Source organism: Bradyrhizobium sp. CCBAU 51765 (assembly GCF_015291725.1).
GTDB lineage: Bacteria > Pseudomonadota > Alphaproteobacteria > Rhizobiales > Xanthobacteraceae > Bradyrhizobium > Bradyrhizobium liaoningense.
The window spans coordinates 1,612,415-1,667,460 of the sequence record NZ_CP030038.1; the positions used below are offsets into that span (position 1 = coordinate 1,612,415).

Sequence of the window (55,046 nt, forward strand, 5' to 3'; positions counted from 1 at the left end):
GTGGTAAGCCCGGCCGACCCCGTCATGCTGATCGTGCCGGAAGCCGACCTGTTGATGGTGGAAGCCAAGGTTGCTCCGGCCGACATCGACCAGCTCTACGTCGGTCAATCGGCAAGCCTGCGGTTCTCTGCATTCAACCAGCGCACGACGCCGGAGATCGAAGGGAAGGTCAGCCGCATCTCCGCCGACGTGACGCCGGATCAACGCACGGGTCAGAATTTTTACACCGTACGTGTCTCGATATTGCCCGAGGAGCTTGCGCGACTCGGCAATGTCAAGCTCGTGCCCGGCATGCCGGCGGAAGTTTTTGCCAAGACCTACGATCGCAGCATCTTGTCGTATTTCACCAAGCCCCTTCTGGACCAGGTTGCCCGGGCCTTCCGCGAGCGTTGACGCGGGGCGATGCAAGCGGCCCGCCAGCCTCCGCATCGGGCGAGTGATCCGTTCAGGTACGATCGACCGCCCGGTGCCCTTCTCCCCTGATCATGCCATCCTGCCCCTGTTTTGCCCGACAAGTCAAATTCGAATTCGGAAAAGGCGCAACCCATTGATCCGGGTGGGGCCGTCTACTGTGCATGGGGTTGTTTTTCGATTTTTGCTGCAACGCTCCCGGCAAGCGCCAACTGAGCCGTCAACTGTCCGGAATTGTTCGATACTGCAGGAGGCAAGGGGATGGATGGTGGGCGCACAAGGGATCGAACCTTGGACCTCTCCCGTGTGAAGGGAACGCTCTCCCGCTGAGCTATGCGCCCGGGACCATCATGCAGGCGGCCGGACCTTCGGCCGGCCGTCACATCGGAGCCCGCGATTTAGAAGTGCGGGCCGAAGGTGTCAAGTTTTCAGGCGCCGCGGGCGCGGAAAACCTTCGGCAGGTCAGGCGATCCGCAACGGAAGCCTGATTTTGGGCCGGTTACGCGCCCTGCTGGCGGGCGCGGGAGGCGTGGGACTGGAGCGCACGGATGCGCTCGGCGAGCGTTCCGCCGCCTTCGGGCAGGCGGGCCGCGGGAGCGCCGCCCGTCTTGGCGTCGTTGGCCGGGCGCGGTGCCGGCTTCGCCGGCTGGCCGGCCTCGGCCGCGAGCAGGGCCTCGATCGGGGAATTCGGGCCTTCGAGCTGCATCGCGAGCTTTGCGACTTCCGCCGCAATGTCGTTGATGCGCTCGCGCAACAGCGCGTTCTCCATGCGCTCGGTGGCCCAGGAGCTCTCCGCCTGCTGCTGGATCGCGTTGACGTCGCGCTGAAGCTTGGCGCGCTCGTCGCGTGCGGTGCGCAGCTGCTCCTCCAGCGCGGCCTTTTCGGCGCGCAGCGACTCCATTGCAGCCGACGACTTGCCGCCGCTCAAGGCGGCGATCTCGACGCGCAGCTCCTTGATGGTGCGCTCGTTGCTCTCATTGGCCTGGCGCAGCTGGTTGTTCTCATAGTCGCGCTCGGCGAGCAGCTTGCCCTGCGTGGCGAGGCGTCCTTCGAGGTCGGCGACGCGGCCGGACAGCATCTCGGCCTCCTTGACCTGCGCGATGAGCTGGCGATCGAGTTCGGTGACGCGCTGGCTCAGATTCTCGACGCGGCCGCGCGCCTCGGCGAGTTCGCGCGAGGCGGTCTCGGATTCGGTCCGCTCCTGCGCCAGGCGCGCCTGGGTGGCGGCAAATTCCTTCTCGGCATCGCCGACGCGGTTCTTCAATTGCTCGATCTGCGCGCGCACCGCGATGAGTTCGACCTGGCGGCTCTCCGCCATCATCGAGCGGTCGGACAGTTCGGAGTTGATCTTGGCGAGCTCGGCCTGCTTGTCGGCCAGCGCGATCTCGGCCTCGCGCAAGGCTTCGGTCTTGGCGTTGAATTCCTCCTCCGTGGCGCGCAGCTGCTCCTTCACCGCCCTCTCGCGCGCCTCCAGCGCGAAGATCGTGGCGTTCTTCTCGCCGAGCTCGATCTTCATGCGGTTGATGGCGTCGCTCTTCTTGCCGAGCTCGGCGAGCTGGCTCGTGGTCTTGTTCTTGAGCTGATCGACGCTCATCTCGAGCCGGCGCGCCGACATGGCGAATTCGGCACGGAGCTGGTCCTTGTCGGCCTGGATCTCGGCCATCGACAGCGGGGTGGCGGCCTCGAGCCGGCGCGTGGTCAGGCGCACGGCGCGGTTATGCACCAGCGGCACGATCGCGAGCCCGCACAGCATCGAAAGCAGGAAACCGATCGCCAGGTACATGATCGGTTCGACCATGGGCCAGAACTCCCAGAGCTAAGGAAAAATTTACCAACGACAATGCATGCGGGGCCGGCAAAAAGCCAGCCCTGGCCTGTCGTTAACCTTGATCCCTGGGTGGGTGGGAGGGAGAGGACCTTAGAACGGGTTCCAGGTCGCCCGCGGGGTGAATTTGAGATAGCCGATATTGGCGCCCAGCCGCAGGCCGAGGCCGGAGCGGATCGGCACCAGCACGATGTTGTTGGCGGTGAGCGCCGTCATGCCGAAGCCGCCGATGATATAGGCCGAGCCGTCGATGCCGCCGAAGCGCTGGTAGATCGCGTTGGTGGCGGGCAGGTTGTAGACCAGCGTCATGGTGCGCGCGCCGTCGCCGCCCCAGTCGAAGCCGAGCGAGGGGCCCTGCCAGTAGACTCTGAGGTCGCCGGCATTCTTGGTGTAGAGCGTGCCTTCACCGTAGCGCAGGCCGGCGACGAAAGCGCCGGAGCCTTCCTCACCCAGGATGTAGCCGTTGGGCAGGCCCCATTGGCTGACCGCCTTCTCGATGATCGAGGCGAGCCCGCGCGAGACGTTGCCGAAGAAGCGGTGGCCGGCCGTGACGAGCTCGTCAGGCCCATAGGTGCTGGGCGTCGGGGTCCGCTGCGGCGGCGGCAGGTCGGGCGGCGGCGCCTGCTGGGCGGAAGCCGGCACGATCCAGCCGACCATCGCGGCAAGCGCGAGCGCAGCAAGGCGTGATGCGAAAGTCATAAAGAACCCCTGGTACCGAATCCGGTCGCTTCCTTAACCTGACGCCAACAGGCACGGCTCTAGGTTGCGCCGGATGTCCCCTCGACTCGGATGTTATCCGCAGCAACTATGACGGCACAACGGCAGGAAGATAGCCCTTTGCGCCCCGGAATTGCCTTGATCGGCCTCCTCGTCTGCTTGCTGTCGGGCATAGGGCTCCTCGGCGCGCGGGAGCCGGCGGAGGCTGCCACCACCGAACGGGTCGTCGTCAACCGCTTCAGCGGCGTCGCCATCGAGGGCTTCGACCCCGTCGCCTATTTCGTCGATGGCCAGGCAGTGCAGGGCACGGCGGAGTTCGAGGCCAACCTCTGGGGCGCGGTCTGGCGCTTTCGCAACGAGGGCAACCGCGCTTCCTTCCTGGCCCACCCCGAGATCTACGGACCGCAATTCGGCGGCTATGATCCGGCCGACATTGCCCGCGGCGTCACCGTCGCCGGCAATCCCTATTTCTTCGCGGTCGTGGCGCAGCGGCTCTATCTGTTCAGCCGGGAAGCCAATCGCGACGCCTTCATCGCCAATCCCGAGCGCTTCCTCTATGAGGTGGGCAAGCGCTGGCCGGCGCTTCAGGAACAGCTCGGTCAGTAGCAGCCTACCGCCTGCGGATCGCCCCAGGCGATAAATTCGGGGACGATGAAGCCGGTGTCGCTGCGCTGGCCGAAGCGGAGTGCACCGCCCTTGCCGTCGGTCACCCTGCCGCCGGCCGCGGTCACGACCGCGCAGCCGGCCCCGACATCCCATTCCGAGGTCGGCCCGAAGCGGGGATAGATGTCGGCGCTGCCTTCCGCGATCCGGCCGAATTTCACGGCTGAGCCGATCGTGCGTCGGACGGCATTGGGCCTGTTGTCGATGAACGCCTCGCTCTTGGGATCGCCATGCGAACGGCTCACCGCCGCGATCCAGGACTCCCCTCGCGTCGGCAGCTTGCGGGTGTGGATCGGCTCGGCCGTCCCGATGGTTGCGCCGTTGATCTTCATCCGCTCGGCGCCGCGGCCGACGATGCCGCGCCAGAGCAGGCCGAGCGCCGGCGCGCTGACGATGCCGAGCAGGGGCTCGCCCGATGTCACGAGGGCGAGGTTGACGGTGAACTCGTCGCGCCCGGCGACGAACTCCTTGGTACCGTCGAGCGGATCGATCAGGAAGAAGCTGCCCTGAAACGGCGGGGAGGCGAGCTGGGCCTGCTCCTCCGACAGCGTCGGAACGTCGCCCGCGAGCTGCGCGAGGCCGTCGGCGATGATGCGGTCGGCGGCAAGGTCGGCCTCGGTTACCGGCGAGCCGTCCTGCTTGCCTTCGATCCGCATGGCGGCGCGGTCGACGGCAAGGATCGCCTCGCCCGCCTTCACCACCAGCGCGGTCAGCGGCTCCATCAGGCCGGATGCGGCCGCCCCGTCGATGATCCGCATCACCTGCATGCCTCATTCATCGGCAATTCCGTTCCCCATCCACTGATTCGCTTTATGGCCTCCTTAGGCCGATCGCAAGCTAGCTGCCGCGGGCTTGCGAATGTTAGAACCCGCAGCATCCGTCAAGCATGCGTGATTCGCGGCATCCAGCGCCGTCCAATCCCAGGAACCCTCCAGGACCCCTTTATATGTCTGACGCCTCGTCGCCCGCGCCCGTTACCGCTCCCGATATGCTCGAACTCGCAGCGCTCCTGTGCTCGCGGGTCTGCCACGATCTCATCAGCCCCGTCGGTGCCATCGTCAACGGGCTCGAAGTGCTCGACGACGATCCCAAGCCCGAAGACCGCGAGTTCGCGCTCGACCTGATTCGCAAGAGCGCCAAGACCGCCTCGGCCCGCCTCCAGTTCTGCCGCCTTGCCTTCGGCGCAGCCGGCTCCTCCGGCGCGCAGATCGATCTCGGCGATGCGCAGACCATGGCGCGCGGCCACATCGAGGACGGCAAGTGCGCGATCACCTGGAATTTGCCGCGGCTGCTGCTGCCGAAGAATCGCGTCAAGCTGCTGCTCAACATGCTGGTCGTCGCCCAGCATACGATCCCGCGCGGCGGCATGCTGACGATCGACCCGATCGGCGACGGCGAGACGATGAGCTTTCGCATCACTGCGACCGGACACAATGCGCGTTTGCCGCAGAACATCGCCGAGCTCCTGAGCGGCGAGCGTGGCCCCGCCGCGGATGCGCATGCGATCCAGCCTTATTATACGCGGCTGCTCGCGCAGGCCTGCGGGCTCACGGTGACGCTCAAGCCGGAAGGCGAAGCCATCATCGTTACCGCTTCGTAAACGTACGCGTCGCGCTCGGCTTCTTAATCGAATCTTTACGAGGCGCTTCGGCTTGTCCGGAGCGCCTTATCTCTTTGTTGGTCCCGTTCTTTTGCACATACTCAACCAATATTAAACGCTTTGCGGTGAAGCTGGTCCCATTCCGAAATGGCGCATCACGCCTCGTGCGCGCCCTTCCTGTATGAAGGCCTGTTTTCATGGATGATCTGTTGCGGGAGTTTTTGACGGAGACCAGCGAGAGCCTGGACACCGTGGACAATCAGCTGGTGAAGTTCGAGCAGGAGCCGAACAACGCCAAGATCCTGGATAACATCTTCCGCCTGGTCCACACCATCAAGGGCACCTGCGGCTTCCTCGGGTTGCCGCGGCTGGAAGCGCTGGCGCATGCCGGCGAGACCTTGATGGGCAAATTCCGTGACGGCATGCCGGTGACCGGGCAGGCGGTGACGGTGATCCTGTCCTCGATCGACCGCATCAAGGAGATCCTGGCCGGCCTGGAGGCGACCGAAGCCGAGCCCGAAGGCAACGACCGCGACCTCATCGACAAGCTGGAAGCGATGGTCGAGCAGGGCATGGCGGCGATGGCGGCCGGTTCGGCTCCCGTCGCCGAATCTCCGCCGCTGGCGCCGGAGGCGCCGGTTGCCGCTGCGCCCGCGCCGGCAAAGGAACTGACCACGGGTTCGCTGATCGACCAGACCCTGGAGCGCCCGTTGCGCCCCGGCGAAGTCTCACTCGATGAGCTCGAGCGCGCCTTCCGCGAGACCGCGATCGAAGCGCCGGTGCCCGCGCCCGTTGCCAAATCCGAAGCCAAGGCTGAAGCCAAGTCCGAAGCCAAGCCTGAAGCAAAGCCTGAGCCCGCCCCCGAAGCGCCTGTCGCGGAAGCAAAACCCGCCAGGGAGAAGGCCGCGCCGAAGAAGTCGACGGCCGACGAGGGCGCCTCCGAGGGCGACCGCATCGCCAACCAGTCGATCCGCGTCAACGTGGATACGCTGGAGCACCTGATGACCATGGTCTCCGAGCTGGTCCTGACCCGCAACCAGCTGCTGGAGATCTCGAGGCGCAACGAGGACACCGAGTTCAAGGTGCCGCTGCAGCGCCTCTCCAACGTCACCGCCGAGCTGCAGGAAGGCGTCATGAAGACGCGCATGCAGCCGATCGGCAATGCCTGGCAGAAGCTGCCCCGCATCGTCCGCGATCTCTCGAGCGAACTCGGCAAGCAGATCGAACTGGAGATGCACGGCGCCGACACCGAGCTCGACCGCCAGGTGCTCGATCTGATCAAGGACCCGCTCACCCACATGGTGCGCAACTCCGCCGATCATGGCCTCGAGACCCCCGCCGAGCGGCTCGCTGCCGGCAAGGGCGAGCAGGGCACCATTCGCCTGTCCGCCTATCACGAGGGCGGCCACATCATCATCTGCATCGCCGACAACGGCCGCGGCCTCAACACCGAGAAGATCAAGGCCAAGGCGATCTCCTCAGGTCTCGTCACCGAGGCCGAGCTGGAGAAGATGAGCGAAGCCCAGATCCACAAGTTCATCTTCGCGCCGGGCTTCTCGACCGCGGCCGCCATCACCTCGGTGTCGGGGCGCGGCGTCGGCATGGACGTGGTGCGCACCAATATCGACCAGATCGGCGGCACCATCGACATTAAGAGCGTGGCCGGCGAAGGCTCGAGCGTCACCATCAAGATCCCGCTGACGCTCGCCATCGTCTCGGCGCTGATCGTGGAGGCCGCCGGCGACCGCTTCGCCATCCCGCAGCTCTCGGTGGTCGAGCTGGTGCGGGCCCGCGCCAACTCCGAGCACCGCATCGAGCGCATCAAGGACACCGCGGTCCTCAGGCTGCGCAACAAGCTCCTGCCGCTGATCCATCTGAAGAAGCTGCTCAAGATCGACGACGGCGCGGCCTCGGATCCCGAGAACGGCTTCATCGTGGTGACCCAGGTCGGCAGCCAGACCTTCGGCATCGTGGTCGACGGCGTGTTCCACACCGAGGAGATCGTGGTCAAGCCGATGTCGACCAAGCTGCGCCACATCGACATGTTCTCCGGCAACACCATCCTGGGCGATGGCGCGGTCATCATGATCATCGATCCCAACGGCATTGCGAAGGCGCTCGGCGCCGCCGGCTCCTCGGCCCATGACATGGGCGACGACGCGGCCGGCCATCACATCGGATCGGGCGAGCAGACCACCTCGCTGCTGGTGTTCCGCGCCGGCTCGTCCCAGCCCAAGGCGGTCCCGCTCGGGCTCGTCACCCGCCTGGAAGAGCTCCCCGCCGACAAGATCGAGTTCAGCAACGGCCGCTACATGGTGCAGTACCGCGAGCAGCTGATGCCGCTGGTGGCCATGGAAGGCGTCACCATTGCCAGCCAGGGCGTCCAGCCGATCCTGGTGTTCGCCGACGACGGCCGCTCCATGGGCCTCGTCGTCGACGAGATCATCGACATCGTCGAGGAACGGCTCAACATCGAGGTCGGCGGTTCAAGTTCGGGCATCCTGGGCTCGGCCGTGATCAAGGGCCAGGCCACCGAGGTGATCGACGTCGGCCACTTCCTCCCGATGGCGTTCTCCGACTGGTTCACCCGCAAGGAGATGAAGCCGTCGATGCACTCGCAGTCGGTGCTGCTGGTCGACGACAGCGCCTTCTTCCGCAACATGCTGGCGCCGGTGCTCAAGGCCGCCGGCTACCGCGTCCGCACCGCGCCGACCGCGCAGGAGGGCTTAGCTGCGCTCCGCGCCCAGAGCTTCGACGTGGTGCTGACCGACATCGAGATGCCCGACATGAACGGGTTCGAGTTCGCCGAAGTGATCCGGTCCGACAACAACCTCGCCGCGACGCCGATCATCGGCCTGTCGGCGCTGGTGTCGCCGGCGGCGATCGAGCGCGGCCGTCAGGCCGGCTTCCACGACTATGTCGCCAAGTTCGACCGTCCCGGCCTGATCGCGGCGCTGAAGGAGCAGACCGCGGGCGCCGCCGGCGCTTCCGAGCTGAGCCGGGCCGCGGCGTAAGAGCATGATCCGGAAAAGTGTGAAGCGGTTTTCCGACAAGATCATGCTCAACCAAAACGCAGGATCAGGAGACAAGCGATGACCAGCAAGACCCAGTCGGCCGAAGGCGCCATGGTGGAATACGTCACCGCGATGATCGGCGGCCAGCTGTTCGGCCTGCCGATCTCCCGCGTCCAGGACGTGTTCATGCCCGAGCGCGTCACCCGCGTTCCCCTGTCCTCGCGCGAGATCGCGGGCGTCCTCAACCTGCGCGGCCGCATCGTCACCGTGGTCGACATGCGCGCCCGTCTCGGCCTGCCCAAGGCCGAGGACGGCAAGGTGCCGATGGCGGTCGGCGTTGACCTGCGCGGCGAATCCTACGGCCTGCTCATCGACCAGATCGGCGAAGTGCTGCGCCTGCCCGAGGCCGGCATGGAGGAGAACCCCGTCAACCTCGACCCCCGCATGGCCAAGCTCGCCGGCGGCGTCCACCGCCTCGACGGCCAGCTCATGGTCGTCCTCGACGTCGATCGCGTCCTCGAGCTCGCACCCGAAATGATGGCGGCCTGATACGGCGGCATCGTCGCCGACGGACTTGCAATTGGAAGTGCCCCCGCAAAGGGGAGGAAGCAGAGGTTCACATGCGCACTTGTCTCGTCGTTGATGATTCCAGCGTCATCCGCAAGGTTGCGCGGCGGATCCTGGAGGGCCTCGACTTCCAGATCCTCGAAGCCGAGGACGGTGAGAAGGCGCTGGAGGCCTGCAAGCGCGGCCTGCCCGACGCGGTGCTGCTCGACTGGAACATGCCCGTGATGGACGGCTATGAGTTCCTCGGCCATCTCAGGCGCATGCCCGGCGGCGACCAGCCCAAGGTGGTGTTCTGCACCACCGAGAACGACGTCGCGCATATCGCGCGCGCGCTGCATGCCGGCGCCAACGAATACATCATGAAGCCGTTCGACAAGGACATCGTGACAGCGAAATTCCAGGAAGTCGGCCTTATCTGAGCGTTCGCCCGAAGGCTGAACGGATCCTTCGGCGCCTGCTTTCAACCATATCGTTTCAGTCTGAGTTGGTGAGTAATGAGTGTTGCGTCCGCAGGGAATTCGACCACGACGCCGTCGCGCGATGCAGGGCCGCTGCGGGTGATGATCGTCGACGACTCCGTCGTCATCCGCGGTCTGATCTCGCGCTGGATCGGCGCCGAGCACGACATGGAGGTCGCGGCCTCGCTGCGCACCGGGCTCGAGGCGGTCAACCAGATCGAACGCATCAACCCCGACGTTGCCGTGCTCGACATCGAGATGCCCGAGCTCGACGGCCTCTCGGCGCTGCCGCAACTGCTGGCCAAGAAGCGCGATCTCGTCATCATCATGGCCTCGACGCTGACCCGCCGCAACGCGGAGATCAGCTTCAAGGCGCTGTCGCTCGGCGCGGCGGACTACATCCCGAAGCCGGAATCGACGCGCGAGGCATCCGCGGCCGACATCTTTCATCACGACCTGATCCAGAAGATCCGCCATCTCGGCGCGCGGCTGCGTCGCAAGGCTGCGGTTGCGAGCCCGCCGCTGGCGCCCGCAAGCCCGGCTCCGGCCGCGCGCAGTCCTGTTGCGCGGCCTGCGGCGCCTGCGCCGGCTCCGGCCGTGCATGCCCCGTCGTCAGGATCGCTGTCGACGCGTCCGTTCTCGACCCAGGCGCCGAAGGTGCTGCTGATCGGCTCGTCGACCGGCGGTCCTCAGGCGCTGATGTCGCTCGTCACCGAACTCGGCCCGGTGATCGACCGCTTCCCGGTGCTGATCACCCAGCACATGCCGCCGACCTTCACCACAATCCTTGCCGAGCATCTGGCGCGTTCGAGCCGCCGGCCGGCGAGCGAGGCAGTCGACGGCGAGCCGGTGAAGGCCGGACGGATCTACCTTGCGCCCGGCGGCAAGCATATGCGCGTCGTGCGCAGCGGTGCGGATGCCGCGATCTCGCTCGATGACGGGCCGGCGGTCAATTTCTGCAAACCTGCGGTCGATCCGCTCTTCACCTCGGCCATCGACGTCTGGCATGGCAATATCCTCTCCGTGATCCTGACGGGCATGGGCTCGGACGGCATGCGCGGCGGCAAGGACATTGTCGCCGCCGGCGGCAGCGTCATCGCACAGGACGAAGCCTCGAGCGTGGTCTGGGGCATGCCGGGGGCGGCGGCCAATGCCGGCATCTGCGCGGCGATCCTGCCGCTCAATCAGATCGGCGCCAAGGTCAATCGCCTGTTCGCGGGAGACCGCTCGTGACGCCGACGGATTACGACTACCTGCGCAAGTTCCTGAAGGAGCGCTCCGGCCTCGATCTCTCGGCCGACAAGCAGTACCTGGTCGAGAGCCGGCTGCTGCCGCTCGCCCGCAAGGCAAGCCTTCCCGGCATCCCCGATCTCGTGCTGAAGATCAGGAACGGCGACGGCCGGCTTGCGACCGACGTGGTCGAAGCCATGACCACCAACGAGACCTTCTTCTACCGCGACAAGATTCCATTCGACCATCTGCGCGAGACCATCCTGCCGGGTCTGATCCAGGCGCGCGCGGCGCGCAAGAGTTTGCGCATCTGGTCGGCGGCCTCCTCGACCGGGCAGGAGCCCTATTCGATCGCGATGTGCGTGAAGGAGATGGGCGCGGCCTTCGCCGGCTGGCGCATCGAGATCGTCGCCACCGACCTGTCGCAGGAGGTGCTGGAGAAGTCCAAGGCCGGCGTCTACAGCCAGTTCGAGGTACAGCGCGGCCTGCCGATCCAGCACCTGATGAAGTACTTCACCCAAGTCGGCGAACTCTGGCAGCTCAATGCCGACATTCGCGCGATGGTGCAATTTCGCCAGCTCAACCTGTTGCAGGACTTCTCCCATCTCGGCACGTTCGACGTGATCTTCTGCCGCAACGTGCTGATCTATTTCGATCAGGACACCAAGGCGGTGATCTTCGAGCGCGTGGCGAAGGCGATGGAGCCCGACGGCACGCTGCTGCTTGGCGCTGCCGAGTCCGTCGTCGGCATCACCGACGCATTCCGCCCCATGACCGACCGTCGCGGTCTCTATCAGCTCAACCCCGCGCGCTCCGGCCGCCCAATGGGTGGACTGATGCCGCCGTCGTTGAAGGTGGCAGCGGCGAGGTGATTGGCCGAACGACAGGCGATCTCACTGAACGCTGTCGTTGCAAATGATCGGCAACAACTGACGGACATCGCTTCGCCTTGGCGCGAGGCGCTTCACACGCGTTTGCGCATTGCAGATTACTCAATTACCGGCGCACGCAAGGGGGCGTGCCGCGATGCAATACAATCGCGGCCCTGATCAACATCTGACGGTTGTGCTAAGCTGCCGATCGTCCCGCCGCACCGAGGCGGGATTCCATTCCATCATGAACCGTACTGAGGAGGACATACCATGCGAATGTCTTGTGCCTCGTATTTCTTGCTGGCAGCGCTTTCGTTGCCAGCCACTGCTCTCGCCGGTGAGCATGTGCTCGAGTTCAAGCTCGTCACCAAGCCGATGGATGTCAAAGTCACCGAGGTCGCGAACGTCGAAGGCCAGATGGTCATGTCCGGCAAAATGTTTGGCGTTGCCTTTTTCAAGGATGGACGCATTGCCGTGAAAGATTTTGTGAATTCCTCCGACCTGCTCAAGGGCTCAGGACCTATCTTTGGCTACAGCACCTACACCTTCGACGATGGCTCCTCGATCACGGCGCGCTACGCCGGCGCGGTCAAGGATGGCAAAGCGAAGGGCGAATATACGATCTTGTCGGGCACTGGTACGTACGCGAACGCGACGGGCACCGGCGGATTCGAAAGTGTTCAGAGCGGGTTCAAGGGCGCATTCCTGTATGATGGAAGATTCATCGTCAAGACGCCCTAGGTCAGCATGTGCGCTCGCGTCCCGTTCCGACGAGGTCGCGAGCGCATCTCACAAGATCGCATGCGGCAGAAACCGCGAGCGGTTGCCGGTGATCGGACTTTCGTCCTCGCGGATCGAAAGGCCGCACGGCTCGTGGTTCACCAGCCAGCTTCCCACCACCGGATAGACGCCCGAAAAGTTCGGCAGCGGTGACAATGCCTGCCGCACGAAACCTTCGGCCCCGTAGGGACCTGCCTGCTCGTCGAGGGGCATGCCGCCGGACACCAGCGTGACGTTGGCGCCTTCGCGCGACAGCAGCGGCTTGCGGACGTAGGACGTTCCGAGCTCCGCGGCGCGCGGATCGTCCTCGAAGAAGGCCGGCAGCAGATTGGGATGGTTCGGAAACATCTCCCAGAGCAGCGGCAGGATGCCCTTGTTGGAGAGCACCGCCTTCCACGGCGGCTCGATCCAGCGCGTGGTTGCGTCCTTGAGCTTTGCACCGAACGCGTCCTGGAACATCCACTCCCAGGGATAGAGCTTGAAGGCCAGTGCGACATCGTCATCGTCGAGATCCACGAAGCCGCCGCCTTCGTCGCGCCAGCCGACCTCTTCGATGTCGAGCAGCCTGGTCGAGAGTCCGGCCTGGCGCGCGGTGTCTTCGAGATAAGCGAGCGTGCCGGCGTCTTCCTCGTTGCCCGTGATGCCGGTGAGATGGACGTGGTGACCGGCCGCGATCTCCTTCCACGCCGCGATCAACCGCTCATGGATGGAGTTGAACTGATCGGCGCGCGACGGGATGATGCGCCGCTCGATCGCCTGTTCGAGCCAGGTCCATTGAAACACCGCGGCCTCGAAGATCGAGGTCGGCGTATCCGCGTTGTATTCGAGCAGCTTTGCCGGCGACTTGCCGTCGAACTTCAGGTCGAGCCGGCCGTAAAGGCTGCGGTCGTCGCGCTCCCAGCTCTCCGCGATCAGGCTCCAGAACGCTTCCGGTATCTTCAGGCGCCGCAGGTAGCGCTCGTCGCCGATGACGCGGCCGGCGAGCTCCAGGCACATCGCGTCGATCTCGCCGGTCGGCGCCTCGATGCCGCGCTCGATCTCATCGAGCGTGAAGCCGTAATAGGCGCTCTCGTCCCAATAGCGTTCGCCGTCGATGGTGTGGAAGACGAAGCCGCATTGCTCGGCGGTCTGCCGCCAGTCGTCACGCTCGGGACAGGTGATGCGTTGCATGGATCAGCCGCCGCCCGAGAAGCCATGGCCGAACGAGCCGAAGCCGCCGCGGCTCACGCTGCTGTGGCCGACATCGGACGACGTGCTTGACGAGGGATGGCTCGAGGAGTCGCTGTTGAAGAAGCTCGATCGCGACGACCAGCGCGAGCTGCTGCCGCCCGACGAACTGCTGCTGCTTGTGCAGGTCGTCGTCGTCTGCCCCGGCACGGCGCCCGGCGTGGGTTCGCAAGTCTGCCGCGGCATCAAGGTGTAGGCGGTGGTGCCGACCGCGAGCGTGCCCATCACCAGCAGCGCGACATGGCCGGAGCGCTTCACCGGCGGGCGCGGCGGTGCCGGATCGGCGACCGGCCGGCGCTTGCCGAACTCCTTCTTGGCGGGTTTGTCGGCCATGTCAGTAGATCATGCTGGCGGCGTTGAGCAGCCCCGCGGCGAGCGAGGACAGGCCGAGCCAGATCGCGGGGGCAAGCTCGCCGGCATCGATGCGCTTCGACAGGTTTGGCACCGGAACCTTGACGAGATAGAACACGATGACCTGCACGATGAGCGCGATCGTCGCCCAGATCAGGCAGTCCAGCACGTTGGCCGAATGCGCGATCGCGCTCACCAGCGGCGCTACGAAGCCGAGTAGGCTGAGCCCGAGCGCGATCGCCGCGGCCGGCTCGTTGTCGCGGATGAGCTGGAATTCGTTGTGCGCGGTGATGCGGGTGTAGACGAACAGATAGGCCACGATCGCGATCAGCCCGGTGCAGAAATAGACCAGGAAGGCGGGCAGGCCGGCGAGTGATTGCAGGATCATCGTTCCCCCATCGTGCAGCGACCATTCGTCGGCAGGGGAAGGCCAGTGGTTCAAAGCTTAAGAGGGATGAAGCCGTGTCGGCACGGTCGGTGCAACCTCTCCCGCAAGCGAGAGCTTTGCATATTCGCGAATCTGCGATTCCCTAGACCGCTGAGGGAGGACGGGAATGGCCTATCGACAGGTTGGACAACCGAGCTTTGCGGACGCGCTGGTGTCGCGACGGGGAAAAGGCAATCCGGTGCTGAGACGGATTGGGGACTTGGTCGATTGGGCAGCGGTAGGGGGCGTGCTAGGCGGTCTGCCGGAACCGGAGCGTGGGGCGCCGGCCTATCCGCGGCTGGTGATGTTCAAGGCGCTGTTGCTGCAGCAATGGTACGGGCTGTCCGATCCGGAGCTTGAAGAGGCGCTTGATGACCGCGCCTCATTCCGCGATTTCTGCGGCTTTGTGCTCGGCGATGAGACACCCGATCACGCCACGATCTGGCGCTTCCGCGACAGTTTGCAGCGGGCCGGCCTGGACGAGAGGCTGTTCGGTGAGATCCTGCGCCAGATCGATGCGCATGGGCTGGTGGTGCGGCGGGGTACACTAATCGACGCGAGCCTGATCCCGGCGGCGGTGAAGCCGCCGAAGCCACCAGAGGAGCCGCAGCCCCCCGGCCCGGACGGTCGGGCGCCGAGCAAACTGGTCAACAGCAAGCGCGATCCGGATGCGCGATGGACCAAGAAGGGCGGCAAACGATACTTCGGCTACAAGGCCCATGTTGGCATCGACCAGGGCTCGGCAATCATCCGCCGCAGCAAGCTGACCGATGCTGCGGTCAACGATACGGTGCCCGCCGACGAGTTGGTCTGTGGTGATGAGAAGGCGGTCTATGCCGACCAGGCCTATGACAAGCACGAGCGCCGTAGCGGCCTGCGCGCGCGAGGCATCAAGCCGCGGCTGATGTTCCGGCCCAACAAGCATCATCCGCTGACCGCGCGGCAGAAGCGCTTCAACGGTGCCGTGGGAAAGCGCCGCGCACCGGTCGAGCAGGTCTTCGCGCGCCTCAAGGGCAGCTACCGCTGGGCGCGCGCCCGCTATCTGGGCTGGGCGCGCAACCAGACGCATCTGCGCCTGATCTGCCTGGCAATGAATCTCAAACGATGGGTGGCGTTGTCTCCTGCGGGAGTTGCCGCATGACCGCCCAACCCAATCAGTCGACCACGAAAGCGCAAACCTTCGATGCCGCCGACGTCCAACGCTACGCAAAAAACGCCCAACAGCGGCAATCACTCCCCCGCGTCCAATTAAGCAAAGCTCTCGCAAGCGGGAGAGGGAGAGGCAAAAAACAAAAACCCCGCCATTCGCGGCGGGGTCCAGGCTGGGAGGAGCGAGCCCGGAGGCTCGCGACGTAACCCAGGGGATCAGGCGGGGATGCGTTCGTCGGCCTCGTGCGGTTCGCGCAGCACGTAGCCGCGGCCCCACACGGTCTCGATGAAATTGCGGCCCTCGGAGGCGTTGGCGAGCTTCTTGCGGAGCTTGCAGATGAAGACGTCGATGATCTTCAGCTCCGGCTCGTCCATGCCGCCATAGAGATGGTTGAGGAACATTTCCTTGGTGAGGGTCGTGCCCTTGCGGAGCGAGAGGAGCTCCAGCATCTGATATTCCTTGCCGGTCAGATGGACGCGCTGGCCGCCGACTTCCACCGTCTTGGTGTCGAGGTTGACGACGAGGTCGCCGGTCTGGATGACCGACTGGGCATGGCCCTTGGAGCGGCGCACGATCGCGTGGATGCGGGCCACCAGCTCGTCCTTGTGGAAGGGCTTGGTCATGTAGTCGTCGGCGCCGACGCCGAGACCCTTGACCTTGTCCTCGATGCCGGCGAGGCCGGAGAGGATCAGAATCGGTGTCTTGATCTTGGAGACCCGGAGCTGCTTGAGCACGTCGTAGCCGGACATGTCGGGCAGATTGAGGTCGAGAAGAATAATGTCGTAATCGTATAGTTTACCGAGATCGACGCCTTCTTCCCCCAAATCGGTCGTGTAGACGTTGAAGCTCTCCGACTTCAGCATCAGCTCGATCGACTGCGCGACGGCGCTGTCATCTTCAATCAGCAAAACGCGCATGCCAGTTCCCCATAGTCGCCGCTCCTGGGCGTCAGGTCGGCCGCATTCGCGGCACTCAACAAAACGCCTTTGAACAACTGATTCGGATCCTGACGACAGATGGTTAACAAACTCTGATTCTGGAACGCAAGTCCCCACGGTGCAATTTTTGCCGAATCGCCCTAAGGTCTTGCGTATGAAGCAGCTTTCGTTACCCGATTCCGTTCAAGCTCCACTTTAAGAGACGGGCCTAACCGACTCCCGCGACTCAGCCTTCTTCTGAAGGGGAGTCACGCTCAGTCACAAAGACAGTGACGCAATGATTAATGATGCGGGTAAACACGAGGTTAAGCGCCGTTCAGAAATGTGGCGAAACTTAAGGCTTTCACCGTGATGCCCCGGATGACGAAGGCGACCACCTTATGAAGGCTCTTGCCGAACAGATCGGCGACATCGACGGCGTCAACATTTATGGCCGCGTGGTCGGCGTGCGCGGCCTGATGGTCGAGGTGGCCGGTCCGATTCACGCAATGTCGGTCGGCGCACGGCTCGTGATCGAGACCGGCGCCAACCGCACCATTCCCTGTGAGGTGATCGGCTTCTCCGGCAACAATGCCGTCGTGATGCCGTTCGCCGGCCTCGACGGCGTGCGCCGCGGCTGCAAGGCGGTCATTGCCAATGCCGCCAATCAGGTGCGGCCGTCCGCAGCCTGGCTCGGCCGCGTCGTCAACGCGCTGGGCGAGCCGATCGACGGCAAGGGGCCGCTGCCGCAGGGCTCTTCGCCGATGCCGTTCCGCAATACGCCGCCGCCGGCGCATTCGCGCAAGCGCGTCGGCGCGCCGCTCGATCTCGGCGTGCGCGCGATGAACACCTTCCTCACCTGCTGCCGCGGCCAGCGCATGGGCATCTTCGCGGGGTCCGGCGTCGGCAAGTCGGTGCTGCTCTCGATGCTCGCGCGCAACGTCGATGCCGCTGTCAGCGTCATCGGGCTGATCGGCGAACGCGGGCGCGAGGTTCAGGAATTCCTGCAGGACGATCTCGGCGAGGAGGGCCTCGCGCGTTCGGTCGTGGTGGTCGCCACCTCCGACGAGCCCGCGCTGATGCGCCGCCAGGCGGCGTATCTGACGCTCGCGATCGCCGAATATTTTCGCGACGAGGACAAGGACGTGCTCTGCCTGATGGACTCGGTGACGCGCTTTGCCATGGCCCAGCGCGAGATCGGCCTGTCCGCCGGCGAGCCGCCGACAGCCAAGGGCTATACGCCGACCGTCTTCACCGAGTTGCCGAAGCTCCTGGAGCGGGCCGGGCCGGGCCTCGGGGAGGGCGCCATCACCGCGATCTTCACGGTGCTGGTCGACGGCGACGACCATAATGAGCCGATCGCGGATGCGGTCCGCGGCATCCTCGACGGCCACATCGTGATGCAGCGCTCGATCGCCGAGCGCGGCCGTTACCCCGCGATCAACATCCTCAAATCCGTCTCGCGCACCATGCCGAAATCGGCGGATCCGCAGTTCTGGCCCGTCATCCAGCGGGCACGCCAGGTGATGGCGACCTACGCCGACATGGAGGAATTGATCCGGCTCGGCGCCTACCGCGCCGGCTCCAGCCCCGAGGTCGACGAGGCGATCCGGCTGAACGAGCCGCTGGAGGCCTTCCTGCGCCAGCGCAAGGACGAGAATGCATCCCTGGCGGACGGCTACCGCCAATTGGCGCAGATCCTCGGCAATTTGGAAACGGAACGCTAACTTTGTCAGGTCATCATCCGTTCCCACAGAGTAGCAGAGCCGGTCTTGGCCTCAATCGGGCCTGGGAGGCGACCGGTGCCGTCCCACGCGCAGCGGGCGGACTTCTGGGGAGTACGAGTCGATGAAGTCACGAGATACGCTTATCCGCCTGAAAAAGTTTCAGGTCGACGAGAAGCGCCGCCGGGTCACCCAGATCGAGACCATGATCGCCGATTTCCAGCGGATGTCGGTCGATCTCGAACGCGAGATCCAGACCGAGCAGGAGCGTGCCGGGATCAACGATCCCTCGCACTTCGCCTATCCGACCTATGCCAAGGCCGCGATCCAGCGCCGCGAGAACCTGACCCGTTCAGCCGATGAGCTGAAGGGCCAGCTCGACGAAGCCAAGGCCGCATTAGCCGAGGCTTTCGAAGAGTTGAAGAAGGTCGAGCTCCTCGACGAGCGCGACCAGGCCCGCGAGCGCGCTGAGGAAAACGCCCGAGAGCAGGCCGACCTCGACAGCATCGGCCTGATGCGGGCCCGCATCGGCGCGGTAGCCTGAGCCGGCCGGCAGCCAGACCACGTTGGAATTTGCCAAACCCGGACCCGCAAGGTCCGGGTTTTCGTATGTGCTGTCCACAGCGGGGCACCGCGCCCCTTGGTGGTCGGCTTTGCCGCGCGCTATGGTGGTGGGAATGAATGCTGTGCCAGCGACGGCGGTGCCCACTTCTCCCTTGGGAGAGGTCGGTGCGGAGCGCCGGGTGAGGGGTGACGGTCCCCCGTTTGCCCCGCGCCCCCTCACCCGATTTGCTGCGCAAATCGACCTCTCCCCGGTGGGGAGAGGTGAAAGGAAGCGGCAGGCCGCGTGTCGGGGGGCTGAATGCTGACGCCAGCGGAGCTGGTCGAGTTGATCGAGGCGGTGGCGAAGGGCGATCAGGCCGCATTCGAGCGCCTCTACGCTGCCACGCGCGCGAAACTCTATGGCGTCGTGCTCCGTATCTTGCGCCGACAGGATCTCGCAGAGGAGGTCATCCAGGAGACCTACGTCAAGATCTGGAACAGCGCCGGCCAGTTCAATTCGGCCTTGTCGTCGCCGATCACGTGGATGGCCTCGATCGCGCGCAACCGTGCAATCGACATCGTGCGCAAGAAGTCGGAAGTCTCCATCGAGGAAGAGCCTCAGGCGATGGAGGTCGCGGCCGAGAGTCCCGATCCGCTGGCGCGCCGCGAGATGACCGAGGAGCTGAAGCGGCTCCTGGAATGTATCGGCCGGCTCGAGCCGGACCGCCAGAGGCTCGTGCTTCTCGCCTATTACAACGGCTGGAGCCGCGAGCAATTGGCGGAGAAATTCGCCGCGCCCGTCAACACGGTGAAGACGTGGCTCCGGCGCAGCATGCTGGATATTCGGGAGTGCCTCGGGCTGTGATGGCCTGATGATGAGGATGGTTCTGGACCGCAATTGATGGCCTACACGGAGGATCATATCGCGCTCGCCGCGGAATACGCGCTCGGTACGCTCGACGCCGATGAGCGTGCGCAGGTCGAGGCCATGATGGCGGAGGACGAGGCGTTCGCCGATATCGTGCGGTCCTGGTCCTATCGACTTGGCGCGCTTAACCAGATGGTCGGCTCGGTCGAGCCGCGTCCGGTCGTGTGGGAGAACATCAAGTCCGAAATCGCGCGCACCGCGCTTGCGCAGGAGCCGCCTGCACCTGCCGAAGCTTCGCCGCCGCCTGCGCCCATGCCGGACTTGCCCGCGGAGGAAGTTGCGACGTTGGAATCTTCCGCGGAGAACGGGCCCCCGCAGACATCGCATCCCGCCGCGGAGCAGCCCGGGTCGTCGCGCCCCGAACCCGATGCCATCCCGGACATCGCGCCGCAATTCATTCCGCAGGTCCATGCTCCGGATATCAATGTTTTGCGCGCACAGCTGGCGCCGGTCGTCGATGGTGACGTGATCCGCCTCGAGGGGCGCGCGAAGCGCTGGCGCAACATTGCATCCGCCGTCGGCGCGCTCGCGGCCGCGCTGCTCGTGACGCTGTCGCTTCAGATATTCCTGCCTGATGCGCTGCCGGGCGTCTTGCGTCCTCCGCCACGCATCCAGACGGTGGAGGTGAAGGCCCCGGCCGCGCCGCTCGCCGCCTCGGCGCAATATGTCGCGCTGCTGCAGGGCCAGGACGGCGGTCCCGCCTTCATCCTCACCATCGACGGCGCGACGCGGAATTTCACGGTGCGGAAAGTCGGCGCGACGCCGGAGCCCGGCAAGAGTTTCGAGCTCTGGCTGATCTCGGACAAGCTGCCGCGGCCGCGCTCGCTCGGCGTGATCGGCGCCAGTGATTTTACCGCGCGTCCGCTGCTCGCCTCCTATGATGCCGAGGTCGTCAACGGCGCCACCTTCGCCGTCACCGTCGAACAGGCCGGTGGCTCGCCGAACGGCCAGCCCACATCGGCGCCGGTGTTTTCCGGCAAGCTGATCGAGACCGTGCCGCCCACGCAGCCGCAGGCGCCCGCAAAGAAATAAGCATCGCAGCATCGTAGCCGGATGGAGCCGCGCTCCATCCGGGTTGGAAGGGCGCGCCTTGTCGCCGCGGTCCATCCGGTCGTCGCATTTCGACAAGCCCGGCCAAATCCGCCCCCGATTTTGAACCTCCCCGCAAGCCGCGGCGTCAAATCCCCGGAATTTCAAGTCGGCGATGCCGGAGAGGGCGAGAGAATCAGATGGATGCAGCGAGAACGCCGGGCATCTTCCTTCACCAATATGCGGGGCTGCCGCACGGCCCGGCGTTCGAAGACTGGCGCGGGCGGGCCTTCGGTCGCTGCGGCCTCGAGATTGGGCCGAGCCAGGGCGACAGCATCGATTGCCGGCTCCAGGTCAGCGTCATCGACAACATCGTGCTCGCCATTCCGGAAGGCGCCTCCGCGCAATATTCCCGTACGCAGAGCCACCTCGCCGACGGCAGCGACGACCTCGTCCTGATCGCGGCGCATGCGGGGCTCGTCCGCGTCGGACAGAATGGGCATACCGTGGAGCTCACGCCTGCCCAGATGGTGCTCGTCGACATGAGCATCACCGGCACCGTCGGCCACACCGACGAAGACCGCTTCAACACCATTCGCATGCCGCGCCGTGCGCTGCTCGACATCAATCCGCGCGCCGAGGACAAGCTCTCGCAGGTGCTCTGCGACGGCGCGGTTGCAGAGACCATCCTCCGCTACCATGCGCTCGCCGCCAACCACGCGCCGCATCTCGATGCGGTAGGCCAGCGCCTGACGGCGCAGCATATGGTCGATCTCGTCGGTCTCCTGCTCGGCACCGATGCGGAGCATGCAAGCCGGGCACACGGCCGCGGCCAGGCGGCGGCCCGTCTCGATCTGATGCGCGCCGACGTGATGGCCGCACTCGGCCGCAACGATCTCTGTCTGGCCGAGGTCGCGACACGCTCAGGGCTGAGCCCGCGCCAGGCACAGCGCCTGTTCGAGCAGGCCGGCACGACCTTCACCGAATTCGTGCTGGAGCAGCGCCTGCTCCATGCGCGCAAGCTGCTCGGTGATCCCCGCGCCAGGGCGCGCAAGATCAGCGACATCGCGCATTCGTCCGGCTTCTCCGATCTGTCCTATTTCAATCGCGCCTTTCGCAAGCGCTTCGGGGCGACGCCGTCGGAGCTGCGCGAGGCGTAAGTCGCGATTTCGTGCGGCGGCGCGGGCGCTGCCGCATTTGGTCGACGCCGGCTGTTGAGCTAGTGTGTCCAGGCGGGGAGACCGCAGGATCCTCTGGAAGGTGCGCAGGCGGACATGGCGCGTATCGTCGTGCTCGGTGCCGGATTTGCAGGCCTGTGGGCGGCCATCGGCGCTGCGCGCAAGCGCGACGAGATCGGCGCGAGCGACCGCGACATCGAGATCCGTGTCATCGACCGCAACCCCTATCACAACATCCGCGTGCGCAACTACGAGGCCGATCTCGGCGAGGTCGCGCTGCCGCTGCCGCAACTGCTCGATCCGATCGGTGTCGGCCACGGCCTCGGCGAGGTCGAGGCCATCGATCCGGTACGGCGCGAGATCTCGCTCGTCACCAGCAGCGGCGAGGAGACGCTGGGCTATGATCGCCTGGTGCTGGCGCTCGGCAGCGAGGTGATGCGCCCCGACATTCCCGGCCTTGCCGCGCACGCCTTCGACGTCGATACCTATGCCGCGGCGCTCCGCCTCGAAGAACATCTGGTTTCGCTTGGACGCAGCGCGCCGTCTCCGGAACGTTCAACGGTGGTGGTGGTCGGCGCCGGCTTCACCGGCATCGAGGTCGCAGCCGAGATGCCTGACCGGTTGGCGCGTGCGGGCATCACCGGCAGCCGCTGCATCATCCTGGTCGATCCCAATCCAGCGGTCGGCGCCAGCATCGGTGTGCATGCGCGTCCCGTCATCGAGACAGCCCTGGCTTCGCTGGACATCGAGACGCGGCTCGGTGTGCGTGTCGTGTCGATCGAGGCCGCTGGCATGCGCCTGAACTCAGGCGAGTTCATTGCGGCGCAGACGGTGATCTGGTGTGCGGGCATGCGTGCAAGCCCGTTGGCAGCGAGCTTTCCGGGCGCACGCGATCGCCTCGGGCGCCTTCTCGTCGATCCCTTGATGCGGGTTGCGGATGTCGGCGGCGTGTTCGCGGCCGGCGACGTTGCCTCGAGCGTGATCGACGGACTGCATCCGACCGTGATGTCCTGTCAGTTCGCGCGCCCCATGGGCCGCTTCGCAGGCCACAACGTGGTGGCCGATCTCGTCGGCCTGCCGATGCTGCCGCTGCGGATCGACTGGTACGTCACCGTGCTCGATCTCGGCGGCTGGGGTGCGCTCTATACGGAGGGGTGGGATCGCGAGGTCAAGACGACCGGCGCGGCAGCAAAGGCCACCAAGCAGATCATCAACTGCAAGCGCATCTACCCGCCGATGAGCGGCAGCAAGGACGATCTGTTCGCGGCGGCAGCGCCGACGGTGCAGGCGCCGCCGCCGACATATGGCGGGCGGTGATAATCTGATTGATGCTGGTTGGAGGACGTCGGCTGAGCGTGTCGCAAGGTACCCCAGACATGAGAAAGCGCCCGTGGGGGGCGGGCGCTTTCCGTAGTCGACTTGGGGTTGGGGTCGTCTACATATCCACGTGGCGACTTTGGGGGGCTGGTAAAGAGCCGCGTGAATTCCTGAAACTCTGGATCTCCTTATCGAACAAGAGATGCGTCCGAACTGGTGACAACGACCGGCTTGCCGGCCTTGATGACGCGGGCGGTCTGGGTCAAACCTTCATCCGAACCCGAACGCGCCGTAATGCCGAGGCCTGCCACCGCGATCCCCGCAACGAGGGCCACGACCACGATTTTCAAGTGGGTCGAGCGATCTGCGCTGTAGATCGAGTGGTTCATGGAAGCCTCCTGCCGCCACCTACCCGAAGTAGTCGCCAGCCAGTTCAGGCAGGTTCATGCTTCCGGTGCCCAACAACCTAGTATTGGGGGGATTCGTTCCCAAGGGGCGGTCACAAGAGCGTGATAGGACGTGAAAGGTCGCGATCGAGAACGATCCTGGATCGTACGATTATATAATTATTTCAATGATATAGTTTGCCGATCGGGCGTCTAGGCAGCGTTTGGTCGACAAGGCGCCGGGAACTCAAAAACCATTTGCCTGTGGCTGAAAAACACACGGCTTCTTAAGGCAAATCAGATGCTTCCGACCGTTTTCAGCCTCGCCCTGGGGTGGATTTCTGCCTGCGACAGCACGGTCGTCTGGGCCCGGAACCGCTCCACCAGGGACCGGACGAACGGACGAATTGCCGCAGAGGTGACCAGCACCGGCGCTTCGCCCTCGCGGGCGGCGCGCTCGAACGCCTCGCGCACGGCGGTCATGAACTCCGACAGTTTCGAGGGCTGCATCGCGAGGCTGCGCTCCTCGCCCTGGCCGATGATGGATTCGGCAAAGGCCTGCTCCCACCGTGCCGACAGCGCGATCAGCGGCAGATAGCCGTTGTAGGAGGTGTTCTGCGCGCAGATCTGCCGCGCCAGACGCGCGCGGACGTGCTCGACCATGGTGGAGGGGTTGCGCGAGAAGGCGAGCGAATCGGCGATGCCTTCGAGGATGGTCGAGAGGTCGCGGATCGAGATGCGTTCGGCGAGCAGCAGTTGCAGCACGCGCTGGATGCCGGAGACCGTGACCTGTCCGGGAACGATGTCCTTGACCAGCTCGCTCTGCTCCTTCGGCAGCTCCTTGAGAAGCTTCTGCACCTCGCCATAGGAGAGCAGGTCCGACATGTTGGCCTTGAGCAACTCGGTGAGGTGGGTCGAGAGCACGGTCGCTGCGTCGACCACGGTGTAGCCCTTGAGAGAGGCTTCTTCCTTGAGGCTGGCATCGACCCAGGTCGCGGGTAGGCCGAAGGTCGGCTCGGTGGTGTGGATGCCGGGCACCTGCACCTGGCCGCCGCCGGGATCCATGACCATGAACTGGTTGGGCCAGATCTTGCCGGTGCCGGCGTCGACCTCCTTGATCTTGATGATGTAGGTGTTGGCCTCGAGCTGGACGTTGTCGAGGATGCGCACCGCCGGCATCACGAAGCCCATCTCGATCGCGAGCGAACGGCGCAGCGCCTTGATCTGCTCGGTGAGGCGATCGGTGCCGTCGGGACCGTTGACCAGCGGCAGGAGCGCATAGCCGAGCTCGATCTTGAGGTCGTCGATCTTGAGTGCGGCCGAGATCGGCTCTTCGGTCGCAGCGGCCCCCGGCGCGCCGGGCTGACCTGCCGCGGGCGCGGCCTTGGCGGCTTCTTCGGCCCTGGCGGTGACGCGGTTGCGGTTGCGGGCGTTCCAGGCCAGCGCGCCGGCGCCGGCGCCGAGCGCCAGGAACGGGAGGGTCGGAATGCCCGGCAGGGCCGCCAGCACGAGCATCACGGCCGAGGACATCGCGAGTGCCTGCGGATAGCCGGAGAACTGCTTCATCAGCGCCTTGTCGGCGGCGCCGGACACGCCGGCCTTGGAGACAAGCAGGCCGGCCGCCGTCGAGACGATCAGCGCCGGCACCTGGGTGACGAGACCGTCACCGACGGTCAGGAGCGTGTAGGTGCGGCCGGCGTCGGCGAAGGACATGCCTTGCTGCGCCACGCCGATGATGATGCCGCCGACCACGTTGATGAAGACGACCAGGAGGCCCGCGATGGCATCGCCGCGGACGAACTTGGAGGCACCGTCCATGGCGCCGAAGAAGCCGCTCTCGTCCTCCAGCTCCTTGCGCCGCTCCTTGGCGACTTTCTCGTCGATCAGGCCGGCGGAGAGGTCGGCGTCGATCGCCATCTGCTTGCCGGGCATGGCGTCGAGGTGGAAGCGCGCGGCGACCTCGGCGATACGGCCCGAACCCTTGGTGATGACGACGAAGTTGACGATGATCAGGATGGCGAAGACGATGATGCCGATGACGAAATTGCCGCCCATCACGAAGTTGCCGAAGGCCTCGATGACGTGACCGGCGGCGGCCGTGCCCTCGTGCCCGTGCGACAGGATCAGGCGGGTCGAGGCCATGTTGAGCGACAGGCGCAACATGGTCGAGATCAGCAGGACGGTCGGGAAGGCCGAGAATTCGAGCGGTGCCTGGATGAACAGCGACGTCATCAGGATCAGGATCGAGAGCGTGATCGAGATCGCCAGGAACAGGTCCAGCACGATCGCGGGCAGGGGAAGGATCAGCACCACCAGGATGGTGAGGACGCCGAGCGCCAGCGCGATGTCGCCGCGCTTGAGGATGTTGACGATCTCGCTGAGGGAGGGGATGCCGGCCTTCGCGCTGCCTACGCCCTGTCCCGCCGTGACGTCGACCATGGTAGCTGCCTCCCCGCGCGACTGCCGTCCGCGCGCCCCAAACGTCTGCGCGGCGGCCGATGGGCCGCCGTTCCGAAAGTGAGGCACCGCACTGGCGTCCACGGGAGCTCCCGTTCTACGCGGCTGACGACACTCGACTTCACCCGGCAATTCTTGCCGGGTGTATGGTTAGCAAAGGGTTAACGGAGGGTGGGAAGGGGGCGGGCGGGGTGTTTCGGGGGCCCCTCTCTGGTCATTCCGGGACGCGCGAAGCGCGAGCCCGGAATCCATCGGGCCGCACACGCTATGGAGAAATGGATTCCGGGCTCGCGCCAAGGGGCGCGCCCCGGAATGACGGTCGGGGGAAAAGGCCCTACTTCACTTCGCCTTGTTCATCTTCGTCACCGTGTACCCCGACGCCGCCTCCTCGGCCTCGAAGGTCACCTTGTCGCCGACCTTCACCTGCTTGAGCATGGCGGGGTCCTTGACGCGGTAGACCATGGTCATGGGCTCCTCCATGCCGAGGCTCTTCGCCGGTCCGTGCTTGAGCGTGATCTTGCCGGTGCCTTCGTCGATCTTCTTCACCTCGCCGCTGATCGCGGCGCCGTCGGCTGCGAGGGTCCCGGTCGCAAGGCCGACAGCAAGCGCGAGCGCAGCAGTGATACGGATGATGCGGTTCATGGGAGTCTCCATTGCTTACTTCACGGTGACGTGGCCGACCATGCCGTAGTCGCGATGGTCCGGAATCAGGCAGGAAAATTCGAAGGTGCCGGCCTTGCTGAATTTCCAGAGGATCTCGGCCGTCCCGTTCGGCGCGAGCCGGACCCCGTTGGGATCGTCGTGCTCCATGTGCGGATGCTTCTTCATCTCCACCGCATGCGCGAGATTTTCCTTGGGGGTGGCGAGCAGGAATTCGTGGTCCTCCTTGCCGACGTTGCGCAGCACGAAGCGGATCTGCTCGCCGCGTTTGACCTCAATCCGGGCAGGTGTGTAGTCCATCTCGTTCATCAGGACCTCGATCGTGCGGGCGGGCTTCTTGGGATCGCCGGGCTCGCCGGCGGAAAAACTCCCGTGCCCGTGCTTGTCGTGGGCAAAGGCCGGCGCGGTCGAAAGTGCAGCCAGCGCGAGGCCGAGCCTGATCGTGGTCTTCATCGTCGTCTCCAGTTGTTCATTCATCGAAACGCTCACATCTTCATGTTCTTCATCGGCGGGCCGCCTGGTTTTGGCCGGGCCGGCTCTGCGGCCGGGGCCGCAACCTCGTAGGCGACGGTGCCTTGCGGGAATTTGTACGGCCCGGGATCGCGGTAATCGTCGCGCGCGAGGTCCTCGCGGATCTTCATCACCGTGAACATGCCGCCCATCTCGATCGGCCCGAACTGGCCGGTGCCGGTCATCATCGGCAGCGTGTTGTCGGGCGTCGGCATCTCCATGTTGCCCATCGCCATGCCGGTCGAGCCCATGGCCATGCCGTCGGGCGCAAGCTTGCCGACGGCCTTGGCGAGATCCTTGCGCGACACGCCGATGAGGTTGCGCACGTCGTGTCCCATCGCGTTCATGGTGTGATGCGACTTGTGGCAGTGGAACGCCCAGTCGCCCGGATTGTCGGCGAGCACGTCGAACACCCTGACAGCGCCGACCGGCACGTCAGTGGTCGTCTCCGGGATCTGTGCGCTCTCCGGGATCCAGCCGCCGTCGGTGCAGGTGACCGCGAAGCTGTGGCCGTGCAGGTGAATCGGATGGTTGGTCATGCTGAGATTGCCGATGCGCACGCGCACCTTGTCGCCGAGCCTGACCGGGAGCGGATCGATGCCGGGAAATACCCGCGCATTCCAGGTCCACATGTTGAAGTCGGTCATCTCGTTGACATGCGGCAGATAGGTGCCGGGGTCGACGCGATAGGTGCTCATCACGAAGACGAAGTCGCGGTCGACGGGCCGGAAGCTCTGGTCGCGCGGATGCACGACGACCATGCCCATCATGCCCATCGCCATCTGCACCATCTCGTCGGAATGCGGGTGGTACATGAAGGTCCCGCTCTTCTTCATCTCGAATTCGTAGACGAAGGTCTTGCCCGGCTGGATGTGCGGCTGGGTCAGCCCGCCGACGCCGTCCATCCCGCTCGGAATGATCATGCCGTGCCAGTGCACGGTGGTGTATTCGGGCAGCCTGTTGGTGACGAAGATGCGGAGCTTGTCGCCCTCGACCGCTTCGATGGTCGGGCCCGGCGATTGCCCGTTGTAGCCCCACAGGTTCACCTTCATGCCCTCGGCGAATTCGCGCACCACGGGCTCGGCGACGAGATGGAATTCCTTCCAGTCGCCGTTCATGCGGAACGGCAGCGACCAGCCGTTGAGCGTGACCACGGGGCGATAGTCCGGGCCGCTGCTCGGATGCAGCGGCGGCTGCATCACCACCTTGTCCATGATGGGGGCTTCCGGAATCGAAGCGGCCTGGACGCGGCCGCTGATGGCCGATGCGCCGGCAAGCGCGGCGCTGCCTAAGAATCCTCGGCGGGAAAACATGCTGGCCTCCATCTCAGTGGCCGCCGGCGGCAGGCGCTGCCGCGGCGATGGTGGTTGGATTGTCGCCGCCGGCCGTCGGCACGCCGCCGCCGTTGACGGCAGTCTGCAAATCGGCCTGGGCGAGGAAGAACCGTTGCCTGGCGTCGATCGCGCCGCGCAGCGACGCCAGGCGCTGTCGCGCCTCGGTGAGCAGCGCGAAAATGTCGACCTGCATGCTGGAGAAGCGCAGCTGCATCTCCTCGGTGATGATCTTCCGCAGGGGGATGATCTCGCGCTGGTAATGGCCGGCGATGTCGTAGGTGGAGCGGTAGACACGATAGGCATCGCGCGCCTCGGAGCGCACATTCACGGCGCGCTCGGTCAGGCGGTTGAAGGCGAGATTGTAGGTCTCGGCGGCCTGCCGCACGCGCACCTCGCCGCCGTCGAAGATCGGGATCTGGAACTGCACGTCGAAGCCGCGTTCGCGGAACGGCGGCCCTTCCGGATCCTGGGTGCGGCGGGAGATGCCGGCGAGATCGAGCAGCGTCACGAAGCGCGTCGCCTCGGTGAGGTTCAGGGCCTTGGCCAGCGCGGCCAGCTCCAGCCGTGCGATCTGCAGGTCGATGCGGTGCGCCACCGCGTCGGCCTCGATCGAGGGCAAGGCCTGCGGCCGACGCGGCAGCGGCGGCAGTCGATCAGGCAGGCGGAAGTCGAGACCGGCGTCCCATAGCCCCATCAGGCGCGCCAGCCTTTCGCGCGCGCTCGCCGCCGCTTGGCGCGCCGTTGCGAGGTCGGCGGTGGTCTCGGCGTAAAACACCTGCTCGCGGGCCTGGTCGAGCTTGTTGAGCGAGCCGGTTTCGCCGAGCTTGACCGCGAGCTGCGCGGTGGATTCCGCCGTGGCCTTCGCGTCCGTCAGCAGCACCACCATCTCGTTGGCGGCGACAGTGCGGACATAGGCGCGGCGGACGTCGGCCGCGAGCCGCAGCGTCGCCAGGGCAGCGCGCAGCTGCGCTCCGCGGAATCGGTCGCGGGCGATCTCGGAGCGGAACGGCAGGGTGGCCAGCGCGAGAATGTCGCCGACCACCTGGCGCTCGATCTCGCTGGCGCCGTTGCCTGATATTCGCGAGATCGCGAATACGGGATTGGGCGGCAGGCTCTGCTCGACGAGATCGGTCTCGGCCAGCGCCAGCTCGTTATAGGCGGCTTGCAGTCCCTTGTTGTTGAGCAGCGCGATCTGCACGGCGGCATCTGCGCTCAGCGTCCGCGACAACAGCTGGCGAACGCGCGCGTCGACCGCGTTGGCGCCCTCCGCCGTTCGCACGAAGGCGACGTCCTTGTTGATGGCCTGGCCTGTCAGATCAGAGACGTCAGTCATCCCGCTGTCGGGCGAGAACGCGGCGCAGCCGGAGACGCTGAGCGCGATGAGGACGAGCAGGCCCCGCGCAAGATGGCGTGTCATGGCGCGCTCCTACCGGTCTGGCTTCGGCTGCGGCGTCACCGCGTCGTTGCGGCCACGCCATGGCGCCGGCGTCGCAGGGCGCAGGCTGGTATAGGGCGCAATGGTCGAGCGATAGCCGATGTGCGCCACCTTCGCCGCCGGATCGGCGGGATCGGCGCTGGCGACCCGTGTCGTTGCCGGCGTGCAGCCGGACAGCGCCAGCGCAGCAAAGGCCAGCAGCAGCCAATTGAATCGGCACTGTCGTCCACCCACCGCAGATGCGGCGGCGGACTTTCCCCCGGAAGGCGTCAACATGATTCATCCCTGATCTGGAGACCACAGGTTCGCGCGCGCAAAAGCGCGCTCGGCCCGAAATCGTCGCGTCAGATCAGGCGATGGGGGGGCGGTAGTGCAGGGGCGGCGCCGTGCTGTGCAGGCTAGCCACGAGCTCGGGCGCGCAGGCGGAGACGGGCAGCAGGGGCTTGGCGACGCTGGGCAGGTCGGCGGGCAGCGCGCTCACGCACATCATCGCGCAGCACGGTCCCACTGTTCCCTTGCCGTCGTGATGATGCGGAGCGGGCGCGTCCTGCGCGGCCGTCTGGGGGTGAGCGTGGGTGCCCGCGTGTTCGTGCGAGGCATCGCCATGCAGATGGCTCGTCGGCATCTGGTGATGCGCCGGCACGTGATCTGCAAGGAGTACGTCGTCGAGGCACGGTGCAGCGCCATCGCCCCAGGCAAGCGCCGCAGCGGGCGCGAGCACGCAGAACAGGTAGGCGAGGGCGATGATCCGCCCCACCCTGATCCGCATCGATCGCGTCAATCGCAGCAACATCCGCCGGCATGCTCTCCGCGCGGCCAAGGTGCACACGCTGAATGCAAACTAGTGGCAAAACGCGCGTTCGCCAAGCTTCTTCTTACCGCAGTGCACCGCGCATGCCCAATATCGCGGCACAATGCTTGACCCTGTGGCGATCCGCGGGCCATGGTCCGGCCCGTGCACGCGCCAAATCATCCAGGACAGACGCCTCAATCATTCAGCCCTGATTCCCGTCAGGCCTGGATGCGGCTGATCATTGCGCTGCTGATCGGCTCGATCGGCGCCGTCGGCATGTGGGCGGTCGTGGTCGTGATTCCCGTGGTGCAGGCCGAATTCGGTGCCACGCGCGGCGCGGTGTCGCTGGCTTTCACCCTCATGATGTTCGGCTTCGGGCTTGGCGGGGTGATCGCCGGCAAGATCACCGACCGGTTCGGCATCGTACCGGCCATGGCGATCAGCATCGCCTTTCTCGGCGTCGCCAACGTGCTCGCGGGTCTGTCGAGCCATCTCTGGCAGTTCGTGGTGGCCTACTTCCTCATCGGGCTCGGCACCGCAGCGACCTTCGCCCCGTTGATGGCGGAGGCCTCGCACTGGTTCGAGCGCTATCGCGGGCTGGCGGTGACGATCGTTGCCAGCGGCAATTATGTCGCGGGCGCGATGTGGCCGCCGATCGTGAGCTGGGGCACGCAGGAGATCGGCTGGCGCTACACCCATATCGGCATCGGCATGGTCTGCGCCTGCACGATGACGCTCCTGGTCCTCGTCCTGCGCGCACAGATGGGCAACGACAAGGTTCGCGATCATGCCAACGCGCCGCCGCCGCGGGTCGATCTCAAGCTCTCGACCAACACGCTGACGGTGCTGCTTTCGATCGCATCGATCGCCTGCTGCGTGGCGATGGCGATGCCGCAGGTGCATATCGTCGCCTATTGCGGCGATCTCGGCTATGGCGTGGCGCGCGGCGCCGAGATGCTGTCCTTGATGATGGCATGCGGCATCGTCAGCCGGATCGGCTCCGGCTATCTCGCCGACAAGATCGGCGGCATCCGCACGCTGCTGGTCGGATCGCTGGCGCAGGGTTTTGCGCTGGTGTTCTATCTGTTCTTCGACAGCCTGACCTCGCTCTATCTGATCTCCGCGATGTTCGGCCTGTTCCAGGGCGGCATCGTGCCGAGCTACGCCATCATCGTGCGTGAGGCGATGCCGGCGAGCGAGGCGGCGACGCGCGTCGGCATCGTGATCTTTGCCTCCGTGTTCGGCATGTCCTTCGGCGGCTGGGTGTCGGGGGTCATCTTCGACGCCACCGGATCCTACGCCGCGGCGTTCGCGAACGGCGTGGCGTGGAATGCGCTGAACATCGGCATCGTCGTGCTGCTCTTGATCCGCGCGCGAATGGGCCCGGTCAAGGCCGGGCCGGGGTTTGCCACCTAGACGGACTGTCCCGCCTTCAGTAGCGAGCAGCCGGTGATCTTGTAGCTGCCGTCCGCCTGCTGCTCGAGCGTGTAGAGCGCCTCCCAAGCCTCGCCATTGGCATCGACGATGTGGACGCGCTGGGCGATCCAGCCGCCATCGGTCTTGCTCTCGCCGAATTCGAAACTCCTGTGACGATACACCGGCGCGTAACCGTTCTGAACCATGGACATGAAGATGTCAGGCGCGGGAAATATCTCCTTGATCGCCGGTGCCGCATGGGAATAGGCCGCCGCCGCATCGTCGCGAACGAAGGCCTGCTCCTGGGCGCGGATGACGCTCTGGGCGGCCGCGACATCGCCGCCAAACGCTGAATGATGACAGGCAACAATGAGAGTGACCAGCAAGGCTGCGATGCGCATGACAGGCTCCGCGTTGAGATCCCGGCGGAGGCGATGCTAGCACATCTGCGGCGCCAGGGCGTGGACTCATCACGCGCTTGGCTTGGTGCCCCAGATGCCCGCTCATCCCTCAACGGCGACACAAGCAGCAGAGATGGTTGAGGGGCGCCGATGGGCCAGGAGCGGCCTTATGCATCGCGGGTCGAAGCCAGTCGGAGCCAGTCTGAGCGTTGACACGCTACTGGCCACGCGCCTGTGATCACCGAAAAGAACCGCGCCAGGTAATATTCAATGTGGATCAATACCGCTTGTGCTTGTCCGACTTCGGTCAGGTATCCGCGAGTTCCGACATCACCGACTGTTTGCATAGGGGTGATCCGATGAATTCCAATGCAGATCTTTCGACAATTCTAGACCGCATTCTTGATACAGCGGCGGACAATCTCAGGATCGCAAAGACTCTCGTTCAAATGGGGCTTGATCCAAACAACATCACCTACGACGCATTGTTTAATCGGCTGTTTGAAATTGTGTTGGCCAATATCACGCTCGCCAACATGTTCGCCTTGGTTGGCGCCATCTTCTTTGTCGCTACCTTGCTGATGCAGAGAATGGTGCCGCTGCGGGTCGCGAATATGGTCGGCTGTGCATTCTTTGTAATTTCTTGCGCGCTTTCCGGAAGCGTCGCCACCTTTCTGCTTTATCTGCTGCTGTTGCCAGTAAATGCCGTTCGCCTCCGTCAACTGCTCAAGCTCGTTAAGAAGGCACGTAACGCGACGCACGGTGACAGGTCGATGGAATGGCTCAAACCATTTATGACCGAACGTAGATATCGCCGAGGCGACATACTATTCAGAAAGGGTGATGCCGCTACGGAAATGTTCCTCACCGTCACCGGGAAATTTCTCGTCAAAGAAATCGGCGTCGAGCTTCCGCCAGGGCGTCTCATGGGAGAACTTGGCTTCCTCACGCCCAATAACCGACGAACCGCAACGGTCGAGTGCATAGAAGACGGCCAAGTCCTGACCATAACTTATGAAAGGCTGTTTGAAATCTATTTTCAGAATGATCAGCAATTCGGCTATTATATCCTCGTCCTGACCAGTCAGCGTCTCCTGGAAAACAACCAGCGCCTCCAGGAAAGTGTCTCGCGGCTGGAAGCAGCTCTTGCACAAGAGAAAGCGGCGCGACAAATGGCAGCCGCGCGCGGCACAGCTTGAATGGCATTGACTGCCATTGCTGGCACTGCCGTCGCCGCGCAGTGCTGCTCTCGCGACGCAACGATGTCCGCTTGGGATCAAGAGCGGACTCGTCGACCGCCCATCTCCTTCGAGCACCGCCACTCTTCACCGAACAACTTTAGTATTTACTTATTTCGGCAACATACTATGGGTGCATTTTCAATCGAGCGATTCATACTCGCAATGCTGCCATACCCTGATAGTCCTGCCATTCCGCGCTTCGTTGCAGGCACATTATTCTTCCCTTTGATCTACGGAGGCATGATCAAATATTTCGAGCGACGGCTCCTTTTTGGGCAGGCTTATCTGATAGCATTGGTCGCTCATATCTTTTTGGCCGCGTTACTTTTCACATATGGTTTTGCTAGTTCGCAGATTGGCATTCCTCCACTGTTAGACGGATTGGCGAATCTCGCGTTGGTCGCGCTCTGGGCATTGATGGTCACACGGCTCGCGGCGAACTACGGCTTAAAAAAAGAAGGAAGGCTCGGCCTTGGAGCCAAGGTGGTTCTTGCAACAATCGTAGTAATGCTTGCTTTCATCGTCGCCCTGGCCAGTCTCAACTTACTCATTGGAGCGGACATCTTCTCGTGGCTACGTAGGTGATGCGGCTCGATGCAGCTGCAAACGGGGGTCCGCTCAGGGTCACAGGCAGTAGTGCTCTGGCCGATCAGCAGATTTCCGCTCGGCCTTCGGTGGGCCGACATTCCTTTATGGGTCCACCGCCTACCGCTTCCGCTTCGCCGCCGGCTTCGTCGTCTTGGCTCCGCGCGCCTTGGCCTTGCCGGGCGGCGGCACGCGCAAGCCGTCGACGAACACGTCGAGCAGGCGCAGCGCCGTCGCCTGCCAGCCGGGCTGGTCGTGCACGTAGCACATGCCGAAGAAGGCGCGCAGCAGATCCTCCGGGCTGATGTCGGCCCGCATCTCGCCAGCTGCGGCCGCTCGCTCCAGCAGCGAGCCGATCGCTTTGGTCAGACGCTCGAAGGAGAAGGCATGCAGCTCCGACCCGCTCTGCACCGCGAGCGCCAGCGCCGCCATCATTCCCTTTTTGGTCGCAACAAACTCGACCCCCGAGCGCAGCCAGCGTCGCAGCGCCTCGACCGGATCCTTGGCATTCTTCAACTGCTCGGCAAGCTCGCTGAGCTGCTCGACCTCGCGGCGGTACACCGCCTCGAACAAGGCCTCGCGCGTCGGAAAATGCCGATACAGCGTGCCGATGCCGACCCCGGCGCGCTTCGCCACCGCTTCCAGGCTCGCCTCCGAACCGCCCGCATTGAACACCAGCTTGGCCGCTTCGAGCACGCGCTCGCGGTTGCGCACGGCGTCGGCGCGGGGTTTTCGGGTCTGGTCGGTGTGGTCGTCCATGCCGCGCAATCTAGATCACGAATTGGTTAGATTGAACCCTTGCCGGACCCGTGCAGGGCTGCATCGCGTTGGGGACGCACGCGCTTTTGACGAATTCCAGATTTTTCCGTACCGCCCTTGTTAAACGGAGGCTGCCTCCGTATCTTCGGTCGAGCGTCGGCCCGCATCGTGTTCGGGCGGCGCGGTATCGACGGCGGCCACGGAGGTGGCGCGCTGCGCGATGACTCATGTCCATATCTGATCGGAGCCTTGTATGAACCACTCCATCAGCCTCACCGTGAACGGTGCGCGGCGCGATTTCGTCCTCGACGATCCGCGCGTCACGCTGCTCGATCTCCTGCGTGAGCGCCTCGATCTGACCGGAACCAAGAAGGGATGCGACCGCGGCCAGTGCGGCGCCTGCACCATCCTCGTCGACGGCAAGCGCATCAATTCCTGCCTCGCGCTCGCCATCAGCCACGACGGCGCCGACATCCTCACCATCGAAGGCGTCGCGCGCGGCGACCAGCTTCATCCCGTGCAAGCCGCCTTCATCGCCCATGACGGTTTTCAATGCGGCTTCTGCACGCCCGGCCAGATCATGAGCGCCATCGGCATGATCAGCGAGGCGCAGGCCGGCAACGATCCCGAACGCATCCGCGAATGCATGAGCGGAAATCTCTGCCGCTGTGGCGCCTATGCCGGCATCGTCGATGCGGTGCTGGAGGCGCAAGGACATATGGAAGAATCCAATCAGAGGCGCTCCGCATGAAGCCGTTCGATTATGTCAGGCCCGCCACGGTCGCAGAGGCCGTTGCCGCCGCCGCTCTGCCGGGCGCCGTTTTTCTTGCCGCCGGAACCAACCTGCTCGATCTGATGAAGGGCGGCGTCAGCCGTCCGGACCGCCTGGTCGACGTCACGCATCTCGATGGCCTCGATCAGATCGAGCGTCTCCCCGACGGCAGTGTGCGTATCGGCGCACTCGTCAGCAACGCCGATCTCGCGCACGATGCGGACTTCGCAAGGTCCTATCCCGCCGTCGCCGAGGCCCTGCTCTCCGGCGCGTCGGCTCAGTTGCGCAACGCCGCAACCGTCGGCGGCAATCTGCTGCAGCGGACACGCTGCGCGTATTTCTACGACACCGCCAGCCGCTGCAACAAGCGCGAGGCCGGCAGCGGCTGCGACGCTCGCGACGGCGAGAACCGCAGCCATGCCGTACTCGGCTGGAGCGAGAACTGCATCGCCACGCATCCGTCCGACTTCGGCGTGCCGCTGATCGCGCTCGACGCCGTCGTCGAGATCGAGGGCAGGGGCGGCCGGCGCGAGATCGCGCTGGATGAACTGCACCGCCTGCCGGGCGATGCGCCCGAACGCGAGTCCGCGCTCGAGCCCGGCGACCTCATCGTCGCGGTGCGCCTGCCGCCGGCGGCGCGCGCGTTTGCGTCGCATGCGCGCTATCTGAAGGTGCGCGAGAGAACGTCTTATGCCTTCGCCATCGTCTCGGCGGCCGCCGCTCTGCGGATCGAGAACGGCAAGATCGCGGAGGCGCGGCTTGCACTCGGTGGTGTCGCCGCAAAGCCCTGGCGCGCTCGCGCAGCGGAGGACGTGCTCAGGAACGTTGCGCCCACGGCCGACGCGTTCCAGGAGGCGGCCTGGCGGGCGCTCGAGGGCGCAAAACCGTCCGGCGACAATGCCTTCAAGATCGAGCTCGCGCGCCGCATCGTCGTGCGCGCGCTGCTACTCGCCGCCGCCGGCACGCCTGCGCGTATCCCCGCGCTGCCGGCTTCTCCCTTTGCCGCGACCTCCGGAGCCATCCATGCCTGAGCTCAACCTGACCAGCGCGCCCGCCCATCTCAGGCACGGCTCGAACATCGGCCAGCCGCTGACCCGCCGTGACGGCGTCCTCAAGGTCACGGGGCGAGCGACCTATGCCGCCGACAATCATCCGCCCGGGATGCTGTTCGCGGTGATCGCCGTGTCCAGCATCGCGCGCGGCCGCGTGACTTCGCTCGATGTCGCCGCCGCCAAGCGCCATCCTGGCGTCGTCGACGTCATGACGCCGGACCACAAGCCGCAGCTCGCGATCGATCCGGAGATCAAGACCAATCCGTTCGTGTTCCGTATGGACGCCTTGCACAGCAAGGAGGTCCGCTACGCCAACCAGCCCATCGCGGTCGTGATCGCGGAAACGCTGGAGGCGGCGACGGAAGGCGCGGCGCTGCTGGCGCCCCGTTACGAGACCCTGCCTCCGCTGGTCGGCCTCGATGCCGGCGAGAGCTTCGTGCCGCCGGTCGTTGGTGTCGGCAACCCCGCCGAAAGTCACCACGGCGATGTCGAGGCGGGCCTTGCCTCGGCCGAGAAGCGGATCGACGCGACTTACGAGACGCCGCCGCAATATCACAACGCGATGGAGCCGCATGCGATCGTGGTTCAATGGGACGGCGACAGGCTGTCCGTGGACATGCCGACCCAGGGTCTGATGCTGTCGCTGGCGCGCATTGCCGAACTGTTCGGCATCGCGCACGACAAGATCCACATTCGCAGTCCCTTCCTCGGCGGCGGCTTCGGCTCCAAGGGGCTGATGGGCGGTCCGCCCGTCCTCGGTATCATGGCCGCCAAGCTGGTCGGCAGGCCGATCAAGCTGGTGTTGCGTCGTGAGCAGATGTACGGCCCGGTCGGCCATCGCGCGCCGACGCGACAGCGCCTGCGCATCGGCGCAGACGCCGAGGGACGTCTGACCGCGCTCGATCACCATGCGCGGACGGTGTCGAGCACGTTCGACGATTTCTACGAGCCCGCCGCTGATGCCTCGCACACGCTCTACGCGGCGCCCGCGATCCGCACCTCGCATGACGCCGTGCGCGTCAACACCGGCACGCCGCTGTTCATGCGCGCGCCGGGAGAGGCGACCGGCTCGATCACACTGGAGAGCGCGATCGACGAGATGGCCTGGGCCTGCGGCATGGATCCGCTGGCCTTCCGCCTCAAGAACTACGCCGAGGTCGAGCCGATGACGGGCAGACCGTTCTCCTCCAAGGCACTGCGGGCCTGTTACGAACAGGGCGCAGCGCGCTTCGGCTGGGCGAAGCGTTCGCTCCGGCCGCGGCAGATGCGCGACGATGCCGGCCTGCTGGTCGGCTGGGGCATGGGCACGGCGACCTTCCCGGCGCTGATGTTCCAGGCCGAAGCCCGGGCGGCGATCCGCCGCGACGGTTCCGGCGTCATGGAGATCGGCGCGCATGACATGGGGCAGGGCGCCTGGACGGCGCTCGCCCAGATCGCGGCCGACGGTCTCGGCCTCGATGTCGACCGCGTCGAGTTCAAGGCGGGGACATCCGACCTGCCGGATGCCGGCATCGCCGGCGGCTCGGCGCACACGGCCACCGCCGGTGCCGCGATCCACAGTGCCGGAGCGGCCGTGATTGCCAGGCTCGCCGATCTCGCCACCAATGACGAACGCTCACCGCTGTTCGGCGCCGGCAATGCCGGCGTGATCGCGCGCGATGGCAGGCTGATCCGTCGTGACGACGAGAGCCGCGGCGAGAGCTATTCCGAGATCCTCGCGCGCGCCGGCGTCGCCGAGGTCGAGGCGCGCGGCACCGGCGCGCCGAACCCTGCCGCTATGGAGGAATATGCGATGCACGCCCACGGCGCGGTGTTCGCGGAAGTGAAGGTCGATCCCGATCTCGGCCAGGTCCGCGTCACCCGCATGGTCGGCGCCTTCGCGGCCGGGCGTATCGTCAATCCGCGCATGGTGCAGAGCCAGCTGTTCGGCGGCATGATCTGGGGCATGTCGTTCGCGCTGCACGAGGAGGCCATCACCGACCGGCGCAGCGGACGGATCATGAATGCCAATCTCGGCGAGTACCACATCCCGGTGAACGCCGACGTGCCGCCACTCGACGTCATCACGGTCGAGGAGCACGATCCGCATGTGAACGCGCTCGGCATCAAGGGCGTCGGCGAGATCGGCATCACCGGCAGCGCCGGTGCGGTCGCCAACGCGGTCTGGCACGCGACCGGCGTGCGCGTCCGCCGCTTTCCGATCCAGATCGAGGAGTTGCTGACGCAGCTTTGAGGCAAAAGGGCGGGGCGAGATCTTCTCGCTCCGCCGCGCCTCGTCAATGCAGCTTTTTCCGGAGCGCCTTCAGCGCCTCTCGCTGCATCGCGATGTATTCGGCGATGACCTTGCGCAGCTCGCGCGAATGGAGCTTGTCGGCGTCGCGCTGGACTTCGTCGAGCGCAGCTTCTGCATTGGCGAGCGTGATCTTCATATGCGAGCCCTGTTACGACGCGGCCCCCGGCGTGCCTGGGACACCGGGCGATAACCTCAGCAGCTTTTGCGCCAGGCTGTTCGGCTACGGTTCGCAAATATATAGCGGTGCGGCCCGGGGAAATTGAGATGGCTCAAGCTCCGTAAGAAACCGGTGACTCCGTAAGAGTCCGGATACCCTATCGCGCCTTCAAAACGTCGGCGGCGTGCAGGCCGAGATCACTTCGCAGGGCTTGCCGCCGACGCAGCGGAAGCGATGCGGCCGGCGGCTCTCGAAATAATAGGCATCGCCGGGATTGAGGATGCGGCGCTCGTCCTCGACGGTGACCTCGAGCTTGCCCGAGATCACGATGCCGCCTTCCTCGCCGTCATGGACGAGATGCACGCGGCCGGTGTCGCTGCCGGGTTCGTAGCGCTCCTTCAGGATCTGCAGGCTGCGGCCGAACAGATTGTCGCCGACCTGCCGATACGAGATCGGCTTCTTGCCGACTTCAGTGAGTTCCTCGGCGCGGTAGAAGATCTTGCGCCTCGATTCCGGCTCCAGCGCGAAGAACTCGGCGAGCCCCATCGGGATGCCGTCGAGGATGCGCTTGAGCGCACCGACCGACGGGTTCATCTGGTTGGATTCGATCAGCGAGATCGTCGAATTGGTGACGCCGGCGCGCTTGGCGAGCTCGCGCTGCGACAGCTTGTGGCGCGCCCGGATGAATCGCAGCCGTCCACCGATGTCGACGCTCATGCCCCTGGCCCCTGTTGCAGGTGTTGCGGATCGCGCAAATATGGACCGGAGGGCCAAGTCGAATCAATGGCTTGCAGGTCACCAGAAAAGGACTTGTTGCGGTTCCGAAACCGTGTCTCACCTATTGGGTCAGCACAGGAGCGCGGCCGTGACCCTTCATCAGATTCCGAACACCATCAAGACCGATTCGTACTGGATGCCGTTCACGGCCAACCGGCAGTTCAAGAAGTCGCCGCGTCTGTTCTCCTCGGCCGAGGGCATGTACTACACCAGCGTCGATGGCCGCCAGGTGATCGACGGCTCCGCCGGCCTCTGGTGCGTCAATGCCGGCCACGGCCGCAAGCAGATCGCCGCCGCCGTCGAGCGGCAGCTGATGACGCTGGACTTCGCGCCGTCGTTCCAGATGGGCCATCCGCTGGCGTTCGACTTCGCCGAGCGGCTCGCCGAGGTCGCGCCGAAGGGCCTCGACCGCGTCTTCTTCACCAACTCCGGCTCCGAGTCGGTCGACACCGCGCTGAAGATCGCGCTTGCCTATCACCGCGCCAACGGCCAGGCGAGCCGCACCCGCCTGATCGGCCGCGAGCGCGGCTATCACGGCGTCGGCTTCGGCGGCACCTCGGTCGGCGGCATGGTTGCCAACCGCCGCGCCTTCACCACCCTCTTGCCGGGCGTCGATCACATCCGCCACACCCATGATCTCACCCGCAACGCCTTCGCCAAGGACCTGCCCGAGCATGGCGCCGAGCTCGCCGACGATCTCGAGCGTCTGGTCGCCCTGCATGGCGCGGAGACGATCGCCGCCGTCATCGTGGAGCCGGTGCCGGGCTCGACCGCGGTGCTGCCGCCGCCGAAGAACTATCTCCAGCGCCTGCGCGCGATCTGCGACAAGCACGGCATCCTGCTGATCTTCGACGAGGTCATCACCGGCTTCGGCCGCCTCGGCACGCCGTTCGCCGCCAACTTCTTCGGCGTCACGCCGGACCTGATGACGACCGCCAAGGGTATCACCAACGGGACCGTGCCCTGCGGCGCGGTGTTCGCCAGCCGCAAGATCTACGACGGCATGATGAACGGCCCGGAGAACCAGATCGAGCTGTTCCACGGCTACACCTATTCGGCGCATCCGGTCGCGTGTGCCGCGGGCATCGCGACTCTCGACATCTACAAGGACGAGGGCCTGCTCACGCGCGGTGCCTCGCTCGCCGAATACTGGCGCGATGCGCTGCATTCGCTGAAGGGTCTGCCGAACGTCGTCGACATCCGCAACTGCGGCCTGATGGGCGCGGTCGAGCTTGCACCGCGTGACGGCGCGGTCGGTGCACGCGGCTACGACATGCTGGTCGAATGCTTCAACAGCGGCCTCTACCTTCGCACCGGCGGCGACTCCGTTGCGATGTCGCCCCCGCTCATCGTCGAGAAGAGCCATATCGACCAGATGGTCTCGATCCTCGGCGACGCCATCAAGAAGGTGGCCTGATAATTGCTCTCGCCGTTGCGAGTTGTTTCCTTGCAGCGGCGAGCGTGATGCCGCGGGAGTTTGACGAAGCGTGAAAGTTCTGATCCTCGGCAGCGGTGTCATCGGTGTCACCTCTGCCTACTACCTCGCTCGTGCCGGCCATGACGTGACGGTCGTCGACCGCCAGCCGGAGCCGGCACTGGAGACCTCTTTCGCCAATGCCGGCGAAGTGTCGCCGGGCTATTCCTCGCCCTGGGCCGGCCCCGGCGTGCCGGTGAAGGCGGTCAAGTGGCTTTTGATGAAGCACGGCCCGCTGGTGATCCGGCCGAAGCTCGATCCCGTGATGTGGGTCTGGCTGCTCAAGATGCTGCGCAACTGCACCAGCGAACGCTACGCGGTCAACAAGAGCCGAATGATTCCGATCGCGGAATACAGCCGCGATTGCCTGCGCGACCTGCGCCGCGACATCGGTATCCAGTATGACGACCGCGCGCAGGGCACGCTACAGCTGTTCCGCTACCAGGCGCAGCTCGACGGCACCGGCGAAGACATCGCGGTGCTCAAGCAATACGGCGTGCCCTTCGAGGTGCTGAGCCGCGAGGGCTGCATTGCGGTCGAGCCGGCGCTCGGCGGCGTGAAGGAGAAGTTCGTCGGCGGCCTTCGCCTGCCGCAGGACGAGACCGGCGACTGCCACATGTTCACGCAGGCGCTCGCCAAGCACGCCGAGGCGCTCGGCGTGCGCTTCATGTTCAACACCTCGATCGACCGCATCGTCACCGAGGGCGCGCGCGTCAGCGGTGTCGCGACCAGCGCCGGCCTGTTGCAGGCGGACGCTTACGTGCTCGCGCTCGGCAGCTGGTCGTCGCGGCTCGTCGCGCCGCTCGGCATCTCGCTGCCGGTCTATCCCGTGAAGGGCTATTCGATCACCGTGCCGATCAAGGACGCCTCTGGCGCGCCGGAATCGACCGTGATGGACGAGAGCTACAAGGTCGCGATCACGCGCCTCGGCGATCGCATCCGCGTCGGCGGCACCGCCGAAATCTCGGGCTTCTCGGACAAGCTTTATGACGCGCGCCGCGCCACGCTCGATCATTCGCTGACCGACCTGTTCCCGCGCGGCGGCGATCTCGCCAAGGCGACGTTCTGGAGCGGCCTGCGCCCGATGACGCCGGACGGCCCGCCCGTGATCGGCCCGACGCCATACGCCAATCTCCACCTCAACACCGGCCACGGCACGCTGGGCTGGACCATGTCCTGCGGCTCGGGACGCGTGCTCGCCGACATGCTGTCGGGCAGGAAGCCTGAGATCGACGTCAGTGCGCTGACGGTGGACAGGTACAATCACCGGTTCGGGTGAGATTCTATCTCCTCGTCATTGCGAGGAGCCCTTGCGACGAAGCAATCCAGACTGCATCCGCGGCAAGACTCTGGGTTGCTTCGCTGCGCTCGCAATGACGGCGCGGAAGCGTGGCGCTCCAACTCCATCACCGTCACCCTGAGGTGCGAGCCGCGCGGCGCAACGCGCCGTGCAGCGCGCCTCGAAGGGCAACGGCCCGGCTGCATCGAGGCCGTACATCCTTCGAGGCCGCCATGCGGCGCGCTGCGCCGGTGGCTCGCGCCTTCGGATGACGGGGCGCGCTCAGAAATCCGTCTGTTCACGGCCGCTCGCGACGGGCGGAGAGAATCCGAGTGATGTGGCCGGAATCGCCGTACATGGCGTCCCACAGATTGACGCCGGATGCCCACGATCTGATCCAATCTTCGAAGCGGGGTGATTCCGCGAAGAACGCGTCGGTCCAACCATCTCCATCGTGAACGTTGGGATCGAAAATTCGCATCGGGAAGTCCGGGTCGAGACAATCGACGCAAGAGTAGATGGCGCATCCCCAATGGCAGATCGGTAGTAGGCCATCGGGCCATCCCAGCTCTGGCGCGCTCCGAAATATTTCGTAGATCGCAAGTGCGGTTTTGCCGGAATCGTCGGGAACGCCGTTAGTTAACCCGATGAGTCCATATCCGGGGCCAAAACCTCCATTCCCAATCTCTGCATAGATGCGTTTCAGGAGGGATGGCAGCAGGAAAAGAAAATGCTCTTCGTCGGACGCCATATCGACAGGATTTCCGGGGATTAGTCCTACGCGCGGAGGTCGGCCTAGATCGGTGACTTTCGTCTTCAGCCGCTGTCGGATCGCAGCGATGATGAGGTCATCCATCGGTGGTCTACCCTCGCTGTGCAGAACGCTCTCACATTATGCCAGCGGTACAGCGCCGGCAAACTACCCCGCCCCCGTCACGCAATTCACCCACAGCACCACCGACTTCGCATCGTTCGCCGGATTTGAAAACCGGTGCGGCCTGCGGCTCGCGAAGCGAAAACTGTCACCCGTCTTCAGCGACCAGGTCTCGCTGTCGACCGTCAGCATCATCTCGCCTTCGAGAACGAGGCCGGCTTCCTCGCCGTCATGGGTGTAGAGTTCGTCCCCGGTGGAGCCGCCGGGCTCCAGATGCACCAGGAACAGGTTGAGCTTGTTGTCGGCGCTGGCCGGGCTCAGCAACTGCTTTGACACGCCGGTGCGCCAGAGCTTCAGCTCCGGGCGCTGCAGGCCGCGCGTGACCACCTGGTCGGAGGCGCCGTCGGCGCCCGGGCTTGCGCCGAACAGCGCGGCGATGCCGACGCCGAGCACGTCGGCGAGCGTCGCCAGCACCCGCAGCGAGGGGGAGGACAGCCCGCGCTCGATCTGGCTGAGGAAGCCGATCGACAGCTCCGTGCGCGCGGCGACCGTCTCCAGAGAGAACTGCCTGACCCGCCTGAGATCCCGAATGCGGCGGCCGACCGCGACGTCCATCGCCGGCTCGGTCGCTTTGGCTTTCACCTTGGCCGGCTTTTTCTTGGCCGGCTTTGCGGCGGCCGGTTTGCGCATTCTTTTGCCACCGCTCACGTCAAACCGCTTCCTTCATGTGCATGAAAACCGCTTGCATCGTCCGCGAAAGTGTGACCAAATTTTCATATTGGTGAAAATAGGCCGAAACGGCCCGGCCCGCAACGTCTGATCGCAATATGCGCGAGCGCCGCTGCCGGCCCGGCCCAAAAGGGGGATGCGATGAAGCGTTTTGTTCAGGCCGCAATCGCGGCGCTCGCCATTGCCACAGCCGTGCCGGCTTCGGCGCAACAGGTGCTGAAGGTCGGCTCGACGCCGACGGGCATTCCCTTCACCTTCCTCGACACCAAGACCAACACCATCCAGGGCATCATGGTCGATCTCATCACCGAGGTCGGCAAGGATGCCGGCTTCAACGTGCAGATCGAGCCGATGCAGTTCTCGGCCCTGATCCCGTCGCTGACCTCGAGCAAGATCGACATCATTGCGGCTGCGATGTTCATCACGCCGCCGCGCAAGGAGGTCGTCGACTTCTCCGACCCGATCTACAGCTACGGCGAGGGCCTCGTGGTGCCGAAGTCCGACACCAAGGCCTATGCCACGCAGGACGATCTGAAAGGCGCGACGGTCGGCGCCCAGGTCGGCACCGCCTTTGTCGACGCGCTGAAAAAATCCGGCCTGTTCGCCGAGGTGAAGGCCTACGACACCATTCCCGACATCCTGCGCGACGTGAACACCGGGCGCCTCAAGGCCGGGTACGCCGATTATCCGATCCTCGCCTACAACCTGAAGCAGGGCGGCTTCCCCGAGGTGCGCCTCGTCGACGGCTACAAGCCGGTCACGGTCGGCTCCGTCGGCATCGGTGTGCGCAAGGGCGAAACTGCGCTGCTCGGCAAGATCAACGCCTCGCTCGCGAAGCTCAAGGCCAACGGCACCATCGACAAGATCCTGGATAAATGGGGCCTGAAGGCCCAGGGCTGATAACGGCTCACCGAAGGCTGCCCGATGAAAGGCTTCTGGCACGACGCCGTCGAGTTCTTCCCGATTCTGATGAACGGCGTCGCGCTGACGATCGTCGTCACGATCGGCTCGCTGCTGCTCTCGACGGTGCTGGGCCTCGTCTGGGCGATGATGCGCGTCTCCGGCATCAAGGCGCTGTCGATGCTCAGCGCCAGCCTGATCAACGTGATCCGCGGCATCCCGATCATCGTGCTGCTGTTCTACCTCTACTTCGTGATGCCCGATCTCGGCGTCACGCTGTCGGCCTTGCAGGCCGCGATTCTCGGGCTCGGCATCGCCTATTCGGCCTACCAGGCGGAAAACTTCCGCGCCGGCATCGAGGCGATCGACAAGGGCCAGATCGAGGCGGCGCAGTCGATCGGCATGGGCTGGTGGCTCACCATGCGGCGCGTGGTGCTGCCGCAGGCCGTGCGCATCGTGCTGCCGCCTTACGGCAACGTCATGATCATGATGCTCAAGGACTCTTCACAGGCCTCGACCATCACGGTCGCCGAGCTCGCGCTGCAAGGCAAGCTGATCGCCTCGTCGACCTTCAAGAATACCAGCGTGTTCACGCTTGTTGCGCTGATGTATCTCACCATGAGCATCCCGCTGATCCTGCTGGTCCGTCACTTCGAGAAGCGGGCCGGCAAGCGATGATCGAGCTGAGCGACGTCCACAAGAGCTTCGGCAAGGTCGAGGTGCTCAAGGGCATCACGGCCTCCGTCCAGAAGGGCGAGGTGGTCTGCATCATCGGCCCCTCGGGTTCCGGCAAATCGACCATCCTGCGCTGCATCAACGGGCTGGAGAGCTACGACCGCGGCGAGATCAGCGTCGAAGGGCTGAAGGTCGACCGCGACGCGCCGTCGATCGTGGACATTCGCACCCAGGTCTCGATGGTGTTCCAGCGCTTCAATCTGTTCCCGCACCGCACGGCGCTGGAGAACGTGGTCGAGGGACCGCTCTACGTGAAGAAAGAGTCGCGCGCTCAGGCGCTCGAGCGCGGCCGCACGCTGCTCGCCCAGGTCGGGCTTGCGGAAAAGGCCGACGCGCATCCGCCGCAGCTCTCCGGCGGCCAGCAGCAGCGCGTTGCGATCGCGCGGGCGCTCGCGATGCAGCCCAAGGCGATCCTGTTCGACGAGCCGACCTCGGCGCTCGATCCCGAGCTCGTCGGCGACGTCCTCGGCGTCATGCGCAAGCTCGCCGACGACGGCATGACCATGGTTGTCGTCACCCACGAGATGGGCTTTGCCCGCGACGTCGCCGACCGCGTGCTGTTCATCGACGGCGGCGTCATCGTCGAGCAGGGGCCGGCCAAGGCGCTGCTCAACCAGCCGCAGCATCCGCGCACGCAGGATTTCCTGCGCCGCGTGCTGCATCCGCTCTGACCGGTCTTCACCAATGACGCGCCTGCCTTTGCCGCCCTCGCTCTACGCCGACACCGCCGTCGCACCCGTGGCCACGCCGCCGCTCGACGTTGACAAGAGCGTCTCGGTCGCAATCATCGGCGGCGGCTACACCGGCCTCTCCACCGCGTTGCATCTCGCCGAGCAGGGCGTCGAGGCGCTGGTGCTCGAGGCGCAGGAGCCGGGCTGGGGCGCGTCCGGCAACAATGGCGGTCACACCAATCCCGGCTTGAAGCACGACCCCGATCAGATCGAAGCGGATTTCGGCGCCGAGCTCGGCCGCCGCATGATCGAGTTCGCCTATGGCACCACGAATTTCACCCATGAGCTGATCCGCCGTTATCAAATTCCTTGCGAGGCGCGGCAGAACGGTACGCTGCGCGCGGCCTATCACGAGGCGAGCGCTGCGGCGATCGAGAGGACCGCGCAGCAATGCATCCGCCGAGGCATGCCGGTGGCATATCTGAACCGCGAGCAGCTCCGCGAGATGACCGGCACCGACCGCTACATCGGCGCCATGCTGGATGGCCGCGGCGGCGATCTGCATCCCCTCAGCTACGCGCGCGGCCTCGCGCGCGCAGCAATCTCCGCCGGCGCAAAGGTCTTTGGCGAGACACCGGCATTGTCGCTGCGCCGCGACGGCTCGCGCTGGCGCATCGAGACGCCGCGCGCGGTGGTGCACGCGGAAAAGGTGCTGCTCGCCACCAACGGCTTCACCGATGACCTCTGGCCGGCGCTCCGCCGCACCATCGTGCCGGTGTTCTCCTCGATCGCCGCCACCGCGCCGCTCTCCGACGAGGTCGCCCGTTCGATCATGCCGACGCGTCCCGTCCTCTACGAGAGCGGCCACATCACGGTCTATTACCGCATCGATCAGCAGAACCGTCTCTTGATGGGCGGCCGCGGCCCGATGCGCTGGATCAAGTCGCCGTATGACGTCGCCTATCTTATGCGATACGCCGAGCGGCTCTGGCCGCAGCTCAAGGGCGCGTCCTGGACCCATGGCTGGAACAGCCGGCTCGCGATCACCGGGGATCACTATCCGCACGTGCACGAGCCCACGGAAGGCGTGCTGATCTCGCTCGGCTGCAATGGTCGTGGCGTCGCGCTTTCGACCGCAATGGGCGCGCAGCTCGCGCGCCGGTTGATCGGCGGGCCGAAGGCGGAGATCGACATGCCGATCACAGGCATCAAGCCGATCCCGATGCACGCGTTCTGGCCGGTCGGCGTGACGACCGCCGTGATTGCGGGCCGCGTGCGCGACCGGCTCGGCATTTGAAGAAAGGCGCCGCCCGGTTTCGGGCGACGCCTTGCAGGACTTGCAGAGTGGCGTCAGCAGCGGCCCTGTTTCCACAGGCCGGGCGGGCACCCCATGCCGCGCCAGCCAACCTTGCGCCCGTGGTGCCATCCCGGCGGCGTGCCATGGTAATGATGGCCCATTGCGTGGCCATGGCCGCGACCATGTCCATGACCATGTCCACCCTTCGCGGCCGCGGGGCCGGCAAACGTAAGGCCGGCCGCCACGATCAGCGAGGCGGCGAGCGCAAGTTTCTTCATCGTGTCCTCCAGTGGGCGAGCGCATTTGTCCGTTCGGCGAACGAACCGCGCGCAGCTAGGTTTCCTGCAAATGTGGAGGAGTCGTGACGCTCGCGGAGATACGCCATCGCGCACCGGCTCAACGCGCGCTGGCGCCGTCGCGCATTGATCTCTGCGTCGTCAATCGCCTGTCTGGCGAACGCTCAGCTTTCCGCCACCGCTTCGGCCCAGGGCTGGAAGATCTCGACCGCGCCGGAATTCGTGTCGCCCTCGCGCATCACCACGCTCGGGCAGGCGAATTTTTGTGGCAAGGCCTGCACCCGGCTCTCTTCATAGTCGAAGCGCGCGCTCAGCGCCTTGCGCGTTTCCTCTGGCAGGCGCGCATCGCCGATCACGATCGCGCCCTCGCTGGCGTCGATGCGCGGCTGGTGGATGGCGGCATCGAGGTCCATGCCGAAATCCATCGCAAAGGACACGAGCTGCATCACCGACGGCAGGATGCGGCGGCCGCCGGAGGCACCGACGGCGAGGCGCCTGCCATCCTTCGTCTCGGCGATGACGGGCGTGTAGTTGCAGAGGCAGCGCTTGCCGGGGGCGAGCGAGTTGGTGGTGCCCGGCGTCGGGTCGAACCACATGATGCCGTTGTTCATGGGGATGCCGGTGTGCGGCGTGACGTATCTCGAGCCGAACGACGAGAGCAGCGTTTGCGTCACCGCAGCGATGTTGCCGTGGCGGTCGACCACGGAGAAATGCGTGGTGCAGGCGGGCGCCAGATATTCGGCGCCGAGCGAGCGCTTGCCGTCGGCATCGCCCATGTCCTTGAGACGCTCGCGGAAGGCTGCCTGCAAGGCGAGCGCATATTCGACATAGGCGGCCGCATCCGGCGCGCCTGCGGGCGTCAAGCTCTGCTGCAACAGGCGCAGCGCATGCGCCATCGTCGGCCCGGCCGTGAGCTCTGGCGTCGCATACACCTTGCCGCCGCGATACGGGATCGCCAGCGGCTCGCGCAAATGCGCGCGGAAGGCGGCGAGGTCCTCGACCGACAGCGAACCGCCGTCAGCCTTGATGTCGGAGGCGATGCTCCTGGCGAGATCACCCTGGTAGAAATCGCGCGGTCCGGCCTCGGCGAGATGCGACAGCGTTGCCTTCAGCGTGTCCTGCGGCAGCCGCGTCTCGGCCTTGATACCCCATGGCGCGCTCGGTGGCAGCCCGTCCTTCAGGAACGCCGCTGCGCTGGCAGGATAGCGCCTGAGATCGGCGGCCGAACCCGAGATCGTCACCGTGGTCCACCAATCGACCAGCAGGCCTTCGCCGGCGAGCCGAGCTGCCGGCGCGACCAGATCCTTCCACGGCATTCTGGCGTAGCGGCGATGCGCCTCTTCCATCCCGGCGACGACGCCAGGCACGGCGATCGAACCGGGACCGTGGATGTTGCGATCGTCCTTCACCCGCGGCCAGGGAAAGAGATCGGAGACTGCGCCTTCGCCGCTGAGCGGGTAGTCGGCAGCACGCAGACTCTGTGGTGCACACATGCCGTAGTCGATCACCTCATAGCGATTTTCCTTGGCGCGGTAGAGCACCATCGCACCGCCGCCGCCGATGCCGCTGTTCCAGGGCTCCAGCACGTTCAGTGCCATGGTGGTCGCCACGATCGCATCCACGCAGTCGCCGCCCGCCGCCAGCACCTCGGCGCCGACCTCCGCCGCCCGCCGCGATTGCGCGGCGACGATGCCGCCCTTGGATCTGACGGCGGGCTTGCGGACGGTTTGGTTGAGGCTGAACTGGTGAGGCATGATGTCGTCTTGTGTGCTGCGTTGAGATCGAGGCTCCGCAATTGGCGGAGCGCGCGGACCATGCCACATTGCGGAGAACGAGAACATCAAAAGGGAGCAGCGACATGGCTGGTGTGAAACAGGCGCGGGATGGAGGGGTCGGGATCTTGACCCTCGACGAGCCCGCGAGCCTGAACGCAATGACGCCGGACCTGCTCGGCGCGCTCGCCGCCGCCCTCGCCGAGATGACGCAGGACGAGGACGTCCGCGCCCTCATCCTGACCGGGGCCGGGCGCGGCTTCTGCTCGGGCCAGAACCTGAAGGCATCGGAGGCGCTCGGCGAGGATATCGCCGCCGGCGTCATGCGCTTCTACTGGCCGGCCTTCAAGGCCTTGCGCGAGTGCCACGTGCCCGTCGTCGTCGCCGTCAACGGGGTGGCGGCCGGCGGCGGCTTCAGTCTGGCGATGGCCGGCGACATGATCGTCGCGGCGCGGTCGGCGAGCTTCATCCAGGTGTTCAGCCGAATCGCGCTGGTGCCCGATCTCGGCTCGACCTGGCTGCTGCCGCGGCTGGTCGGCCGGCAGCGCGCGCTCGAGCTGATGCTGCTGAACGAGCCGCTGACGGCGGAGCACGCCCAGGAGATCGGCCTGGTGCGGCAGGTCGTCGACGATGCCAAGCTGATGGAGGAGGCGCTGACGCTGGCACGCCGTCTGGCTGATGGACCGACGCGCGCCTTGGTGGCAACGCGCGCGCTGGTCGAGGAGAGCGAGCATGCGACCTACGAGGCGCAGTTCCGCCGCGAGATCGAGCTTCAGGCCACGATCCGCAAAAGCGCGGACGCCATCGAAGGCCGCAATGCCTTCATCGAGAAGCGCAAGGCGAGGTTTACGGGACGGTGAGGTGCGGGGCTGCTCCTCAATCTCGCTATACCCTGGCTTGACCCGGGCATCCACGTCTTCGCATCCCCAGAACGTGGATGGCCGGGACAGGCCCGGCCATGACGACGGATAGACGGAGATCAGTCGGAAAGCGGCTAAAACCTAAGTGCTCAGAGCGAGCGGTCCAGCCGGCTGGCCTGATGCTTGGCGCGCCATTTCGGGCCAGGCCCGCGCATGTAGTGCAGCTCGGGGCGGTAGGGGTTGCCCGCGACACGGATCAGCGTCTGCCATTTGGTGGTGACGTAGGTCAGGGGCTGGCGGAGCAGGTTCAGTGACGACAGCAACATGGCATCACCTCAATGCGGCTTGCCGAGAATGGCGGTGAACGGGAGATCGAAAATCTCCTCGCCGTCATCGTCGCTGATATGGATGACCCAGTCGCGCCAGTCTTCGGCACCGGGCGTCTGGATCATCGAGTTCATGATCTGGGCGGCGCGGTCGCGCGCCTCGGTCAGATTGGCGACGACGGCCCCGTAGCGGTCGATCAGCGTGCCCTCGGTGTTGGAGCAGTGAAAATAGACCTGGACCATGAACGCCTCCTGTAGAAAGCGATTGGGAAGGCATATCGATACCACCCCAGGCATTTGCGAAACATTCGGGTCGAGCCCGGTAAGGGAATCTACGGAGGTTGGTCGCTGCGGAAGCCGCTACAGGTTTTATCACAGGCGGGTGATGATCAACTGGACGGCGTTCCGGCGACATGGAACAAGTTTTCCGGGAAGGTCGGGGGCACCGTGAACCAGTTCTCATTCCTGAGCGAACGCCGAAGCCTGCGCGTGGTTGCGGCGGCCGTCGCCGGCGCGCTGCTCGCCTTCACCCCGGCTTCTTCCGAACCGGTCAGGAAGAGCGGCTATGCGATCGGCACCGACATTTGCGGCAGCGGCGATCTCGCTTTTCCCAGGATTCAGATCGACATGAAGGCGGGATTCTGCGCCGGGCTCGTCGCCAGCGAAGAGGATCATCTCAAATTTCCGCGTTCGATCGTCCAGGTGCCCGGCCGCGACCTGTTCGTCGTGGCCGACATGGGCGGCTGGGGTCATGCCGATGGACGGCTGCTGCTGCTCGACCCGCACGCGCGACAGGACCGGCGTTTCAGGGAGCTGCTGACCGGAATCGAGTATCCGTTCGGCCTCGTCACCGGCCCGGAGAAGAAGCTCTATGCCTCGACCCCGGAAGCGATCTTCCGGTTCGATCCGCTTGCGGATAATCCGCGGAGCACGGTGGAGACCATCATCCGTCACCTGCCCGGCCGGCGGATCAGGCTGCCGGATGGCACCAGGCTCGACGAGATCGCGCACCCGCTCAAGCAGTTCGTGTTCGATCGCGACGGCCGGCTGTTCGTCAATGTCGGCTCGCACAGCGACGACTGCGTCACGCCGGCGCCGATCACAAAGCCCTGTGCGGCCGCCGAAGGCGCCTCCGCGCTGGCATCGATCTGGCTGTTCACGCCGCCGGCGGGTGGTGTGTTTCCGGCATTGAAGCCTGGCGATCCCGATCCGCCGCACACCGTCTATGCGCGCGGCCTGCGCAATTCGATGGCGCTGGCGCTGCACCCGATGTTTCCGGACGCCGGCTACGCCTTCCTGCAGGGCGAGAACGGTCGCGATCTGCCTGACATCTTCAAGCCGAACGAGGAGATCAACGCGATCGAGCAGGGCCGGCACTATGGCTGGCCCTATTGCTACGACCTGTCGACCCCGAGTCCCGAGTTCAAGCGCGTGCTGCAATCCGGGGTCTACAAGTCGCTCTGCACGGCCAATCCGCTCTACAAGGCACCATTCTCGCTGCTGCCACCGCACGGCGCGCCGCTCGCGATGATGTACTATCACGGCGGCAAATTCCCGGAGCTCGAAGGCAAGCTGCTGGTCGGCCTGCACGGCTATCGGCCGACCGGAAGCCGCCTGCTCGTCTATGACGTCGACGATCACGGCTTCCCCAAACCTGCTCCGGCGCCGGTGCGCTATCACGTCAGTTGCGCCGGCGACCCGACCCGCAGCTTCCAGACCAACGCCGGCGAAGTCGCTGCCGCGCCGTTCGAGGAGCTGATTGCAGGCTGGCACCGCGTCAATGGCGCGCGGCCGCAAGGCGCGCCCGTGGGCATGACGGTCGCCGAGGACGGCGCGATCTGGCTGGTCGAAGACAAGAACAAGACCGTCATCAGGATCGATCGCACCACGGGCGATGCGCCTCAGCCGCTACCCTGCGACATGCGCAGCCAGGTCATGATCGACCAGCTCGCGGCCTTCGTCGCCAGGGACACGCAGAACAGCGCCCGGCTCACCACGCTGCGCAAGGGCCTCGTCGAGAAGCATTGCGTCGGCTGCCACGCGGATTTCGGCCTGGCGCCGGGTCAATCGGAGACGGAGAAGGACGGGGCCGTGCTGCGCTTCATGCTGTCGCAAGACGGCTGGATCTATCCGGGCGATCCCGACGCCGGCAAGCTGCGCACGCGCCTGCGCGGCCTGGGCGCGGAGAAGCTGATGCCGCCGGGCGGCGAGGGCCTTCCGAAGTCCGAGCCCGGCTACAAACGTCTGCTGGACGCGGCGGATCTGCTCGTCGCGAACATGGTTCCGGGCACGCGGATGCGGATCAAGTCGGGTCCGCCGCAGCGCAAGTTCTACGGCAGGACGAGCAAGGAATGCGGCGAAATACCGGCCGCCAAGGTCGTCGTCGTGACACAAAGGAACGCTGTAGACAAACCCGGCTTCAGCCGATTCTTCCGGCCGGCCGATCCCTATCTGAATGGCGAGTGCACCGACGGCGATGGCTATTACATCCGGCAGGAATTTCTGGTGCCTGTGCGGTAGCGTTCTTCTCGTCATTGCGACCGCGTCCGCCCGGGCCGAGACCAGGCTGTTCGAAAGCGTGCAGGTGACGCCTGCGGGAGAATACACGTTCGGCATCGAAGGGCCGGCTACCGATCTCGACGGCAATCTCTTCGTGGTCAATCTCGGCAAGCCCGGCACCATCGGCAGGCTGCCGGCCGGCGGCGCGGCGTCGGAGCCGTTCACGGTGCTTCCCGAAGGCAGTGTCGGCAACGCCATCCGTTTCGATCGGAACGGCACCATGTTCATTGCCGACTACAAGAAGCACAATATCTTCGCGATCCCGAAGGGCGCGACCAAGCCGGCCGTCTGGTTTCACTCCGAGGAGATGAACCAGCCCAACGACATCACCATCGCCCGCGACGGCACGATCTATGCGAGCGATCCGAACTGGAAGGGCCGCGAAGGATACGTCTGGCGCATCGCGAAGGGAGCCGACGGCACGGTGCAGGGCCGGGTCATGGCTGCGCCGCGCGCGATGGGCACCACCAACGGCATCGATCTCAGTCCGGACGGCAAGACGCTTTATGTCGGCGAATCCAGCAGCGGCCAGATCTGGTCCTATGCGATCAGCGGCAACGAGCTCACCGGGGCAAAACTCGTCAAGTCGTTTCAGCCCGACACCATCGACGGTCTGCGCACCGACGTTGCCGGCCGTCTCTATGTCGCGCGCATTCTCAAAGGCACGATAGCGCTGATGAAGCCCAGTGGCGCCGTCGAGCGGGAGATCGCGCTGAAGGGCAAGGAGCCGACCAACCTCGCCTTCGGCGGCAGCGACGGCAAGACCGTCTTCGTCACCCAGCGCCAGGGTGGCTACATCGAGTCCTTCCGCACCGACCAGCAGGGGCGCGAGCACTGCCTCCAGCGCGGGCGTTGCTAGCAATGGCTTCACGTTGAAACGGTTGCCGCGGGTGGCTCAGCTCTCCCGCTTGCGGGAGAGGTCGCGCCCACCGGGTCGCGCCGAAGGCGCGCCCGATGACAGGCTCCGGCGCGGGTGAGGGCTCTCTTCTCTTAGGGATTGTCCCATTGCGGAAACACCCTCTCCCCAACCCTCTCCCGCAAGCGGGAGAGGGAGCGCACCTCGCTCGTTGCAGCGATCAAGCCTCCCGCAAGAGGGCGGCATTCTTCTTGCTTGCATCCGGCCGCCGCAGGGATCAAGAATCTGTGGCACCCCCTCAAGAGCATGCGACCACGGAGTGTTTGAGTGAAAGCCGTCCATACCGAACTGCACCGCAGCCACGATCCGCAATTCTTCCTGGTTCGCGGTGTCGTCAAGCGCACCACCGAGCAGCCCGAGCGCGCCGACCGCCTGCTCAAGGGATTGAAGGAAGGAAAGCAT

General features: G+C 65.4%; 57 protein-coding genes and 1 tRNA gene (2 of these 58 running past the window's edge). 32 read left to right on the forward strand and 26 right to left on the reverse strand.

The genetic code is table 11. The features are described 5' to 3' along the window. Positions 1-393 carry the final stretch of an HlyD family type I secretion periplasmic adaptor subunit gene (locus tag XH96_RS07540; RefSeq protein WP_194391866.1) on the forward strand. It extends 912 nt beyond the left edge of the window, so 393 of the gene's 1,305 nt are visible here — the last part of the coding sequence; the start codon falls outside the window, past its left edge; its stop codon occupies positions 391-393. A gap of 284 nt (positions 394-677) precedes the next feature. Here XH96_RS07540 and XH96_RS07545 read toward each other — a convergent pair. From XH96_RS07545 to XH96_RS07555, 3 genes are all read right to left on the reverse strand, one after another. Continuing rightward, positions 678-752 (reverse strand) — tRNA-Val (locus XH96_RS07545). 158 nt (positions 753-910) lie between these two features. Then, entirely contained in the window at positions 911-2,209 is a 1,299-nt protein-coding gene (locus tag XH96_RS07550; RefSeq protein ID WP_194391868.1) for a hypothetical protein, read from the reverse strand. 120 nt (positions 2,210-2,329) lie between these two features. After that, entirely contained in the window at positions 2,330-2,935 is a 606-nt protein-coding gene (locus XH96_RS07555; RefSeq protein WP_035679986.1) for a DUF1134 domain-containing protein, read from the reverse strand. A 138-nt stretch (positions 2,936-3,073) separates the two neighbouring features. On the opposite strand from XH96_RS07555, the gene XH96_RS07560 reads away from it, so the two are divergent. Beyond that, positions 3,074-3,559, forward strand: a complete 486-nt coding sequence (locus XH96_RS07560) for a YHS domain-containing (seleno)protein (RefSeq protein WP_194391870.1) — start codon at positions 3,074-3,076, stop codon at positions 3,557-3,559. Here XH96_RS07560 and XH96_RS07565 read toward each other — a convergent pair. Next, entirely contained in the window at positions 3,553-4,383 is an 831-nt protein-coding gene (locus XH96_RS07565; protein ID WP_194391871.1) for a 3'(2'),5'-bisphosphate nucleotidase CysQ, read from the reverse strand. The genes XH96_RS07560 and XH96_RS07565 overlap by 7 nt on opposite strands. A gap of 179 nt (positions 4,384-4,562) precedes the next feature. Here XH96_RS07565 and chpT point away from each other — a divergent pair, with 179 nt between their 5' ends. The 7 genes from chpT (at position 4,563) to XH96_RS07600 (ending at position 12,098) form a co-directional block, all read left to right on the forward strand. Beyond that, entirely contained in the window at positions 4,563-5,216 is a 654-nt protein-coding gene (chpT, locus tag XH96_RS07570; protein WP_194391873.1) for a histidine phosphotransferase ChpT, read from the forward strand. 197 nt (positions 5,217-5,413) lie between these two features. Beyond that, positions 5,414-8,230, forward strand: a complete 2,817-nt coding sequence (locus XH96_RS07575) for a hybrid sensor histidine kinase/response regulator (RefSeq protein ID WP_194391875.1) — start codon at positions 5,414-5,416, stop codon at positions 8,228-8,230. Between the two features lie 78 nt (positions 8,231-8,308). Further along, on the forward strand, positions 8,309-8,779 hold the full coding sequence (locus XH96_RS07580; protein WP_194391877.1) for a chemotaxis protein CheW: 471 nt from the start codon (positions 8,309-8,311) through the stop codon (positions 8,777-8,779). 71 nt (positions 8,780-8,850) lie between these two features. Further along, a complete protein-coding gene (locus XH96_RS07585) occupies positions 8,851-9,216 on the forward strand; it encodes a PleD family two-component system response regulator (protein WP_007600538.1) in 366 nt (121 codons plus the stop codon). Between the two features lie 75 nt (positions 9,217-9,291). Further along, a complete protein-coding gene (locus XH96_RS07590; RefSeq protein WP_194391878.1) occupies positions 9,292-10,488 on the forward strand; it encodes a chemotaxis response regulator protein-glutamate methylesterase in 1,197 nt (398 codons plus the stop codon). Further along, positions 10,485-11,357 (forward strand): protein-glutamate O-methyltransferase CheR, encoded by an 873-nt coding sequence (locus XH96_RS07595; RefSeq protein WP_194391880.1) that lies wholly within the window; start codon positions 10,485-10,487, stop codon positions 11,355-11,357. The genes XH96_RS07590 and XH96_RS07595 overlap by 4 nt, the downstream gene beginning before the upstream one ends. Before the next feature lie 270 nt (positions 11,358-11,627). Further along, positions 11,628-12,098, forward strand: a complete 471-nt coding sequence (locus XH96_RS07600) for a hypothetical protein (protein ID WP_194391882.1) — start codon at positions 11,628-11,630, stop codon at positions 12,096-12,098. Positions 12,099-12,146: 48 nt separating this feature from the next. On the opposite strand, the gene XH96_RS07605 is transcribed toward XH96_RS07600, so the two are convergent. The 3 genes from XH96_RS07605 to XH96_RS07615 are packed head-to-tail and all read right to left on the reverse strand — an operon-like array spanning position 12,147 to position 14,103. Next, on the reverse strand, positions 12,147-13,307 hold the full coding sequence (locus tag XH96_RS07605) for a glutathionylspermidine synthase family protein (RefSeq protein WP_194391883.1): 1,161 nt from the start codon (positions 13,305-13,307) through the stop codon (positions 12,147-12,149). 3 nt (positions 13,308-13,310) lie between these two features. Continuing rightward, a complete protein-coding gene (locus tag XH96_RS07610) occupies positions 13,311-13,697 on the reverse strand; it encodes a hypothetical protein (protein ID WP_194391885.1) in 387 nt (128 codons plus the stop codon). 1 nt (position 13,698) lies between these two features. Next, positions 13,699-14,103, reverse strand: coding sequence for a DUF350 domain-containing protein (locus XH96_RS07615; protein WP_131874792.1), 405 nt, complete (start codon positions 14,101-14,103; stop codon positions 13,699-13,701). A gap of 166 nt (positions 14,104-14,269) precedes the next feature. Between XH96_RS07615 and XH96_RS07620 the strand changes: the two genes are divergently transcribed. Further along, entirely contained in the window at positions 14,270-15,283 is a 1,014-nt protein-coding gene (locus XH96_RS07620) for an IS5 family transposase (protein ID WP_194389004.1), read from the forward strand. Positions 15,284-15,507: 224 nt separating this feature from the next. Here the strand turns inward: XH96_RS07620 and ctrA are convergent, their stop codons facing one another. Then, positions 15,508-16,209, reverse strand: a complete 702-nt coding sequence (ctrA, locus tag XH96_RS07625) for a response regulator transcription factor CtrA (protein WP_016848562.1) — start codon at positions 16,207-16,209, stop codon at positions 15,508-15,510. Between the two features lie 401 nt (positions 16,210-16,610). Between ctrA and fliI the strand changes: the two genes are divergently transcribed. The 6 genes from fliI (at position 16,611) to XH96_RS07655 (ending at position 22,928) form a co-directional block, all read left to right on the forward strand. Next, entirely contained in the window at positions 16,611-17,936 is a 1,326-nt protein-coding gene (gene fliI / locus XH96_RS07630) for a flagellar protein export ATPase FliI (protein ID WP_194391887.1), read from the forward strand. Positions 17,937-18,057: 121 nt separating this feature from the next. After that, the gene (gene fliJ, locus XH96_RS07635) at positions 18,058-18,477 is read left to right on the forward strand and encodes a flagellar export protein FliJ (RefSeq protein WP_011084990.1); all 420 of its coding nucleotides are present in this window, start codon (positions 18,058-18,060) and stop codon (positions 18,475-18,477) included. Positions 18,478-18,795: 318 nt separating this feature from the next. After that, a complete protein-coding gene (locus XH96_RS07640; protein ID WP_028181976.1) occupies positions 18,796-19,341 on the forward strand; it encodes a sigma-70 family RNA polymerase sigma factor in 546 nt (181 codons plus the stop codon). Between the two features lie 36 nt (positions 19,342-19,377). Next, positions 19,378-20,436 carry an anti-sigma factor domain-containing protein gene (locus XH96_RS07645; RefSeq protein ID WP_194391889.1) on the forward strand — a complete coding sequence of 353 codons (1,059 nt, stop codon included), beginning with the start codon at positions 19,378-19,380 and terminating at the stop codon, positions 20,434-20,436. Positions 20,437-20,633: 197 nt separating this feature from the next. Beyond that, complete coding sequence (locus XH96_RS07650) at positions 20,634-21,593, forward strand: AraC family transcriptional regulator (protein WP_194391891.1); 960 nt, start codon at positions 20,634-20,636, stop codon at positions 21,591-21,593. A gap of 114 nt (positions 21,594-21,707) precedes the next feature. Next, positions 21,708-22,928, forward strand: coding sequence for an NAD(P)/FAD-dependent oxidoreductase (locus tag XH96_RS07655; protein ID WP_194391892.1), 1,221 nt, complete (start codon positions 21,708-21,710; stop codon positions 22,926-22,928). 188 nt (positions 22,929-23,116) lie between these two features. Here the strand turns inward: XH96_RS07655 and XH96_RS07660 are convergent, their stop codons facing one another. The 8 genes from XH96_RS07660 to XH96_RS07695 form a co-directional block, all read right to left on the reverse strand. Continuing rightward, entirely contained in the window at positions 23,117-23,317 is a 201-nt protein-coding gene (locus XH96_RS07660; protein WP_061879401.1) for a hypothetical protein, read from the reverse strand. Between the two features lie 294 nt (positions 23,318-23,611). Continuing rightward, positions 23,612-25,753 carry a flagellar biosynthesis protein FlhA gene (flhA, locus tag XH96_RS07665; RefSeq protein ID WP_194391894.1) on the reverse strand — a complete coding sequence of 714 codons (2,142 nt, stop codon included), beginning with the start codon at positions 25,751-25,753 and terminating at the stop codon, positions 23,612-23,614. A gap of 357 nt (positions 25,754-26,110) precedes the next feature. Continuing rightward, positions 26,111-26,413 carry a copper-binding protein gene (locus XH96_RS07670; protein ID WP_194391896.1) on the reverse strand — a complete coding sequence of 101 codons (303 nt, stop codon included), beginning with the start codon at positions 26,411-26,413 and terminating at the stop codon, positions 26,111-26,113. 15 nt (positions 26,414-26,428) lie between these two features. Further along, positions 26,429-26,884, reverse strand: a complete 456-nt coding sequence (locus XH96_RS07675; protein WP_194394067.1) for a cupredoxin domain-containing protein — start codon at positions 26,882-26,884, stop codon at positions 26,429-26,431. 32 nt (positions 26,885-26,916) lie between these two features. Next, entirely contained in the window at positions 26,917-28,254 is a 1,338-nt protein-coding gene (locus XH96_RS07680) for a copper oxidase (protein WP_194391898.1), read from the reverse strand. 13 nt (positions 28,255-28,267) lie between these two features. Beyond that, positions 28,268-29,692, reverse strand: coding sequence for a TolC family protein (locus XH96_RS07685; RefSeq protein ID WP_194391899.1), 1,425 nt, complete (start codon positions 29,690-29,692; stop codon positions 28,268-28,270). Positions 29,693-29,701: 9 nt separating this feature from the next. After that, a complete protein-coding gene (locus XH96_RS07690) occupies positions 29,702-29,986 on the reverse strand; it encodes a hypothetical protein (RefSeq protein WP_194391901.1) in 285 nt (94 codons plus the stop codon). A gap of 73 nt (positions 29,987-30,059) precedes the next feature. Beyond that, positions 30,060-30,503, reverse strand: coding sequence for a hypothetical protein (locus tag XH96_RS07695; protein WP_194391903.1), 444 nt, complete (start codon positions 30,501-30,503; stop codon positions 30,060-30,062). 150 nt (positions 30,504-30,653) lie between these two features. Between XH96_RS07695 and XH96_RS07700 the strand changes: the two genes are divergently transcribed. Continuing rightward, entirely contained in the window at positions 30,654-31,919 is a 1,266-nt protein-coding gene (locus tag XH96_RS07700; RefSeq protein WP_194391904.1) for an MFS transporter, read from the forward strand. Here the strand turns inward: XH96_RS07700 and XH96_RS07705 are convergent. After that, positions 31,916-32,320, reverse strand: coding sequence for a DUF4864 domain-containing protein (locus XH96_RS07705; protein ID WP_194391906.1), 405 nt, complete (start codon positions 32,318-32,320; stop codon positions 31,916-31,918). The two genes, XH96_RS07700 and XH96_RS07705, sit on opposite strands and share 4 nt — an antisense overlap. A gap of 359 nt (positions 32,321-32,679) precedes the next feature. Between XH96_RS07705 and XH96_RS07710 the strand changes: the two genes are divergently transcribed. Continuing rightward, a complete protein-coding gene (locus XH96_RS07710; protein WP_194391908.1) occupies positions 32,680-33,519 on the forward strand; it encodes a Crp/Fnr family transcriptional regulator in 840 nt (279 codons plus the stop codon). Continuing rightward, positions 33,520-34,146 carry a hypothetical protein gene (locus tag XH96_RS07715; RefSeq protein ID WP_194391910.1) on the forward strand — a complete coding sequence of 209 codons (627 nt, stop codon included), beginning with the start codon at positions 33,520-33,522 and terminating at the stop codon, positions 34,144-34,146. Between the two features lie 120 nt (positions 34,147-34,266). On the opposite strand, the gene XH96_RS07720 is transcribed toward XH96_RS07715, so the two are convergent. Continuing rightward, positions 34,267-34,905 carry a TetR/AcrR family transcriptional regulator gene (locus XH96_RS07720; RefSeq protein WP_194391912.1) on the reverse strand — a complete coding sequence of 213 codons (639 nt, stop codon included), beginning with the start codon at positions 34,903-34,905 and terminating at the stop codon, positions 34,267-34,269. Positions 34,906-35,158: 253 nt separating this feature from the next. On the opposite strand from XH96_RS07720, the gene XH96_RS07725 reads away from it, so the two are divergent. Genes XH96_RS07725 through XH96_RS07735 form a run of 3 tightly spaced genes read left to right on the forward strand, consistent with a single transcriptional unit; the run spans position 35,159 to position 38,962 of the window. Beyond that, positions 35,159-35,656, forward strand: coding sequence for a (2Fe-2S)-binding protein (locus XH96_RS07725; RefSeq protein WP_194391914.1), 498 nt, complete (start codon positions 35,159-35,161; stop codon positions 35,654-35,656). Next, positions 35,653-36,708, forward strand: coding sequence for a xanthine dehydrogenase family protein subunit M (locus tag XH96_RS07730; protein ID WP_194391916.1), 1,056 nt, complete (start codon positions 35,653-35,655; stop codon positions 36,706-36,708). The genes XH96_RS07725 and XH96_RS07730 overlap by 4 nt, the downstream gene beginning before the upstream one ends. Continuing rightward, the gene (locus XH96_RS07735; RefSeq protein ID WP_194391918.1) at positions 36,701-38,962 is read left to right on the forward strand and encodes a xanthine dehydrogenase family protein molybdopterin-binding subunit; all 2,262 of its coding nucleotides are present in this window, start codon (positions 36,701-36,703) and stop codon (positions 38,960-38,962) included. Before XH96_RS07730 ends, XH96_RS07735 begins: the two co-directional genes overlap by 8 nt. 43 nt (positions 38,963-39,005) lie before the next feature. On the opposite strand, the gene XH96_RS07740 is transcribed toward XH96_RS07735, so the two are convergent. Beyond that, the gene (locus XH96_RS07740; RefSeq protein WP_194391920.1) at positions 39,006-39,158 is read right to left on the reverse strand and encodes a hypothetical protein; all 153 of its coding nucleotides are present in this window, start codon (positions 39,156-39,158) and stop codon (positions 39,006-39,008) included. A 189-nt stretch (positions 39,159-39,347) separates the two neighbouring features. Beyond that, complete coding sequence (locus tag XH96_RS07745) at positions 39,348-39,896, reverse strand: cupin domain-containing protein (protein WP_018646206.1); 549 nt, start codon at positions 39,894-39,896, stop codon at positions 39,348-39,350. Between the two features lie 148 nt (positions 39,897-40,044). Here XH96_RS07745 and XH96_RS07750 point away from each other — a divergent pair, with 148 nt between their 5' ends. After that, entirely contained in the window at positions 40,045-41,373 is a 1,329-nt protein-coding gene (locus XH96_RS07750) for an aspartate aminotransferase family protein (protein ID WP_194391921.1), read from the forward strand. A 70-nt stretch (positions 41,374-41,443) separates the two neighbouring features. Further along, the gene (locus XH96_RS07755; RefSeq protein ID WP_194391923.1) at positions 41,444-42,709 is read left to right on the forward strand and encodes a D-amino acid dehydrogenase; all 1,266 of its coding nucleotides are present in this window, start codon (positions 41,444-41,446) and stop codon (positions 42,707-42,709) included. Positions 42,710-43,007: 298 nt separating this feature from the next. Here the strand turns inward: XH96_RS07755 and XH96_RS07760 are convergent, their stop codons facing one another. Next, a complete protein-coding gene (locus XH96_RS07760; RefSeq protein ID WP_194391925.1) occupies positions 43,008-43,565 on the reverse strand; it encodes an SMI1/KNR4 family protein in 558 nt (185 codons plus the stop codon). A gap of 63 nt (positions 43,566-43,628) precedes the next feature. Then, positions 43,629-44,273: a helix-turn-helix domain-containing protein gene (locus tag XH96_RS07765; protein WP_194391927.1), complete on the reverse strand. Its 645-nt coding sequence runs from the start codon at positions 44,271-44,273 to the stop codon at positions 43,629-43,631. A gap of 180 nt (positions 44,274-44,453) precedes the next feature. On the opposite strand from XH96_RS07765, the gene XH96_RS07770 reads away from it, so the two are divergent. Genes XH96_RS07770 through XH96_RS07785 form a run of 4 tightly spaced genes read left to right on the forward strand, consistent with a single transcriptional unit; the run spans position 44,454 to position 47,915 of the window. Then, on the forward strand, positions 44,454-45,212 hold the full coding sequence (locus tag XH96_RS07770; protein ID WP_194391929.1) for an ABC transporter substrate-binding protein: 759 nt from the start codon (positions 44,454-44,456) through the stop codon (positions 45,210-45,212). A 24-nt stretch (positions 45,213-45,236) separates the two neighbouring features. After that, the gene (locus XH96_RS07775) at positions 45,237-45,890 is read left to right on the forward strand and encodes an amino acid ABC transporter permease (protein WP_061879382.1); all 654 of its coding nucleotides are present in this window, start codon (positions 45,237-45,239) and stop codon (positions 45,888-45,890) included. Further along, the gene (locus tag XH96_RS07780; RefSeq protein WP_194391931.1) at positions 45,887-46,618 is read left to right on the forward strand and encodes an amino acid ABC transporter ATP-binding protein; all 732 of its coding nucleotides are present in this window, start codon (positions 45,887-45,889) and stop codon (positions 46,616-46,618) included. Before XH96_RS07775 ends, XH96_RS07780 begins: the two co-directional genes overlap by 4 nt. A 13-nt stretch (positions 46,619-46,631) precedes the next feature. Continuing rightward, positions 46,632-47,915: an FAD-binding oxidoreductase gene (locus XH96_RS07785; RefSeq protein ID WP_194391932.1), complete on the forward strand. Its 1,284-nt coding sequence runs from the start codon at positions 46,632-46,634 to the stop codon at positions 47,913-47,915. 53 nt (positions 47,916-47,968) lie between these two features. Here the strand turns inward: XH96_RS07785 and XH96_RS07790 are convergent, their stop codons facing one another. Further along, positions 47,969-48,193 (reverse strand): hypothetical protein, encoded by a 225-nt coding sequence (locus XH96_RS07790; protein WP_194391934.1) that lies wholly within the window; start codon positions 48,191-48,193, stop codon positions 47,969-47,971. Positions 48,194-48,375: 182 nt separating this feature from the next. Continuing rightward, entirely contained in the window at positions 48,376-49,965 is a 1,590-nt protein-coding gene (locus tag XH96_RS07795) for a gamma-glutamyltransferase family protein (protein WP_194391936.1), read from the reverse strand. A gap of 104 nt (positions 49,966-50,069) precedes the next feature. Between XH96_RS07795 and XH96_RS07800 the strand changes: the two genes are divergently transcribed. Continuing rightward, positions 50,070-50,843 (forward strand): enoyl-CoA hydratase-related protein, encoded by a 774-nt coding sequence (locus tag XH96_RS07800; RefSeq protein ID WP_194391938.1) that lies wholly within the window; start codon positions 50,070-50,072, stop codon positions 50,841-50,843. Positions 50,844-50,992: 149 nt separating this feature from the next. Here the strand turns inward: XH96_RS07800 and XH96_RS07805 are convergent, their stop codons facing one another. Then, a complete protein-coding gene (locus XH96_RS07805; protein ID WP_194391940.1) occupies positions 50,993-51,169 on the reverse strand; it encodes a hypothetical protein in 177 nt (58 codons plus the stop codon). Between the two features lie 9 nt (positions 51,170-51,178). Next, positions 51,179-51,412: a hypothetical protein gene (locus XH96_RS07810; protein WP_028180145.1), complete on the reverse strand. Its 234-nt coding sequence runs from the start codon at positions 51,410-51,412 to the stop codon at positions 51,179-51,181. A 204-nt stretch (positions 51,413-51,616) separates the two neighbouring features. Here XH96_RS07810 and XH96_RS07815 point away from each other — a divergent pair, with 204 nt between their 5' ends. From XH96_RS07815 to XH96_RS07825, 3 genes are all read left to right on the forward strand, one after another. Further along, positions 51,617-53,689: a sorbosone dehydrogenase family protein gene (locus XH96_RS07815; protein ID WP_194391941.1), complete on the forward strand. Its 2,073-nt coding sequence runs from the start codon at positions 51,617-51,619 to the stop codon at positions 53,687-53,689. Further along, entirely contained in the window at positions 53,646-54,587 is a 942-nt protein-coding gene (locus XH96_RS07820; RefSeq protein WP_194391943.1) for an SMP-30/gluconolactonase/LRE family protein, read from the forward strand. The genes XH96_RS07815 and XH96_RS07820 overlap by 44 nt, the downstream gene beginning before the upstream one ends. A 324-nt stretch (positions 54,588-54,911) precedes the next feature. Next, a protein-coding gene (locus XH96_RS07825) for a histone deacetylase family protein (protein WP_194391944.1) crosses the window boundary here: on the forward strand, positions 54,912-55,046 show its 5' end (the start). It continues 891 nt past the right edge of the window; only the first 135 of its 1,026 coding nucleotides appear in the window; it begins with the start codon at positions 54,912-54,914; its stop codon lies off the right edge, out of view.

What these genes read in the sequence shown, in the direction of transcription:
- XH96_RS07550 (WP_194391868.1), bottom strand. Translation starts at nt 2,209, where the DNA reads ATGGTCGAACCGATCATGTACCTGGCGATCGGTTTCCTGCTTTCGATG.
- XH96_RS07555 (WP_035679986.1), bottom strand. Translation starts at nt 2,935, where the DNA reads ATGACTTTCGCATCACGCCTTGCTGCGCTCGCGCTTGCCGCGATGGTC.
- XH96_RS07565 (WP_194391871.1), bottom strand. Translation starts at nt 4,383, where the DNA reads ATGCAGGTGATGCGGATCATCGACGGGGCGGCCGCATCCGGCCTGATG.
- chpT (WP_194391873.1), top strand. Translation starts at nt 4,563, where the DNA reads ATGTCTGACGCCTCGTCGCCCGCGCCCGTTACCGCTCCCGATATGCTC.
- XH96_RS07575 (WP_194391875.1), top strand. Translation starts at nt 5,414, where the DNA reads ATGGATGATCTGTTGCGGGAGTTTTTGACGGAGACCAGCGAGAGCCTG.
- XH96_RS07580 (WP_194391877.1), top strand. Translation starts at nt 8,309, where the DNA reads ATGACCAGCAAGACCCAGTCGGCCGAAGGCGCCATGGTGGAATACGTC.
- XH96_RS07585 (WP_007600538.1), top strand. Translation starts at nt 8,851, where the DNA reads ATGCGCACTTGTCTCGTCGTTGATGATTCCAGCGTCATCCGCAAGGTT.
- XH96_RS07590 (WP_194391878.1), top strand. Translation starts at nt 9,292, where the DNA reads ATGAGTGTTGCGTCCGCAGGGAATTCGACCACGACGCCGTCGCGCGAT.
- XH96_RS07600 (WP_194391882.1), top strand. Translation starts at nt 11,628, where the DNA reads ATGCGAATGTCTTGTGCCTCGTATTTCTTGCTGGCAGCGCTTTCGTTG.
- XH96_RS07605 (WP_194391883.1), bottom strand. Translation starts at nt 13,307, where the DNA reads ATGCAACGCATCACCTGTCCCGAGCGTGACGACTGGCGGCAGACCGCC.
- XH96_RS07610 (WP_194391885.1), bottom strand. Translation starts at nt 13,697, where the DNA reads ATGGCCGACAAACCCGCCAAGAAGGAGTTCGGCAAGCGCCGGCCGGTC.
- XH96_RS07615 (WP_131874792.1), bottom strand. Translation starts at nt 14,103, where the DNA reads ATGATCCTGCAATCACTCGCCGGCCTGCCCGCCTTCCTGGTCTATTTC.
- XH96_RS07620 (WP_194389004.1), top strand. Translation starts at nt 14,270, where the DNA reads ATGGCCTATCGACAGGTTGGACAACCGAGCTTTGCGGACGCGCTGGTG.
- ctrA (WP_016848562.1), bottom strand. Translation starts at nt 16,209, where the DNA reads ATGCGCGTTTTGCTGATTGAAGATGACAGCGCCGTCGCGCAGTCGATC.
- fliI (WP_194391887.1), top strand. Translation starts at nt 16,611, where the DNA reads ATGAAGGCTCTTGCCGAACAGATCGGCGACATCGACGGCGTCAACATT.
- fliJ (WP_011084990.1), top strand. Translation starts at nt 18,058, where the DNA reads ATGAAGTCACGAGATACGCTTATCCGCCTGAAAAAGTTTCAGGTCGAC.
- XH96_RS07640 (WP_028181976.1), top strand. Translation starts at nt 18,796, where the DNA reads ATGCTGACGCCAGCGGAGCTGGTCGAGTTGATCGAGGCGGTGGCGAAG.
- XH96_RS07645 (WP_194391889.1), top strand. Translation starts at nt 19,378, where the DNA reads ATGGCCTACACGGAGGATCATATCGCGCTCGCCGCGGAATACGCGCTC.
- XH96_RS07650 (WP_194391891.1), top strand. Translation starts at nt 20,634, where the DNA reads ATGGATGCAGCGAGAACGCCGGGCATCTTCCTTCACCAATATGCGGGG.
- XH96_RS07655 (WP_194391892.1), top strand. Translation starts at nt 21,708, where the DNA reads ATGGCGCGTATCGTCGTGCTCGGTGCCGGATTTGCAGGCCTGTGGGCG.
- XH96_RS07660 (WP_061879401.1), bottom strand. Translation starts at nt 23,317, where the DNA reads ATGAACCACTCGATCTACAGCGCAGATCGCTCGACCCACTTGAAAATC.
- flhA (WP_194391894.1), bottom strand. Translation starts at nt 25,753, where the DNA reads ATGGTCGACGTCACGGCGGGACAGGGCGTAGGCAGCGCGAAGGCCGGC.
- XH96_RS07670 (WP_194391896.1), bottom strand. Translation starts at nt 26,413, where the DNA reads ATGAACCGCATCATCCGTATCACTGCTGCGCTCGCGCTTGCTGTCGGC.
- XH96_RS07675 (WP_194394067.1), bottom strand. Translation starts at nt 26,884, where the DNA reads ATGAAGACCACGATCAGGCTCGGCCTCGCGCTGGCTGCACTTTCGACC.
- XH96_RS07680 (WP_194391898.1), bottom strand. Translation starts at nt 28,254, where the DNA reads ATGTTTTCCCGCCGAGGATTCTTAGGCAGCGCCGCGCTTGCCGGCGCA.
- XH96_RS07685 (WP_194391899.1), bottom strand. Translation starts at nt 29,692, where the DNA reads ATGACACGCCATCTTGCGCGGGGCCTGCTCGTCCTCATCGCGCTCAGC.
- XH96_RS07690 (WP_194391901.1), bottom strand. Translation starts at nt 29,986, where the DNA reads ATGTTGACGCCTTCCGGGGGAAAGTCCGCCGCCGCATCTGCGGTGGGT.
- XH96_RS07695 (WP_194391903.1), bottom strand. Translation starts at nt 30,503, where the DNA reads ATGTTGCTGCGATTGACGCGATCGATGCGGATCAGGGTGGGGCGGATC.
- XH96_RS07700 (WP_194391904.1), top strand. Translation starts at nt 30,654, where the DNA reads ATGGTCCGGCCCGTGCACGCGCCAAATCATCCAGGACAGACGCCTCAA.
- XH96_RS07705 (WP_194391906.1), bottom strand. Translation starts at nt 32,320, where the DNA reads ATGCGCATCGCAGCCTTGCTGGTCACTCTCATTGTTGCCTGTCATCAT.
- XH96_RS07710 (WP_194391908.1), top strand. Translation starts at nt 32,680, where the DNA reads ATGAATTCCAATGCAGATCTTTCGACAATTCTAGACCGCATTCTTGAT.
- XH96_RS07715 (WP_194391910.1), top strand. Translation starts at nt 33,520, where the DNA reads ATGGCATTGACTGCCATTGCTGGCACTGCCGTCGCCGCGCAGTGCTGC.
- XH96_RS07720 (WP_194391912.1), bottom strand. Translation starts at nt 34,905, where the DNA reads ATGGACGACCACACCGACCAGACCCGAAAACCCCGCGCCGACGCCGTG.
- XH96_RS07725 (WP_194391914.1), top strand. Translation starts at nt 35,159, where the DNA reads ATGAACCACTCCATCAGCCTCACCGTGAACGGTGCGCGGCGCGATTTC.
- XH96_RS07730 (WP_194391916.1), top strand. Translation starts at nt 35,653, where the DNA reads ATGAAGCCGTTCGATTATGTCAGGCCCGCCACGGTCGCAGAGGCCGTT.
- XH96_RS07735 (WP_194391918.1), top strand. Translation starts at nt 36,701, where the DNA reads ATGCCTGAGCTCAACCTGACCAGCGCGCCCGCCCATCTCAGGCACGGC.
- XH96_RS07740 (WP_194391920.1), bottom strand. Translation starts at nt 39,158, where the DNA reads ATGAAGATCACGCTCGCCAATGCAGAAGCTGCGCTCGACGAAGTCCAG.
- XH96_RS07745 (WP_018646206.1), bottom strand. Translation starts at nt 39,896, where the DNA reads ATGAGCGTCGACATCGGTGGACGGCTGCGATTCATCCGGGCGCGCCAC.
- XH96_RS07760 (WP_194391925.1), bottom strand. Translation starts at nt 43,565, where the DNA reads ATGGATGACCTCATCATCGCTGCGATCCGACAGCGGCTGAAGACGAAA.
- XH96_RS07765 (WP_194391927.1), bottom strand. Translation starts at nt 44,273, where the DNA reads ATGCGCAAACCGGCCGCCGCAAAGCCGGCCAAGAAAAAGCCGGCCAAG.
- XH96_RS07770 (WP_194391929.1), top strand. Translation starts at nt 44,454, where the DNA reads ATGAAGCGTTTTGTTCAGGCCGCAATCGCGGCGCTCGCCATTGCCACA.
- XH96_RS07775 (WP_061879382.1), top strand. Translation starts at nt 45,237, where the DNA reads ATGAAAGGCTTCTGGCACGACGCCGTCGAGTTCTTCCCGATTCTGATG.
- XH96_RS07780 (WP_194391931.1), top strand. Translation starts at nt 45,887, where the DNA reads ATGATCGAGCTGAGCGACGTCCACAAGAGCTTCGGCAAGGTCGAGGTG.
- XH96_RS07785 (WP_194391932.1), top strand. Translation starts at nt 46,632, where the DNA reads ATGACGCGCCTGCCTTTGCCGCCCTCGCTCTACGCCGACACCGCCGTC.
- XH96_RS07790 (WP_194391934.1), bottom strand. Translation starts at nt 48,193, where the DNA reads ATGAAGAAACTTGCGCTCGCCGCCTCGCTGATCGTGGCGGCCGGCCTT.
- XH96_RS07795 (WP_194391936.1), bottom strand. Translation starts at nt 49,965, where the DNA reads ATGCCTCACCAGTTCAGCCTCAACCAAACCGTCCGCAAGCCCGCCGTC.
- XH96_RS07800 (WP_194391938.1), top strand. Translation starts at nt 50,070, where the DNA reads ATGGCTGGTGTGAAACAGGCGCGGGATGGAGGGGTCGGGATCTTGACC.
- XH96_RS07805 (WP_194391940.1), bottom strand. Translation starts at nt 51,169, where the DNA reads ATGTTGCTGTCGTCACTGAACCTGCTCCGCCAGCCCCTGACCTACGTC.
- XH96_RS07810 (WP_028180145.1), bottom strand. Translation starts at nt 51,412, where the DNA reads ATGGTCCAGGTCTATTTTCACTGCTCCAACACCGAGGGCACGCTGATC.
- XH96_RS07820 (WP_194391943.1), top strand. Translation starts at nt 53,646, where the DNA reads ATGGCTATTACATCCGGCAGGAATTTCTGGTGCCTGTGCGGTAGCGTT.